The organism is Mycobacterium sp. AT1 (assembly GCF_002043095.1).
Taxonomy (GTDB): Bacteria; Actinomycetota; Actinomycetes; order Mycobacteriales; family Mycobacteriaceae; genus Mycobacterium.
Genome location: NZ_MVOC01000027.1, coordinates 229,241 through 283,029, shown reverse-complemented (window position 1 = coordinate 283,029; position 53,789 = coordinate 229,241). Strand labels below are relative to the sequence as shown.

Here is a 53,789-nt window from a genome sequence, read left to right as displayed (position 1 = left end):
CTCGCCAAATACGCCGCACCCGGCATGTGCAACCCCGCCGACCACGAACCGCGCACCTCGGGGACCCCCAGCCAGGAGCAGATCGACAACGACACCCGCACCGTCGGACAACGCAACCACGACGCGCTCATCGCCGTCGGACGGTCCGTCCTGTCCTCCGGTGAACTGGGCCAGCACAACGGATTGCCCGTCACCGTCATCGTCACCACCACCCTGCAAGACCTCGAATCAGCCCGCGGCAGTGGCGTCACCGGCGGAGGATCACTGCTCCCGATGGCCGATCTGATCCGGATGGCCTCCCACGCCCACCACTACTTGGCGGTGTTCGACAAGCACACCAACGAAGCCCTCTACCTCGGCCGGACGAAGAGGTTGGCGTCGGTGGGGCAGCGGATCGTGCTCCACGCCCGCGACCGCGGGTGCACCAAACCCGGGTGCACCGTCCCCGGGTACGGCACCCAGGTCCATCACACCAATGGGTGGGCCAAGAACAACGGGCAAACCAACATCGACGAAGTAGTCTTCGCCTGCGGCGGAGACAACCGCCTCGCCGAACAAGGCTGGACGGTCACCGTCGGCCCCGAGGGTGTGCAGTGGATACCCCCACCACCACTCGACGTCGGCCAAGCCCGGCTGAACTACCTCCACCACCCGGAACGACTCCTGGTCACACCCGACGGCTGACGTCGTCGAGGAAGTCGACGAGGTGGTCGGCCATCACGCCGCCGGCGGTGTGCCCGACGCCACGTACCAGGTGCAGCCTGGCGGCGGGCCACCGCTGCGCGAGCTGCCACGCGATGTCCGGGGGACTGCTCAGGTCGAGGCGACCGTGTATCAGCACCGCGGGCAGGTGGGCGATGCGCGCCACGTTGCGCAGCAACTCTCCGTCGGCAAGCCAGGCGGCGTGCCGCCAATAGTGAGTCACCAACCGCGCGAAGCACATTCGGTAGACGGGGTCGCCGTAGCGGGCCGGCGGCGGGCGCGTTCCGTCCACGTCGACGTGGCTGGCCTCCCACTCGCACCAATCGCGGGCAGCCTTCTCGCGCACCAGCGGGTCCGGGTCGGCGAGTAGCCGGGCGTAGCCGTCGACGAGGCTGCCGCCGCGGTCCTCCTCGGGCAGCTGGTCGCGAAAGTGTGACCACTCTTCCGGGAAGAGTCGTCCGACGTCGCGGGTAATCCACTCGACTTCGGCGGGCCCGGTGGTGGTTACGGCCGTCAGCGCCAGCGCGGTGACGCGGTCGGGATATTGCTCGGCGTAGGCCAACGACAGCGTCGTGCCCCAGGACCAGCCCGCGAGCAACCAGCGCTCCACCCCGAGATGCTCCCTCAGCAGTTCCATGTCGGCGATCAGGTGATGAGTGGTGTTGTCGGCCAAGTCAACCGCGGCATCGCCGGCATGGGGTGTGCTGCGGCCGCAGCCGCGTTGATCGAAGGCGATGATGCGGTACAGCTCTGGGTTGAACGGCCGTCGCATCCCCGGCACGCAACCCGACCCTGGACCGCCGTGCACCAGAAGCGCCGGTACGCCGTCGGGATTGCCCGATGTCTCCCAATGGATCTGGTTGCCGTCGCCCACGTCAAGCAGGCCGGAGGCATACGGTTCGATCTCCGGATACATCGGCATCAGTTCTTCTTGCGGCTCGCGAAGTCAGATGTCGCCTCGGTCAGTTCGCCGGTCGTCGTCGACAGGACCTGGCTGCGGTTCTCCAAGTGCAACGCCGCCTGCAGGCTGGGTGCCTCCAGGTTCGCCCACAACACCTGCTTGGTGGACTCGAGGCCGAACTTGCCGTATTCACAGAGGGTTTCGGCGATGGCCAGTGCCTCGTCCAGCACGGGACCCGTCGCGACGCGGGACACCAGGCCAATGCGCAGTGCCTCGTCGGCCTCGACCATGCGTGCGGTGAGAATCAGGTCGAAGGCCTGGCCGGCACCGACGAGTCGGGGCAGCGTGTAGCTGACCCCGATGTCGCACCCGCCAAGTCCGAGCTTGATGAACTGGGTGCAGAACCGAGCCGACGGTGCGGCGATGCGGATGTCGGATGCCATGGCCAGAGCGAACCCGCCTCCGTAGGCCGGACCGTTGACGGCCGAGATCACCGGCTGACGCAGGGTGCTCAACTTGACGGTGAGCTCCGCGATGCGCTCCTGCCAGCGCATGCTCGACCGCGGGAAGGAAAGCCCGCGGCGCGCGTCGTCGGGAAACGGGTCGGTCAGGTCCAGACCGGAGCAGAATCCGCGACCCGCCCCGGTGAGCACGACGACGCGGCACAGATCGTCGTCGTTGACTTCGTCGAGTGTCTGATGGAGTTCCTCGACGAGGCCAAAGTTGAGCGCGTTGAGCTTGTCTGGGCGATTGAGCGTGATGACGGCGACGTCGGGGCGCGGACGACTCAGCTCGAGATGGGACATAGCGACCCAGCCTATGGGCGGTACTCAGTCGCTACTGTGCCATCCGCTGATTCCGACGATGATGAGCCGCAACTGCTTGACGGCGGTGTGGCGGATGTCGTCGAGGGCGGCCTGGTCGGGTGCGTCTTCGATGGCTTCGGCGATCACGATCATGGAGTTCACGAACAAGCTGGACAGGATGTTGAGGTCCTCGGCGCTCCACGAGTTCAGACCGGGGAAGCGAGTCAGATCGATGGCCAATTCCGAGGTGATCAGTCGAATCTCGGTACGGATGGCGTAGCGCAGCACCGTCACGCCGCTGTTGCGTTCGCGGGCGATGAAGCGCCAGTGTTCACGGCGTTCGGCTACGCCGGCGACGAGGATGTCGACCGTCGACTCGATGACCCGACTTGGATCGAGCTTGCCTGCTCTCGCGCCGCGCAGCATGTCGCGTAGGGCGCGGAAGGACTCGTCGATGAGGACGAGGCCGAGTGCTTCCATGGAGTCGAAGTGCCGATAGAACGCGGCCGGGACGATGCCTGCCTCACGGGTCACCTCGCGCAGGCTCAACGCGCTGAAGCTGCGTTCCTCGAGGAGTCGCAGGGCAGCGGCCACGATGGCACGACGAGTCGCCTCCTTGCGTTCCTCTCGGGACAACGTGTCGCGAGAGCGGGAGGATCCCGAGCGTCCCGACCGGGACGATCGTGAACTGGGCGTACGATCGTTCACTGTTGTGAAACCTACCACAACCTGCTCGGATCCATTGACGGTCGCGTCCTGTGAGCGCACGGTATACACATGTTCACTCAAACGAAGACGCTGAGCCTGCGGGACAGAGTGCTGCGGTCGCCTCTGGTTGACCTGCTCACCGGACCGCACGGCGTCGATCGCTACACGGAGCTCGTCGAGCCCACGTGGACGCTGGGGGACTGCCGCGCCAAGGTGGTCGCGGTCCGCCGTCAGACGCCCCGCAGCGTCACCCTCACTCTTGAACCCAACGCGGCCTTCGCGGCCGGCCCGGCCCTGCGCGCCGGCCAACACGTCAACGTGACCGTCGAGGTCGACGGCCGCCAGCAGACGCGCTGCTACTCGCCGGCCAACGCCGAGGGGGACCGGCTCGTCGAGCTGACCGTCGGCGTGCACGACAAGGGCGTGGTGTCGCGGCATCTCTTCCGCAACGCCCGGCCAGGGATGGTCGTCGGACTCGACGTGGTCGGCGGCGACTTCACCCTCCCCACGCAGCGTCCCCGCAACATTCTCTTCGTCTCCGGCGGCAGCGGCATCACACCGGTGCTGTCGATGGTGCGAACGCTGGTCCGCGAGGGGGCGGACGGTGACGTCACCTTCATCCACTACGCCCGCACCGCCGAGGAGGCGTGCTATCGCCTCGAGCTCGACGCCTTGTCCGGGGTTCGGGTGCTTCACGGGTACTCGCGTGAAGCCGACGCCGGCGATCTGACGGGCTACTTCGGACCCGAACACCTCGTCGACGCGCCGGCTCCCGACGCGGTCTTCGTGTGCGGCCCACCCGCGCTGGTCGACGCCGTCCGCACGCACTACCCGGACGCCAGCTTCGAGAGCTTCGTCCCGCCGGTGTTCGAGGTTCCGACGGAGGCGTCCGGCGGAACGGTCGCCTTCGCCGACAGCGGCGTCGAGGTGACCGACGACGGTCGCTCCCTGCTCGAGCAGGCCGAGGCCGCGGGCCTGACCCCGCAGAGCGGATGCCGAATGGGCATCTGCCACACCTGCACCCGTCGCAAGACCAGCGGCGCGGTCAAGAACCGGATCACCGGTGCCGTCTCGGCGGCCGACGAGGAGGACGTGCAGATCTGCGTGTCCGTTCCCGTCGGCGACGTCGAGCTGGCCCTCTAAGCCCAATCCCACCGAGAAGGAGATCGCCATGACCGCCATCCTGAATGCTCCTCACGTCCGCACCATGCTCGACAAGACCATCGAAGAGGACGTCGCAGACGTTCTGCCCGCCCCGATCCAAGAAGCGATCACCAAGGTCGTCGGCGGCAAGCCCGTCACGATGACACCGGAGATGGCCGACGCGTTCGGTGCCGAACTGGACGCACTGCGCGAGCGGGTCGTCGCCGACCTCGGTGAGCGCGACACCACCTACATTCGCCGAGTCATCAAGGCGCAGCGCGCACTCGAGGTCGGTGGCCGGGCCATGCTGTTCGCCGGCATCCTCCCGCCGGCGTGGATCGCGGGCACTGCGATGCTGGCCGCGTCGAAGATCCTCGACAACATGGAAATTGGCCACAACATCATGCACGGCCAGTACGACTGGACCGGCGATCCCGCGCTCGCCGGTCGCAACTTCGAGTGGGACTCGGCCTGCCCGAGTGATCAGTGGCGCCACTCGCACAACTACATGCATCACACCTACACCAACATCGTGGACATGGATCGCGACATCGGTTACGGCATCCTGCGGATGAGCGAAGACCAGCGGTGGACGCCGTACTACTACGGCAACCCGGTCTACGCGTTCTTGCTGATGGTGCTGTTCCAGTACGGCGTCGCGCTGCACGAGCTGGAAACCGAGCGCATCCGCTCCGGTGAGATCAGCATCGCCGACAAGCGCGAGACGCTGAAGGGCATCTGGGGCAAGGTGAAGCGCCAGACGTTGAAGGACTACGTGGCCTTCCCGCTGCTCGCCGGTCCGTTCGCGCCGTGGGTGTTCACGGGCAACCTGACGGCCAACCTGATTCGCAACGTCTGGTCCTACGCGATCATCTTCTGCGGCCACTTCCCCGACGGCACACAGGAGTTCACCAAGGAGGAGACCGCCAACGAGACCCGCGGCATGTGGTATTTCCGCCAGATCCTCGGCTCGGCGAACCTCACCGGATTGTCCCCCCGTCGCTCCGCTCGCCCCGAATCGGCAAAGCTCTTCCACGTGATGAGCGGCAATCTGTCGTTCCAGATCGAACACCACCTGTTCCCCGACATCCCCGCCTTCCGGCATGCGGAGATCTCGCAAGAGGTGCAGGAGATCTGCGAGCGTTACGGCATTCCCTACAACAAGGGTCCGCTGCCGCAGCAGTTCGGCACCGTCGTCCGCAAGATCTGCAAGCTGGCGCTGCCCTGGAACTAGCCCAGACCTGCCGCGACCAGACGCAAAGGGCCCTCAATCCGTGCGATTGAGGGCCCTTTGCGTCTGCTCGCGGGGCGAGGGGGGCTACGTCTGGCAGACCGGGCACCAGAACGAGATCCGCTCGGTGCCGGTGACCTGAGCGCGATCGGACTCGATGGTCGTCCCGCAGCGGCGGCACGGTCGTCCGACCCGGCCGTACACCCAGAGGTCGCTGCCCGCCCTGGTGTTGCCGGTGGTGGTCCGGTTGACGCGAGACCGGTTCAGCCACAGCATGTCCCGGGCGCGCTGCACGATCCGCAACGGATCCTTGACCGCGCTCACCGGCGAACTGGGCAGGCGTCCCGACACGAAGCACAACTCGTTGGCGTAGACGTTGCCGACACCCGCCATCACCCGTTGGTCCAGCAGCGTCTCGGCCAGCGGGCGATCCAGGTCCGCCGTCAGGTTGGCCGCGGCGACCCGTGGCTCCCAGTCGTCGCCAAGCAGGTCGGGGCCCAAGTGCGCGACGGCGTCCATGTCGAGATCGCGCCGCAAGATCTCCAGCACCCCGAGGTCGACGCCGGCGGCGCGAGAGTCGGCTGTTTCCAGGATGATCCGCACCTTGTGCTGGGGGACGCGGCGGATCTGACCGTCGACCAGCCACGCCCCGTCCATCTTCAGGTGCGAGTGGATGCTTGCGTCCCCCACGCGGATGAACAGGTGCTTGCCGCGGCTGAGCACCTCGTCGACCACCTGGCCGGTGAGATCCACGGTGGCGAACTTCGGTACCCGCACGTCACATCGCGTCAGCGTCTTGCCAGCCAGGGCGGTCCGCAGCTTGTCCGCGGCGCGGAAGACGGTGTCACCTTCTGGCATGGGGTGAACCTACCCGCACCACCGTTTGTTACACCCTCGTGTCGGGTGTGAGCTCCGGATAACCGAAACGTATTCCTGCGATGACCATTCGGAAACGTGCGGCTTCTCTAATTGGGTCAAGCCGAAATCATCTGGCCTGCCGGCAGCGTCGCCGAGTTCGAAGAACCCTCACCCGAGAATCCTGGAGTCAGCCATGTCGTTTGACGATTCGATCGCCGAGAAGATCAAGACCTCGCTCGCCGAGATCCCGCATCCGTCCCTGCCGAAGGGGTCCAACATCTACGGCGGCACCAAGATCTTCCCCGACTACCAGGCCGAGGAGGGCGAGAGCTACTTCACGCTGGTGCACGGCATCGCCCACGAGTCGTCGGTCAGCTTCGTCGCGGTGCTGCAGGCCACCAGGGCGCTGCGCAAGGGCTTCGACTCCGCCCTCTACTTCTACGGACCGGGCTCGATCAACTGCCTGGCCACCCGCGGCTTCCCGAAGACCGGCGACTCGGGCTTCCCCGGCGAGCAGAACATCAACGACTCCCTGGCGACCTTCATCGCCGAGGGTGGCACGGTGTTCTGCTGCCGGTTCGGTCTCGCGCTGCACGGCGGACGCGAAGAAGACCTGATCGAGGGCGTCATCCCCGCCCACCCGCTCGACGTGCAGGACGCGCTGATCTACTACGCGCGCAAGGGCGCGATCGTCAACTCCACCTACATGGTCTAGGCGGCTCGAGATGACCAAACTCGCGGCGGTCGCGGCGAACTTCACCCGCGACCTCGAACAGAACTACGCGTTGATCGACTCGTTGGCTCGGGAGGCCAGGGACGCGGGCGTCGACTTCATGGTGTTGCCAGAGGCTGCCATCGGCGGATACCTCTCGTCGTTGGGCAACCACGGCGACACGGTGAAGACGACCACCCGGTCACTGCCGCCGGCCATTCGCATCGACGGGCCCGAGATTGCCAGGGTGCAGCAGATCGTCGGCGACCTGGTGGTTGCCATCGGCTTCTGCGAACTGGACGCCGACGGCGAAACCCGTTACAACGCAGCGGCGGTACTCGACGGCAGCCGGGTGTACGGCACCTACCGCAAGGTTCACCAGCCCCTCGGTGAGGGCATGTCCTACTCGGCGGGCTCCGACTACGACGTGTTCGACACGCCCGTCGGCCGGGTGGGTCTGCAGATCTGCTACGACAAGGCCTTTCCCGAAGCCGCCCGCATCATGGCGCTCAAGGGCGCCCAGATCATCGCCAGCCTGTCGGCGTGGCCTGCGGCCCGGACGGCGACCGCGGAGAACTTGCAGGACGACCGGTGGACGTACCGCTTCAACTTGTTCGACGCCGCCCGGGCCTTGGACAACCAGGTGTTCTGGATCGCCTCCAATCAAAGCGGTACGTTCGGCTCGCTGCGCTACGTCGGCAACGCCAAGGTCGTCGACCCCGGCGGAAACGTGCTCGCCACAACGCTTCTCGGTAGCGGAATGGCGATCGCGGACGTCGACGTCGACGGCACCTTCCGCGCCATGCGCGCGGGCATGTTCCATCTGCGCGACCGCAGGCCGGACGTCTACGGACCGGTGGTCGCGGGGGGTGCCGCCCAGTGGCAGGAACTCGCCCATGCCTGAGATGACCTTCGACGTGCGGTGGCCCGACGGCCGGGTGCAGCGCTGCTACTCGCCAAGCCTGGTGATGCACGACTACCTGACCTCCGGCTCGGACTACACCGTTGCGGACTTCGTCGACCGGTCCGCCACGGCGTTGCAGGAGGCCAGCGACCGCGTGCGCGCCAAGTTCGGCTTCGCATGCACATCGGCTGCCGCAACTACCGAGCAAATCAGCTTTGCGGCAACGCAATACCCCGGTGACGCGACGATCCGCGTCGTCGCCATGCACCCCGGACTGGAGAAGACCTCATGACCGCCGAACACGTGTCCGTCGCCGTCATCGGCGGCGGTCAGGCCGGCCTGTCGGTGAGTTGGTACCTGCTTCAGGAGGGCGTCGACCACGTCGTGCTGGAGGCCAAGACCCCGGTACACGCCTGGGCGGACACCCGCTGGGACAACTTCACCCTGGTGACGCCCAACTGGCATTGCAAGCTGCCGGGCTACGCCTACGACGGGGCCGATCCCGACGGCTTCATGACCCGCGACGAGGTCGTGCAGTGGCTGGACGGGTGGCTTCGGACCTTCGAGCCGCCGCTGCGCACGCACACCCGCGTCACGACGTTGCGTCGCCGTGCCGCAGGCGGTTTCGAGCTGACGCTGGCCACCGAGGCAGGCCAGGAGACGTTGACGTGTGACCACGCGGTGGTGGCAACCGGCGGCTATCCCATTCCCGTCCTGCCCGCCTTCGCGCCGTCGCTGGACAGCTCGATCACCCAGATTCACTCGGAGCAGTACCGCAACGCCGGTCAGCTGCCCGAGGGCGCGGTGCTGGTCGTCGGCACCGGCCAGTCCGGCGCCCAGATCGCCGAGGACCTGCATCTGGAGGGCCGTCAGGTGCACCTCGCGGTCGGCAGCGCACCGCGGGTGGCCCGGTTCTACCGCGGTCGGGATTGCATGACCTGGCTCGCCGACATGGGGCTCTACGACAAGCCCGCGCCCGAGTACCCCGGCGGCAAGGCGGCCATCGAGAAGACCAACCACTACGTCACGGGTCGCGACGGCGGCCGTGACATCGACCTGCGTCGTTTCGCCGCCGAGGGGATGCGGCTCTACGGCACCCTCGGTGACGGCAAGGACTCCCGGCTGACCTTCGAGCCGTCGCTGCGGCACGCGCTCGACAGGGCCGACGCGACGTACAACTCGATCTGCGCCGACATCGACGCGTTCATCGAACGGGAGGGGATCACGGCGCCGCAGGCCACCCGGTACACCCCGGTCTGGGAACCCGAGGCCGAGGTTACCGAGCTCGACCTGGCCGCCGCGGGCGTCACCAGCATCGTCTGGGCGATCGGCTACCGGCCCGACTACCGGTGGATCGAGGCCAGCGCCTTCGACGGCGGTGGGCGGCCGATGCAGAACCGAGGCGTCACGGAGGTCGAGGGCCTGTCCTTCGTCGGACTGCCGTGGATGCACACGTGGGGTTCCGGTCGATTCCTCGGCGTCGACCGCGACGCCAAACACATTGCGACGACGGTCATCGACGATCTCCGACGCCAGTCCGCGACAAGCGCTCATCGCCGCCTCGCCGTGGCCCGCTGAGAACGAGGAAAGCCATGTCCGTCTCCACCCGCGTCGACCTCACCCTGCTCGGCATCCGGGGCCGCCCGCCCGTCAGCCGCACCGCCGGTGCCGGCCCCAGTGCCGACGGCCACCTGATGATCGACGGACGCGCCGCCGCGATACCGCTGAATCCCAACAGCCCCTTCGTGTTCGACGGCAGCCGCGTTCTGCTCGACGGGGAGGACTCGGGCCTGGAGGTCGACGTGATCGACCGTCCCGCGTTCTACGATCTCCGGACCGCCGAGGGCGTGTCGTATGACAAGATCGCCCGGCTACACGGCCGAAACGTGCTGGCCACCACAGTCGTCCAGACATGCATCCGGTACGGCGTCGACGATCGGTGCCGGTTCTGCTCGATCGAGGAGTCGCTGCGCTCGGGCGCCACGACCGCGGTGAAGCGTCCACACGAGCTGGCCGAGGTCGCCGAGGCCGCGGTGCGGTTGGACGGCGTCCGCCAGATGGTGATGACGACGGGCACGTCGGCGGGCACCGATCGCGGTGCCCGGCATCTGGCCCGGTGCGTGCGGGCGGTGAAGGCTGTGGTGCCGGATCTGCCCATCCAGGTTCAGTGTGAGCCGCCGGCGGATCTGGCGGTGCTGACCGACTTGCGCGAGGCCGGCGCGGATGCGATCGGCATCCACGTCGAGTCCTTGGACGACGAGGTACGCCGCCGGTGGATGCCAGGCAAGGCGACGGTTCCCCTTGCGCAGTACCGCGAGGCGTGGCGGGAGGCGGTCCGCGTCTTCGGCCGCAACCAGGTGTCGACGTATCTCATCGTCGGGCTTGGTGAGAACCCAGACGAATTGATCGCCGGCGCAGCAGAACTCGTCGAGATGGGGGTCTACCCCTTCGTGGTGCCGTTCCGTCCGCACCCCGGCACGCTGGCGGTCGACGTCGACGGCGTAGGCGCGCCCGACGCGGCAACCGTCGAGAAGGTGTCACGGGAGGTCGCCAACGTGCTGCGACTGGCGGGGATGGCCGGTGCCGACCAGAAGGCAGGCTGCGCCGCGTGTGGGGCGTGCGGCGTCCTGCAGAGCGTCGGCGGGTGAGAGGCATGGAGACGCTGTCGATTCTCGCCGGAACCCGCACCCACGCCGGTCCTGCGGCGAGCTTCCTCATCCGCCGGGCGGACGACGCCGCCGACCTGGCCGCCTACCGCGGGCTGCGTCACGACGCCTTCGTCGTCGACCAGCACCTCTTCGCCGGGAGCGACGCCGACGACGTCGACGACGACCCGCGCACGGTGGTCCTGGTGGCGGTCGCCCAGGACGGAACGGTGGTGGGCGGCGTGCGGCTGACCCCGCGGTGCGAGCCCGACCTCGGTTGGTGGACCGGCAGCAGGCTCGTCACCAGTTCGGCCGCGCGGTCGTCGGGAGTCGGTCCGGCACTGGTCCGCGCGGCGTGCGCCCACGCGGAGTCGGCGGGCGTGCTGCGTTTCGACGCCACCGTGCAGCGGCGGTACGCGGCGATGTTCGGCACGCTCGGCTGGGAGGACCACGGTGATTGTCTGGTGGCCGGCCAGCCGCACGCGCTGATGCGGTGGCCGCTGCACCGGATGCAGCGCCTCGCCGACGCCACCAAGTCGTTTCTCGGGGACGCCCTGGCGCCGTTGCGCGCGGTGCCCGGCGGTCTCGGTCCCGACGGTTTCGTCGGCGACGACGGCGTGCCGCTGCCCGGCAGCGACCTGGTGGCCGCGTGTGATGCAATCATCCCGTCCATGGTGGAACGCGATCCGGAGTGGGCGGGGTGGTGCTCGGTGCTGGTCAACGTCAACGACCTGACCGCGATGGGCGCTGCGCCGACCGGGTTGCTCGACGCCGTCGGGGCACCTACCCGATCGCTGCTGACCCGCATCGTGCGCGGCATCGCGAAGGCCTCGCAGGCGTGGCGGGTGCCGGTGCTCGGCGGCCACACCCAACTCGGGGTGCCCGCCTCGTTGGCGGTGACGGCCTTTGGGCGCACGTCGAGTCCGATCCGCGCCGGCGGCGGTTCCGCCGGTGACACCGTGCGTCTGACGGCCGATCTCGAGGGCGGGTGGCGGCCGGGTCACCATGGCAGGCAATGGGATTCGAGTAGCACCCGGAGCGGCGACGACCTCGCCGAGTTGTCCACGCTGGTCGCGCGGATGGCGCCGCGGGCGGCGAAGGACGTCAGCATGGCCGGTGTAGTCGGCACGATGGGAATGCTGGCCGAGGCCAGCGGGACGGGCGCCGAACTCGACGTGGCTCGCATTCCCCGGCCCGACGCCGCCGACATGGGTGCGTGGCTGACGTGCTTTCCGGGATACGCCATGCTCACCGCGGACCGGGCGGGAGCGTCGTCGCCACGCGTGCCGTCCGGTGTGGTCACGGGAGCGTGCGGGGAGCTGACCGCTCGCCGTGGGGTCCGACTGAGGTGGCCCGACGGCGTCACCACGACCGCGGTGGCGGCGGACGTCACCGGGCTGGGAAGGGCCTGACTTGGGACTCGTGACGATCGGTGCGGTCGCGGCGCACTTCGGCCGCGACGTGGACCGTGGCGTCAGCAAGGTGGTCGGCATCGTCGAGGCGGCCTCGCGTGACGGCGTGGAGTTGTTGGTGTTCCCCGACGCGTGTCTCGGCGGGTACATCGGCGATCTTCGCGCGCCCGATCTGAACGACCAGCCACCCGCCTTGGATCCCGACGGGCCGGAGATCGCGGCGGTGATCGCGGCGGCGGGTCCGATGACGGTCTGCGTCGGGTATGCCGAGCAGGCGCTTGGCGGACGCTACAACGCGGCGATCTGTGTCTCGGGTGACGGGGTGCTGGGCCACCACCGCAAGGTGCATCAGCCGGCGGGGGAGTCGTTGGCGTATTTGGCGGGTGACTCGTTCGCGGCGTTCGACACCCCGGTCGGTCGGCTGGGGATGCTGATCGACTACGACAAGACGTTTCCCGAGTCCGCGCGTGCGCTCGCGCTCGACGGCGCTCACGTCATCGCCGCGTTGTCGGCGTGGCCGGCCAGCGTCACCGACCGGGCGTCCCGGTTGCCCGCGGACCGGCAGGCGCGGTTGTTCGACCTCTACGACTGTGCCCGCGCCGCGGAGAACCAGGTCGTCGTCGTCTCGTCGAATCAGACGGGCGTGATGGGCGCGCTGCGCTTCCTTGGCCAGGCGAAGGTCGTCGGCCCTGGCGGCGACGTGTTGGCCAACACGGGCTCAAAGGGGGGATTGGCCAAGGTCACCGTCGACGTCGAGGCCGAGATCACCCGCGCCCGAAAGGTGTTGAACCACATCGCCGAACGTCGGGTCGACGCCTACGGTATCGGCGCTGGGAGCTGACCGTGCGCGTCGCGCTGCTCACCTATTCCACGAAGCCTCGCGGCGGCGTCGTGCACACGCTCAACCTTGCCGAAGCGCTCGCGGAGGCGGGCGTCGACGTCACGGTGTGGTCGCTGGCCCGACAGGGCGACCGCGGGTTCTTCCGCGCCGTCGATCCGCGCGTGCGGGTACGACTGGTGGACTTCCCCAACGAGGGCGAGGAATCGGTCACGGCGCGCATCGTGCGGTCGATTGCGTTGCTGCGCGAGGCGTTCACGCCGGAGGCCTACGACGTCGTGCACGCGCAGGATTGCATCAGCGCCAACGCGGTGGGGCGCTGCATCCGGACCATCCACCACCTCGACCAGTTCACCACGCCCGTCTTGGCCGAGTGCCACGAGAAAGCCGTCGTCGAACCGTACGCCCGCATCTGTGTCTCAGGGGCGGTGGCCGCGGAGGTGCGGGCCGGGTGGGGCTTGTCGCCGGCGGTGATTCCGAACGGCGTTGCGGCGCAACGGTTCGCCGCCGCGGCGTCCGACGACCCGGTCGCCGAGGCGCGGCGCGCGGAGTGGCGGCGCCGGCTGGGGCGTTATGTCCTCGCGGTCGGCGGCATCGAGCCGCGCAAGGGCACCCTCGACCTGGTGGAGGCGTATCACCTTCTTCGGCAACGAGATCCCGACGTCGGACTGGTGATCGCCGGTGGGGAGACGCTGTTCGACTACCGCGACTACCGGGCCGAGTTCGAGCGCCGATGCGCCGAGCTGGACGTCCAGCCGCTGATCCTCGGCGCGGTCGAGGACGGCGACCTGCCGAGCCTGGTTGCCGCGTCGTCGGTGTTCGCCTTCCCGTCGACCAAGGAGGGGTTCGGGTTGGCCGCGATGGAAGCGCTCGCCGCGGGTCGTCCCGTCGTCACCCGGGATCTGCCGGTGCTGCGCGAGGTCTTCGGGGACACCGTCCGCTACGGCGCGACGCCGACCGCATTCGCGCACCTGATGGCCGAGGCCATGGAGTCCGGCGCGGATCCGGGGCCGGGACGCGCGCTGGCTGCGTCGCTGACGTGGGCGGCGGCCGCGACCCGCCACGTCGAGTTCTACGCGGCTCACCCAATGCCGGCTTAAGCGAGGCCTGTCAGCGTCAGCGAAAGTTCCCACAGCCGTTCGGCATTCGCGGGGTCCAAGGCGTACGGCGCGACACCGCCGCGGCCGGGGCCGGGGCGTCGGTCGACCACCGAGGCTTCGTTGCAGTCCTCGAAGTACCGACCGCCGACGCCGTCGAGCAGCGGGGACGCCGCCAACAACGTCGACGTCGCGGCGCCCTGCTCGACCGTCTTGAAGTCGGTGCCCGCGGCCCGGAACGCCGTCAGCGCCTGCTTGGCGTAGTCGGCGGGGAGGTGCCGTTGCAGCGGCGTGGCGATGCCGCCCGGCATCAACGCGTTGGCGAGGATTCCGTCGGCCTTCCAGCGACGGGTGGCCTCGACCGCGAAGAGCACGTTGGCGGTCTTCGACTGGCCGTACGCGCCGAAGGGGTCGTAGTCACGGAACGCGAAGTCGACGTCGTCGAACACCACCGGTGAGCGCAGGTGACCCGACGAACTCACCGAGACGATACGGGCCCCACCGGCCGAGGCGAGCGCGTCGTGCAAGCCGACGGCGAGCGCGAAGTGTCCAAGGTGGTTGGTGGCGAACTGCATCTCGTGGCCGCTCGGAGACAGGGTCAGCTCCTGAATCGCCATCACCCCGGCGTTGTTGACCAGGATGTGCAGCGGGCCGCTCCACGCCGCGGCGAAGGCGTTGACGCTGTCCAGCTCGCTCAAATCCAAGGCCGCCACATCGACGGTGCCGCTGATGTCCGCTGCGACGCGGTGACCCGCGGCGACGTCGCGGACGGCCAATGTCACCTCGGCGCCGGCGTTCGCGAGGGCGCGCGCGGTTTCGACCCCGATGCCAGACGCGCCGCCGGTGACGATCGCCCGCAGGCCCGTGAGGTCGACGCCTGCGATCACCTCCGCCGCGGTCGAGTCGAATCCGAACGGGGTGCGCAGTCGTGTGTCGGTCACGACCGTGCTCAACCTGGTTCGGTGTGGTGATGTTCCCGCCGGGCGCGTCAGGCGGGAATCGACGCGGTGGGCGCCGAGGTCTTCTGGTGGCGGTGTTGACGTTCCACGACCGCGAAGTAGAAGGCGTACGCGAACGCGCAACTGGTGAAGAGGCTGGCGACGAAGAACAGCCACGGCCGACGGATTCCACGTCGGTGCCCGTCGACGATCGTGAACAGCGGCAGCAGCACGACGTTGATGATCGTGTAGTCCTGGCTCGCCGATGCCGCCGCGGGGTTGACGTAGCCGAGGGCGATGAACTGTTGCCAGCTGCCCGGGCCCCAGAAGGGGTTGCCGCCGGGGACGGCGTACTGGGCGACGAACTGGTGGTTGAAGTAATAGCCGAGCGCGATCGACGCGACGCCGATGACGTAGAACGCGATTTCTAGCGCCGAGAACGCGGGTCCGTCCGTGGGGCGGGCGAAGACGTGCGGGTTGGCGCGGACGATCCAAGCGATGACGAGGACGCCGAGGATGCCGTGAACGATCAGCGAGACCATTTTCCGAGTATGGAACGCCACCGCCGATGTTTTGTCACTTTTGCCATTTCGGCGGTCAGCGGTGGTCGAGCCCGTCGACCATCAACCCGAGCGTGAAGTCGAACCTGTCGTGTCCCTCGCCGGCGGTCAGCTCGGCGGCGTACCGGGTGGTGTTGGGGAACGTCGCGGCGGGCAGGGCTGCGAAGCGGCGCAGCAGCTCGCCGCGGTCGAGCACCCATTCGGTGTCGTCGTCGGCTGCCCGCTGCCGCGCGATGGACGACTCCAGGCAATAGGAGGCCACGTACAGGAAGAGGGCGTCGACTGCCCACGCGGCGGCCTGGGGTGCGATGCCGCCGGCGAGCAGAATCGCCAGCATTCCCTCGTTGACGCGCACGATCTCGAGGTCGGTGGGCGCCATGGCCAGCGCCGCGCGGGAGATGCCCGGGTACTTGAGGTACTGGTCGCGCATCTGCGTGCACACGCTGCGAATCTGCTCCCGCCAAGCGTCGGGATCGGGCTCGGGCAGGTCGAGCTTGGCGCACAACCGGCCCATGAGCAGCTCGTCGAGATCGGCCTTGTTGACCACGTGGGCGTAGAGCGACGCGGGTCCGGTGTCGAGTGCATCCGCCAGTCGGCGCATCGTGAGCGCCTCGTATCCCTCTGCCGCAACGACTTTCAATGCGGTGTCGACGACGTGCTCCGGGGTGAGCGGCGTCTTGCGGCGCCGCGGTCGCGTGACGGCGGATGTCCCGGGGCCTGGCGGCTGATGGCGCGCCGCGCGCCGCTCCTTCGGGTTCACGCGTCCAGCTTAACTTGACACGAACTGTGTTCGTTATTAGAACGGTGTTCGTGAACATGGCGCAGAAGTGCGGATTCGACGTGACCGTCGTCGGAGCCGGTCCCGTCGGCCTGATGCTCGCCGCGGAACTGGCGCTCGCCGGAGCCGACGTCCAGGTGTTGGAGCGGCTGACCGAGCCGGATCGGGCGATGAAGGCGCAGTCGATCAACGTTCCGACGGCAGAAGCGCTCGACCGCCGCGGTCTGCTGCCTGCCGGGACATCGGGCCCGCGGTTCACCGGACACTTCGCCGGGATGGTCCTCGACCCCGACCTCGTCGACTGGTCCGATCCCGACTTCGCCGCGCACACCGCCGCCGATCGCTGCCGCATGATCGCGCAACCCACCCTTGAGGCACTGCTCGCCGAGCACGTCGAACGACTCGGCGTACCGGTGCATCGCGGCGTCGAGGTCACCGCGTTGGAAGACACCGGTGACGGCGTCCGCGTGGACACCTCCACCGGCGCGGTGCATACCGGATGGCTGGTGGGCTGCGACGGCGGGCGCAGTGCGGTACGCCGACTTGCGGGCATCGAATTCCCTGGCACCGCAGCCGAACTCGTCGGATACCAAGCGCTCGTCGAGATCGTCGATGACGAGAGACTCGCGGACGGTTGGGTGTGGTCGGCGCACGGGGTGTACCGCCACGGTCCACAGCCAGGTCGGGTGGTCACCCTCGAGTTCAGTTCTGCCGGTGCGCAGTTCGCGCGTGCCGACCGTGCGGCGGCGGTCACTCTCGACGAGGTGCAGGCCAGCCTGCGCCGGACTTCGGGCACCGACGTCACGGTGACGGCACTGCGCACGACGCCGACCCGCTGGACCGACAACACCCGCCAGGCCGCGGACTACCGATCGGGGCGGGTGCTGCTGGCCGGCGACGCCGCCCACGTGCACCCTCCGTTCGGTGGCCAGGGTCTCAATCTGGGGATCGGCGACGCGATGAACCTCGGTTGGAAGCTGGGCGCCGTGGTGGCGGGCCGGGCGTCGGGGGCGCTTCTCGACACCTACGACGCCGAGCGCCGGCCCGTCGGCGCCTGGGTGCTGGATTGGACGCGGGCGCAGACCGGCCTGATGCGGGGCGACGCCAAGTCGGCCGCTCTTCGCGGGGTCGTCGGCGACCTGCTGGGAACCTCGGCGGGCACGACCTACGCGGTCAAGAAGATCTCGGGGGTGACGCAGCGCGTCGGCCCTTCCGGCGACCACCCGTTGGTCGGGGCGCTGGTCCCCGATCTCTGGCTGCGCGACGGCTCCCGTCTGGTCGACCACGGCCACGGCGGAGGTTTCCTTTTGCTCGACCGCTCGCGAGACGGTGTGTTCACGCGCCTCGCCGCGCCGTGGGCCACCGACGTCACGACCGTCCCGGACGACGACGGGACGCCCGCCGGCGTCCTGGTGCGCCCCGACGGCGTGGTCGCCTGGGTGAGTGACACCTCCGACGGTGCGGGGCTGGACGACGCCCTGCGGCGATGGGCGGGCATTCGATGACCGCCACGACCGCACTGCCTCTGCGGCGCGCGGTGCCGTGGCCGTTTCAGCGCAGGCGTAGCCCGCGCGGGGTCCGGGAGAAGCCGCTGCCGGTCAGGGCGTCCTGGACCGCGACGTGCTCCGGGCCCGCGCCGGTCTCCAGGACCGGGACGCCGTTGATGCGCTCGACGAGGAGCGACTGAAGCCGGCCGGCGCCTACCAGCTCGACCAGTGCCGTCGCGGCGGCGGCATGCGCCTCGGCGTCGGGTGAGAAAGCCAGCAGCGACCGGCCGCCCCGCTCCAGGAACCAGGTCAACTCCCCGTCGACCAGGACGACCAGCGCGCCGGCCTTGCGCCCCGGTCGGTGTCCGGTGTCCGCCTCGGTGGGCCACGGCAGCGCGGCGCCGTAGGGATTCGCGGGGTCGGCGGCGGCCAGCACCACCGCGTGATAGTCGCGACGCTGGCGGTCCAGGTCGTCGAGGTAGGTGCGCAGCCGGTCGACCGTGGACGCCACCGCGAACTGGGCGCCGCCAAGGGATTCGACGAAGTAGCCGCGCTGGCACCGGCCGACGTCCTCGAGGGCGGTGAGCACCTTGTACAGCATGGCGAATCCGCCGGGCGTCCCCTCCGACGCGCCCTTGGTCAGCACGCCGTACCGGTTGAGCAGGAGCTCCGCGGTGAAATGCGCCCGGATGGTCGAGTCGGGCTCGGGGTGCGGCAACGCCGACCAGCGGCCGGCGACCGTCGCGTCGGTGGTGCGGGTTTGGGCGTGGGCGACGCTGTAGCGGCTCAACCGCGGCGGACGTTGGCGCTGCCGGTGGGCGCCGCCCCGCTTCCCCGATCCCGCGAGCAGGGCGCGCACGGGAGCGAACGTGTCACCGGTGACCCGCCCCGCCCAGATCAGTTCCCAGAGAGCGGCTTTCGTGTCGGCCTCCGAAGCGCCGGCGGTGAGTTGGCGGAAGAAGTAGGCCCCGCCGTTGCCGAGGGTGTCGAGGACCTCGCGGTGCACGTCGGTGAGCTCGAAGTCGGCTGGCGCGCCAAGCGTCAGCGGTGCGGTGTCGGCGCTGTGAAACGCGATCCAGCCGTCACCGCTGCTGATCGAACCGGCGCCGGACCACGTCACCTCGCCCGCGGCCAGCAGCTCGTCGAGCATCGCGGGCTGGTAGTTGCGCACCCGCTGCCCGAACACCAACGGCTCGATCGCCGACGCGGGAATCGGCACCCCGGAGAGCTGCTCGATCACCGACGCCAAACCGTCGATCCCCGTGCTCTTCTCGACGCCGACCTGTTGCCAGGCGGGCAGGAACCTGGCGTACGCCGCGGTGCTGACCGGTTCGACCTGGGCCCGCAGGGCGGCCAGCGACCGTCGTCGCAGGATCTTGAGAACGTCGGCGTCGCACCACTGCTCGGTGTCGACCGGAACGGAGGTGGTGAACTCGCCGCGCACCAGCCGCCGGTCCGACGACATCCGGCCGAGTACGTCGGCCGTCACCCGCAGACCCAGTCCGAAGCGTTCGGCGGCGTCGGCGGTGGTGAACGGGCCGCGCGTGCGGGCGTATCGACCGAGGAGCTCACCGAGCGGATCGGCGACCGACTCGGTGAAACTGGCCGGGATGCCGACGGGTACGGCGATGCCGACGCCGTCGCGGAGAAGGCCGATGTCTTCGACCGCCACCCACCACGTCTGGCCAGCGAACGACACCGTCAACGCACGGCGGGCCGACCGCAGGCCCTCCACCCAGCCACCGACCTCGTCGACGGTGGACCGCTGCGCCACCTCGGCTTCGGTGAGTGGCCCGAGCAGTCGCAGCAGATCGGCTACCCCCTCCGCGTCGCGCACCTTTCTGTCCTCGGCGAGGTGCTGCAACTGGGCGACGGTCGACTCGATGACCTTTTGGTCGAGGAGTTCGCGGAGCTCGACGCGACCGAGCAGTTCGGCGAGCAGCGTGCTGTCCAGCGACAGGGCCGCCGCCCGCCGCTCGGCCAGCGGACTGTCGCCTTCGTACATGAAGGCCCCGACGTAGCCGAACAGCAGTGACGCCGCGAACGGAGACGGCGTGACGGTCTCGACCTCGAGGATGCGAATGCGCCGTTGCGCAACGTGATTCATCAAATCGCGCAACGTCGGAACGTCGTACACGTCTTGCAGACACTCCCGGACCGTCTCCAGGACGATCGGAAAGTCGGGGTATTTGCGGGCGATGTCGAGCAGCTGCGCGGCGCGCTGACGCTGATGCCACAGCGGCGACCGCTTGCCGGGGTGGCGCCGCGGCAACAGTAGCGCGCGGGCGGCGCATTCCCGGAACCGCGACGCGAACAGCGCAGAGCCGCCCACCTCGTCGGTGACGATGGGGTCGATCTCGTCGGCGTCGAAGACGAACAGCTCGGCACCCGGCGGCGTGTCCTCGGTGTCGGGCAGGCGCACGATGATGCCGTCGTCGGACGCCGTCGGCTTCTCGTCGATGCCGTAGCGTTCCCGCAACCGTCTCGCCACCGCGAGCGCGAGCGGCCCGTGCACCCGCAAGCCGTAGGGGGAGTGCAGGATAACCCGCCAGTCGCCGAGTTCGTCGCGGAAGCGTTCGACGACGAACGTGGTGTCGGTGGGGACGGTGCCGGTGGCTTCCTTCTGGTCGAAGATCAGCTGCCACAGGTTGTTCGTCGCGAAGTCGTTGAAACCCATTGTGGCACAACGCTCGTCGAACTTCTCACGGTTCATGGCAGCCAGTTCGCCGGTGAAAGCGCCGATCGCGGCACCCAACTCGGCGGGTCGGCCCACCCCGTCGCCGCGCCAGAACGGGAGCCGGGCGGGTTGCCCTGGCGCGGGCAGCACCAGCACGCGGTCGTGGGTGATCTCGGTGATCCGCCAGCTGGTGGCGCCCAGAGAGATGACGTCGCCGGGCCGCGACTCGTAGACCATCTCCTCGTCGAGTTCGCCTACCCGAGAGGGCTTGTCGGTGTCGGCCGAGGACGCCAGGTACACGGTGAACATCCCACGGTCGGGGATGGCGCCGCCGGAGGTCACCGCCAGCCGCTGGGCCCCCGGTCGTGCGGTCAGGGTGCCTGCGTCGCGGTCGTAGACCAACCGGGGGCGCAGCTCGGCGAACTCCGTGGAGGGGTACTTGCCGCTCAGCAGGTCCAGCGTCGCCTCGAACGCGCTGCGGGGCAACGTGGCGAACGGGGCGCTGCGCCGCACGGCGTCGAACCAGCGGTCGGCGTCCAGCGGCTCGAGTGCGGCCGCCGCGACGGTGTGCTGGGCGAGGATGTCGAGGGGATTCGTCGGCACCCGCATGGTCTCGATCTCACCCGCGAGCATGCGCTGGACCGTCACCGCGCAGTCGATGAGATCGGTGCGGTGCTTCGGGAACAGCACGCCCTGGGAGATCTCGCCGACCTGGTGACCTGCACGGCCGATGCGCTGCAGCCCGCTGGCCACCGACGGTGGGGACTCCACCTGGATGACGAGGTCGACGGCCCCCATGTCGATGCCGAGTTCGAGGCTGGAGGTGGCCACCACGGCCTTGAGTCGACCGGTCTTCAGATCGTCCTCGACGATCGCCCGCTGCTCCTTGCTGATGGATCCGTGGTGAGCCTTGGCCAGGAGCGGCTCGGCGCCCTTTGCCACGCCGCTGCCCATCATCTGGGCGGGAAAGCCGCCGCCGACCTTCGGGTTGGGCGTCTCGACGAGCTCGGTTCCCTGGCGCTCGGCGTGTATCTCGTTGAGCCGGGCCGTGAGTCGCTCGGCGAGCCGCCGGGAATTGGCGAACACGATCGAGGACCGATGAGATTCGATGAGGTCGACGATGCGTTCCTCGACGTCGGGCCAGATGCTGTTGTTCTCGAGGTTGGCCATGTCGGGGACGGGCACCTGAACCGACAGGTCGAAGGTCTTGGCAGCCATGGGCGCCACGATGGTGGTGGGGGACTGGCCGGACAGGAACCGGGCCACCTCCTCGGGCGGTCGGACGGTCGCCGACAACCCGATGCGCTGGGCGGGCTTGTCCATCAGCTGGTCGAGCCGCTCCAGCGACAGCGCAAGGTGGGCGCCGCGCTTGGTCGCGGCGACGGCGTGCACCTCGTCGACGATCACGGTGTCGACCTCGGTGAGGGTCTCCCGTGCGGCCGAGGTCAACATCAGGAAGAGCGACTCGGGTGTGGTGATGAGGATGTCGGGTGGCCGGGCGATCATCTCGCGGCGTCGATTGGGCGGGGTGTCGCCGGAGCGGACCCCGACGCTGATGCTCGGGGCGACCTCTCCTCGGCGTTCCGCGACGCGGCCGATGCCCGTCAGCGGGGTGCTGAGGTTGCGCTCGACGTCGACGGCGAGTGCCTTGAGCGGCGAGATGTACAGCACCCGGGTGCCTGCCTTGGCGGCCCGTGGCTCACCGGAGGCCAACCGGTCGACGGCCCAGAGAAACGCCGCGAGCGTCTTGCCCGACCCGGTAGGCGCGATGACCAGGGTGTTGTCCCCGTTGGCGATGGCGTCCCACGCCTCGGTCTGGGCAGCCGTCGGTGCCGCGAAGGTGCCGGTGAACCACTCCCGCGTCAGGTCGCTGAAGCGGGCCAGCGGTGCTGCCGGTGCAGCGGACTTGCGGGCCATCTAGCCATAGTGCCCGCACCCACCGACAAGACACCGCCTCCGTCGCGATTTCGGCGCGCTACCGGTCGCTCAGCGAACGGGAACGCGCCGAAGTGCCCGGTAGCGGTCGGCTGCAGCGGCGACGTCACGGCGCAGGGCTGACGCGTCCGTGCGTTCGGGAGAAGCCAAATGAGTGGCCATCTGACTAGAGCGGTTGTCTAGAACTTCACGGCGAGGTCCTGGCTCGCCAGTCTGCGGACACCCCAGAAGAAGGTGACGAGCGGCATGGTGCACCACAGCACGTTTATCACCACGAACTTGACCCACATCTGCACCGGACTCGACATGCTTTCGAGATTGTTGGCGATCTCGACTCCGAAGTACACCGCCGGCAGAGTGACCTCCACGATCATTCCGCCCATGATGAATCCGAGTTGAGTGTTGGTGAACCTCTTGCCATTTCGGAAGAACTGCACCATCGCGTATGCCTCGAACAGTCCGACGAACAGGGCAACCCATTCCAAGACGACGATGAGAGGGTCACCGTTGAGGTAGCGCGCATCGCCACCGAGCAGGATGGGTGACCACATGTAGCTCCAAGCTGCGCCGCTCTCGACGCCTGCCCTGATCTGGTCGAAGAACAGCAGCCATGGCAGCTCCCAGATGAACCGGGGGATGAGGGCGATGAAGACCCAGGTGACGATCATCGCGGCCAGCCGGTCGGACTTCGTGTGGTCACGTCGGCCAGGAAGCGGCAGCCACGGCAGCGCGAGCGCTGTCACGAACACGCCCACCACGCAGATGACCAGTGTCGTCGAGGCCACTTCGTGGGAGACCCCGACCCGGTACTCCAGGAACCAGAAGAATGCGTTCACGACGAAGAAGAGCGCAAGGACGCCGAAGAGCGACTTTTGGAGCGAGGTGAATCCGGCATTGGCCGGAAGTTCCGCGTTGCCGGGGCTGATCGTCTCGGTCATGGGTGTGTCCTGCCGAAATGCATGTGCACGGCTCATAGCATTGCACATGCCATGTTTTTGTCGCAAGGTGTTGAACCTTCGGTTGTCCCAGGTAAGCGCGCCCACGGCTAGCTGTGTCATAAGCTGGCGGGGATGACGAAACACGCTGGGCCGGACGGACTGCGACGGTGACGCCGGGCAGGCGCACTTCGCCCCGCCGACCGGCCACCGGTCGGCAGGAGCGCGGAGACCGAACCCGTGAAATGCTCATCGACGAAACCGTGCGCTGCATTCGCGAAGAGGGTTTTTCGGCCGCCAGCGCCCGGCACATCATCGAGCGGGCCGGTGTCAGCTGGGGTGTCATCCAGCACCACTTCGGAGACCGTGACGGCCTGTTGACAGCGGTGATCGAAGACGCCGTCGACCGCTTGATCGCGTCGCTCGAGGTGCTGTCCGACCCTGCCGTAGTCTCCAGCACCGAAGACCTCGTGCGGGCGACGTGGGACGCCTTCGCAAATCCAAAGGCGATGGCGGGCCTGGAGATATTGATCGCGACCAAGGACTTGCGCAAGGGGTTCGGCAGCAAGCACGTCGAGCGCCTGGGTGCCGCCCTTGCGGGGTTGACGCAGCGTTTCGACACTGACACCGATGGTGGCCATGGCGCTGCGCTTGGGATGCTGTTGTGGACGACACCGGTTGCCATGATGATCGCCGAAATGTTCGCCACACTGCCGTTGGACACCAAGGATGCACAGGCCGCGATTGCCGGCCTGCTAGACGCACATCACTGAGCCGATGGCCATCGCCGGTGTCAGAACGGTTCTCGATGTGTTCGTTGTGGGCTACGACGGGCGCGGGTCCAGCATGAGTTCCACCCAGCTCTCGGCGGGATGAATTGCCGATGCGCCCGCGGCGTAGACGCTGATCCCGCCGGTCGGGTCGAGGAAGGCGCCGGACTTCTCGTCGTAGCTCGCCGGTGCTGCGGTGGCAGGTGGCTGTTGGGTTTCGGCAGGCAACAGGGGTGGCGACGCATCGGCGGGGGCCGGTGGTGGCTGCTGTCCGTATGGTGGCACCGTCTGATCGGGTGGAGCACGGAACGGCAGGGGCGGGGGTTGTGGCCCAGGCGTGTTCGGAGGTACTTGCACCGGGTAGGGCGGTGTGAGAGCGGGACCGGGTCCTGGCGGAACGCCTGGCGGCAGATTGACCACCGGCGGCCCCGGATCGTAGTCGGCATCCGGCGGAATGAACGGATATTTGTTCTGTGGCAGGGTCATTCGGGGGTCGGTTACGGGGGTGCCGTAGGGCACCGTCGGCCCCCGCCAGGGATTGGTGCCCAGCGGCACGTACCCCTGAGGGTCACGGCACAACTGCACCGTGGGTGCGCGCTTGCCAGGGAATTCCATGCACGGGTAATTGCGTGCGCCGCGAACGACGGTGGCGTCGTTCTGGGCGACCTTGCAGTACATCCCTTGCGGCACTTCACGAAGAGTCTCGTCGGCAGGACTTCGGATCTGTGCCGGCGGGATGTATCCGACCGAACATGGCGGCGGATCACCGAGATTGAGCTTGAAGTCCGTCTTGGCGCCTTCGTCGAGGGGCTCCTGGTTGGCGATGGTCGTCAGTGCGGCGGTCAGGGCGGGGAAGATGACGAGAGCTTGTTCGATGGACTTGTGATAGATGACGCCGATGCGTCCGAAATTGGCCAGGTTGGCCGCCAACATGGGGAAGGAGACCTGGATCCCGGAGAAGGCGGCGCTCGCGGTGTCGGCCGCGCCGGGGGCGGTTTGCAGCAGCGTGCGTACTTGGGGGTCGGCGTTGCGCACGTTGCCGGTGAACCGTGCCAAACCGTCGGCGAAGCTCTTGATGTCGTCGCCGCTGCGGGTTTGGGAGTCCAGGAACGGGCCGGCTTGGTCGATGAGGGCGATGGTCTCGGGGGTGTGGGCGTTGGCTTCGTCGACGAGCAGGCGGGAGGATTCGATCAGGCGGGCGAGATCGGGTCCCGAGCCGTCGAAGGCCTTGAACGTCTCGCGCAGCAGGTCGCGGAGTCGGCTTTCGCTGATGGAGTCGACGAGTTTCTCGGCTTCCTTCAGCATGCCTGCGACGTCTTGGCTCAGGGCGGTGTGGTCGCGGCTGATGCGTGAACCGTCGTGCAGGGGTGAGGTGTCCGCCCCGGGGATGGGGATGAGTTCGACGTACTGTTCGCCGATGGCCGAGGCGCTCTTGACCGTGGCGGTCGACGCGGCCGGTACCGGGGTGGCGCTGTCCAGGCGGAGGACGGCGTCGACGCCGCCACTGCGAGCCAGCGACACGTCGGTCACCCTGCCGATGGTGGTGCCGCGGTAGGTGACGTTGGCGTTTTGGTACAGCCCGCCGGTGGCGGCGAAATTGGCCGTCACCTTGTAACTTCCGATGCCGAGCGCGTCGGGGATCTTGAGGTAGAACAGCGCAATCAGCGTCATCGAGATGGCGGTGACGATGCTGAAGATCGTGAGTTGCCAGCGCACCAGCCGGGTCATCATTGGCCGGGTCCTCCCGTGCTGGGTGGGATGGTGAAGGGGTCGGCGGCTTGACCGGAGAGGTTGGCCATGGCGCCGGTGAGGAAGTCGGGGGGATTGACGACTTCGTTGAGGTGCTTCATGTTCGGGTCGAACGGGGATGTGGTCAGCACCGTCTCGCCGAGGCGACGCAGTGTGAGGTCGATGGTGACGAAGGCGTTGAGGAAGTCACCGCGGACCGCTTGGTTGAGGTAGGTGCCCGGCAGGGGGTAGGTCGGGAGGTAGGGCAGCGAGTCGACCAGATCGTTCGCGCTGTCGGCGAAGGCCTTGACCACGGGGTAGGCGTCCTTGAGGTCGGCGGCGACATCGGTCTTGGTTTGGGAGAGCACCCGAGAGGTCACCTCGGAGAGTCGTTTGAGAGCGGTGAACGCGGTGACTACGTTGTCGGCGTTGGCGTTGAGCACCGTCAAGGCGCCGGGCAGGGCGTCGAGGGCGCGGGCGAGTTTGTCGTTGCCGGCAGCGAGAGTGTGTGCGACGCGGTTCACGCCTTCGGCGGCGGCGATGATGTCTGCGGTCTGGCGGTCGACAGATGCGGCGAGCTCGGCGAGGCGGGGAATCAGCCCGTCGAATTGTCCGGCCCGCCCGACCACTGCGGCGTACAGCTCGTCGGTGATGTCCTGTATCGCACCGAGATTGCCCTTGCTCACCACGATGCCGAGTGAGGACAGCGTCTCTTCGGTGGTCGGGTAGCTGGCCGCTTGGCTGATCGGAACGCGCGAACCGTTGGTCAGGTGACCTTGCGGGGGAACGGTGTCGGGTGCGGTGAGCTCGATGTGCTGGGAACCTAGCAGCGACGTTTGGGCCACCCGCACAACCGGATTGGCGGGTAGGTCGACCTGCGCTGCGAGTGACAACTGCACTGCGGCGAAGAACGTGCCGTCACTGCGCTGCACGGCCTCCACACCGGAGACGCTGCCGACGGTGACGTCGTCGACCTTGACCGGAGAGTTCTGCGGCAAACTCGACACGCTGGGGAGTTCGACGGTGACGACGAACGAACCCGAGCCGTGACCCGCGGTGCCCGGCATGTCCAGGGAGTTGACGCCGCTGAACTGGCAGCCGGTGGCCAGGAGCGCCGACGCCGCGACCGCCGACGACGTACGAACCATTCGAGAGCTGATCATCAACCGCCTCCAGATGTGTTGGACGGCAGTGGTGCCGGGGCGACGGGTGTGGGGTCGGGCACGGGTCCTGGGGCCGGTGGCCCCGGTTCGCCGGGTGGTGCTGCCGGAGCTTCTTCCGGTGCGGGCGGCAACATCAGGCTGGACACGTCACCGTCGGGGGACACCGTCGGAGGAGTTACCCCGGGTAGCGGCGTCCACTGCAGTTGCGACACTGGGGTTTTGGACTTTGCCTCGGTCTCGGGGGTGTCGTAGAGGACCTGCCCCTTGTAGGCGGTGATGCTGGTGATGGGGTGCAACAGGATTGGGGGATAGTTCGCGGTGAGTCGCTGGAGCACCGGTGCCATCCGCTGACGGCAGATCTCGGCCCGCTTGAAGTAGTCCGGCGTCGCACCGGTCTCGATGGAGCCGCAGAGCAGCTGCACGGGGTTGGAGAAGGACGGGATGGTCAAGATGCCCGACACCGACCCCTGGGCGGGGTTGTAGATGTTGTAGAAGTTCTGCAGGGCGTGCGGTGCGACGTGCAGGATTTGTTCGATGTCCTCGCTGTGGTCGTCGAGCAGTGTGGTGAACCTGGTCAGTTTGTCGACCTGTGCGACGAGGGTGTCGTTGTTGTCCTTGAGGAACCCGCGGATGTCGGTCAGCGCGTGGTTGAGGGTGTCCAGCGAGGCGTCGAGATCCGTCGAGCTGTCGGCGAGGACCTGAGACACCGACGCGACATGACTGGAGAACGCCACGATCTCTTCGTTGCTGTTGGACAGGGCGTCGACCAACGTGTGGAGGTTCTTGACCGTTCCCAGCAAGTCCGTGCGTGAATCTCCGAGCCGTCCTGCGGTCTGGGACAATTCGCGCACGGCTTGCCTGAATGAGTCCCCGTTCCCGTCGAAGGTGTCGGCGGCCTGGTTGACGAACGACGTCAGCGGGCCCTGAAGCGAACCGGGCTGCGGGCCGAGTTGCGCACTGAGTTGGGTCAACTGGTCCTTTACGTCGTCCCACTCGACGGGCACCGCGGTGCGGTCGACGCCGATCACCGCTCCGCTGGCCATGACCGCGCCGTCGGAGTACACCGGGGTCAGTTCGATGAAGCGGGCCGAGACGAGGTTCGGTGCGACCAGGAGCGCCTGCGCGTCGGCGGGAACCTGCACTCCGCCGCCGACGGACATGCGCACCGTGGTGTGCCCCGGTGAGGGTTCGATCGAGTCGATCGTGCCCACGGGGACACCGGCGACCTTGACCTCGTCGCCCGGATACAACCCGACGGCGGACGGGAAGTACGCCTGAATTCGTACTGGGTTTGGCCGAGGCCACACCAAGTACGCACCCACGCCAATCATCACGACCATGGTGACGAGGGCGACGTTGCGCAGCCGCGAGCGCCACGTCGAGTTCATGACGGCGCTCATGGCGACTTCGGCCTGATGACGGCGCGGTCGGTGATGAATCCGCGGAGGAAGTCGGCGAGGCTGTCGGGCAGCTTGCCGGGTTGGAAGTAGGCGTCCAAGGCCATCCCGGTGATTTGCGGGGGAGGAACGCCGTAGACGTTGGCACTAAACCCTGGACCAGATCCGACGACCTCACCCAGTTGTGAGGCAAAGGACGGCAGCCGTCGTAGCGAGTCGTCGATCTGCGCGCGTCGGGTTTCGAGGTTGTTCAGCACCAGGTTCAGCTTCGTCAGTGCGGGTCCGAACTCCTTGCGGTTGTCGGAGACGAAACCGGAGATCTGCCGCGCCAGGTCGTCGATGCCGGAGATCAGAATGCCAAGGGACTGGCGCTTCTCCGACAGTGCGGCGAACAGTTGGTTGCCCTCGACGATCAGCTGATTCATTTGTCCGGAGCGGCGCGCCAGCACGTCTGAGACGGTCTTGGCGTGGGCCAGGAGTTGTTGGACTTGTTCGTCGCGGTCGTTGATGCTCTTCGACAGGGCGGTCACGCCGGTGAGCGCGCCGCGCAGCTGCGGAGTCGCGTCGTGCAGGGTGTCGGTCAGCACGCCCAGCGCCTCGACCAGTCGTGGCTTGTCCAGATCGCCGACGTTGCGTCCCAGGTCTTGCAGAGCGGTGCTCAGCGAATAGGGGGTTGTTGTGCGGCCCAACGGGATCGACGTCACCACCCCGGTGCCGGCCGGTGTGACCTCAAGAGCCTTTTGACCGAGAACGGTGTCGGACTTGATGGCCACGGTGGACTGATCGCCGACGCGCAGGTCGCGGTCGACGATGAAACTTACCTTGGCCGAGCGGTTCTCCAACGCCACGGCGGTGACCTTGCCGACGCTGTAGCCGTAGATCTGGACGTCGTTGCCGGTCACGATGCCGGCGGCGTTGGTGAAGTACGCCTGATATTGGCGGCCGCGGGGCCAGAACGGCAAGTCCGCGTAGCCAAAGGACACCAACATCGAACAGACGATGATGGCGATGCCGAAGATGCCGAACCGCAACGGATCTCGTTCTCCATCCGGGCCCTTAGTTCGTGAAGGCACAGCGTCCTCTCGTCGGGTCGACGGGGGAGGCGGCGGGCAGGATGATGTCGCTTCCTGCCGGGCCGTTCACCTTGAACTTGATTGCGCAGAAGAAGATGTTGAAGAAGGAGCCGTAGGCTCCCAGGGACGCCAGCCGGGCGTAATTCTCGGGCATCCGGTCGACGACCTTGTTCACGTCGGCCTTGCGGTCGTCCAGTGTGGTGGCCAGCGGACGAAGGTTCTCGATCACGCCCTGCAGCGGGCGCCGAGACGTGGTGAGCAGCTCGGTCAGGTCCGCTTGAGTCGACGCCAAGGGTTCGATTGCGCCCGCGATGGGGTCCCGACCCTTGTCGAGGGTCGTGATGAGTTGTTGGAGTTGGTCGATGCTCGTGTCGAGCTGTGAGCTCTTCGCGTCGACGGTGCCGATCACCGTGTTGAGGTTCGTGATGACGTCGCCGATGAGTTGGTCACGCGCCGAAAGGGTTTGGGTGAACGACCCCGTGCTGGAGAGGAGCTCCGACAGAGGCCCGCCGTCGCCCTGCAACAGCTCGATGACCGCGTTGCTCACCTCGTTGACCTTTGCGCCGTCGAGACCCTTGAGGACGGGCCGGAGCCCACCTAGTAACGCGTCGAGATCCAAGGCCGGCTGGGTATTGGTCTTCGGGATCGTGGCGCCGACGGGGAGCTTGCGCAATTCGCCGGGTCCGGAGGTGATTTCCAGAAATCGATTGCCGACGAGGTCCTCGTAGCGGATCGCCGCGTGAGTGGAGGTGTAGAGCTGGTAGCGGTCGTTCACGTCGAAGGTGACGTCGACGTGATCGCCCGCGATGGCGATGTCCTTGACGCTTCCCACGGTGACACCCGAGATGCGGACGTCCTGACCGGTTTTGAGCCGAGAGACCGATACGAACTGGGCGTGGAATTCCCGTCCTGAGCCGAATTGGAACTTGCCAAAGGTGACGACGAGACCGGCCATGACCAGCAGCATGACCACGGTGAAGACGGCCACCTTGAGGCCAGTGCGATTCTGCGACATCAGTAGTCATCCCTCTCGGCGTAGGCGCCGTTGAACAGGAACTGCAGCGTGGACGGCCCGTCGAATTGCAGTTCGGTGTTCGGTTGATAGGGGACGTATGCGTTGTCGGTCACCAGGAACGGGGCGTGGTACCACGAACCGCCGATTTGTTTGGTGGGCAGGATCGGCAATCCCCGACAGTTCGGACCGCCCGACGCGTTGACGATGGGCAGGCTCTCCGGGTAGGTGTACGGGGCCGATCCAGGGATGAAGCTCACCGAGACGAACAACCCGGGGACGGTGCCACCGAGGCTGGGTCCATACCGCTGGTCCAGGATCGAGATGGCCTTGAAGACGCAGCCGTACTCGGGGGAGTAGTCCGCGAGCACCTTCAGCGGGGCCCGTAGCCGCTGGAAGGCCGCGATCAGGTCGTTCTCGGCGGGAGCCACCGTCTGGTAGGCATTGTCGGCCAGGCCTGTCGCCGCGAGCAGGGTGGCGTTCAGGTCGTCACGAGAGTCCACGACCGTCCTGGCGATGGTTGGCGTGTTGTCCAGGACGGTGAGCAGGTCGGGTGCGGCGTCGGCATAGACGTTGGCCACCTCGGCGGTCTTCTGGAAGTCGCTCTGCAGGGTGGGCAGCGTCGGATTCAGTTGCGTCAGAAACGTGTTGAGGCCCGACAAGGTGGCGCCAAGGTCGTCGCCGTTGTTGCGCAATCCGGTGCTGACGGCGGTCAGCGTGGCGTTGAGCTCCACGGGGTTGATCTTGTGCAGTGTGTTGACCAGGCTTTGAAACAGGGTGTTGACTTCGACGGAGACCGAGCCTGCGTGCAACTGCGCACCGGGTGCCAGGGGGGCCGGTGACGGCGCATCCGGCGGCACGAACTCGACGGCCTTCGCGCCGAACACCGTGTTACTGGCGATCTTGACGATCGAGTTCGACGGGATGAAGTCCATCTGGTCGCTGCGGATCGCCAGCGTCAGCTTGGCGTCGGCGCCGTCGTACTCGACGGTGGCTACCTTGCCGACCTGGACACCCAGATACTTCACCTTCGCGTCGGGTTCCATGAGTAGCCCTGCGCGCGGCGAGGTCACCGTCACGTTGGCGGTCGGCGTGAACGCAGCCGTGTAGGACAGATACGTGAATACCGCTGCTGCGGTGAGCAAGGAGACGAGAACGGCGGCAGCGATCCTGACCGCAATCTGGTGATTTCGTGCCCCGCCCGTCACCGGCGTCTTCTCATTCGCAAGTCGTCGGTGCCGTCGGTTGTCACGAGTTCGCGGCCGTATGAGGGCCGGCACTCGCCGTTCTCATACCGCGGGCCAGCTGTCGGCTTCGGCACCCTGGCGCTGGACGTATGGACGACACGGGCCATAGCATGGCACACGCCATGTTTACCTGGCAAGGTCGGCTGAAAACCGGTGTGAGTCGACCATTTCCGATAGCTCAGATGGTCAAAGTTGTCGAAGCGTCAGTAGTTTCAGCTCGGTCAGCGGTATTCGTTTTGTCGTCGGTCTTCGCCACGGTTGCCAAGGTCGCGGGCGACGGGGCGCGACCGATGACGCCCCGGTCGACGATCCCGGCCGTGGCGGGTCCGGGTCAGCCAGCCGGGTTCGTCTGCGCGATCAGGTCGATCACGATGCGCAGCCGCCGGCGCATCTCGGGGTAGGTCCTTCGGCCCTGTACCAGCGCGAGCATTTCCGATGTCCACACGTCGGCGAGCACGTCGGCAGTCTGTCGGTGTAGCGCCGATGTCGCCCCGCCGCTCATGAGGTGCGCAAACATCTCGCGGGTCTCGACTCTGATCATCTCCGCCTCGGCCGAGGCGACGACGTTGGAGGCGACGTAGGCATGGGCGAGCGCCTCGGTGACGCGATCGGAGTCCTCCATTGCGTGGACGAGGCGCCGCACCACCGTCTGGAGTCTGGCGAACGGATCCGTGATCTCCGCCAGGTGCCGGCCCAGGCTGTCGTCGAAGCGCATCAGTTCCCGATCCAGGGCCCACACGAGCACGTGCACCTTCGACGGAAAGTAGTGATACAGCGTCGCGAGCGATACCTTGGCGCGGTCGGCGATGTCGCGGACGTGCACGCGGTCATAGCCACCCACGGCGGCAACCTCGACCGCGGCGTCGAGGATTCGTGCTCGTCGTTCGCGTTGACGGTCGGTCGTAAGTTGGTCTTCGGGCAGCGCGGGTGCGTGGTAAGACTTTGGAGCGACGGTTTCGGCACCAAAAGTACCGGGCCGCTTGGGCATTCGCTAGGTCTCCCGGCCGTCCGACGCCACGTCGGCACCGTCGCGGTCGGTGGCGCTCCGGCGCACCGTGGCCAGCAGCTCGTCGACGTCGACGAGCTTCACCCTGGGCCGCGACTCCGCCTCTCCCAGTTGGCGCTCAGCGGCGTCGATGGCGCGCCAGCCCGACCAGGTCACCGGTTCTGCGCCGCGGTCGGCCATGGTGCGCAGCAGGTCGTCCCGACTGCCAACCTCTCGGTCGAGTATGCCGTCGTCGAAGTTCGAGAGCAGGGACGCGACCGTCTCCTCGGCGCAGGTACGGTTGGTGCCGATGACCCCGCGCGGCCCACGCTTGATCCACCCGGTCACGTACACCCCGGGAACCGGCGTGCGCTGCTCGTCGACGACTCGACCAGCCACGTTCGGAATGACGCCGGCGGCCGAGTCCCACGCCACGCCGTCGATTTCGGAGCCGCGGTAGCCGATCGAGCGCAATACCAGCCCCGTCTCGACGAGTTCGGTGTCGGTCGCCGGATCTCCGAGCACCAGGCCGCCGCCTTCACCCGAGCTGTTTCTGACGACGTGGACACCCTCGACGCGATGCTCGCCGACGACGTCGACTGGAGACGCCAGAAAGCGGAACAGGATTCGTTTGTTACCCGGTGTCGTCGGCCGAGCAGCGTACTCGCGGGCGATGTCGAGCTTGGTCGCGGTTTCGACGTCGTCGTCTGGCCTGGCATCGAGGTCGTCGTCACCGTCGATCACGATGTCGACCCCGTCCAGATTTCCCAGTGCCAGGAACTCGCCTACGGAGAAGGCGGCGTGGCGCAACCCCCGTCGTCCCATGATGACCACTTCGTCGATTTGGCTGTGGTGCAACGACTCCAGCGCGTGACGGGCGACGTCGGTGGAGGCAAGGTGTTCGGGGGTGGCCAGCAGGATGCGGGCGACGTCGACGGCGACGTTTCCGTTGCCGACGATCACTGCGCGCCTACCGGTCAGGTCGAACTCGTGCCCGGCGTGATCGGGATGGCCGTTGTACCAGCCCACGAAGTCGGACGCCGCATGACTTCCCGTCAGGTCTTCGCCGGGAATCCCGAGATCACGGGTGCGGGTGGCGCCGACGGCGTAGATCACCGCGTGATGGTGGGCGAGCAGGTCGTCGTGGGTGACGTCGCGGCCGACCTCGACGTTGAAGTGGGTTCTGAAACGCGGTGAGGCGAAGGAGCGTTGGAAGACGTCGACGACGGATTTGGTGTGCTGGTGGTCGGGGGCGACGCCCGCACGGATGAGTCCGTACGGGGTCGGCAACCGCTCGAAGAGGTCGACCTCGACGCCGTCGACTGCGATCAATTCGCTTGCGGCGTAGCACGCTGCGGGACCGGCGCCGACGACCGCGATCCGCAGTCGTCCCGGTGTCACGGGGCGATGCTTGGGTGCGGGCGTCGACGTGTCCGGTTCGAGTGGGTGGCGCTCGAAGTACGCGGCGTTGATGTCCTTGAAGAGCGCCAACGACTCCGGGAGGTCGTCCTCGTAGTGGACCGCGCCGACGGGGCACTCGTCCATGCATGCGCCGCAATCGATGCACGCCTCCGGATCGATGTAGAGCATCTCGGTGTCGGTGAATTCTCCGGCGCCGCCGACGGGTCGGATGCAGTCCACCGGACACACCGGAACACAGCTGGCGTCCTTGCAGCAGTTCTGCGTGATCACGTACGCCACGTCGACGGGCCTTTCGGATGGGGGAGGAAGGACGTGCGGGGTCAGCGCTGCGGGACGCCCTCGAGGATGAGGCCGACGGCGGTCTGGACGCGGTCCGCGGCTCGCTGAAAGGTCATCGTTCCGGCCGCCGCCTGAATGAGGGCTCCGGAGAACACCAACTCGAGCGTGGCGATCACCTCGGGCCACGACCCTGGGCCGACCGCAGAAGCGATCAGTCGACGGATCTCCAGGCCGATCTGTTCGCGGGCTCGGTCGGCGGTCGGTCCGCTGTCGAGGAAGACCGCCGCGCAGGCCGACGCGATCGCCGGTTCCTCGGCGACGACCAACATCATGTGGCTGAGTTGCTCGGCCACCCGGGTGAGCGAGCCGTGGTTGGCGTCGGTGCTCAGCTCGACGCCCCGGATCCGGCGGAGGCAGGTTTCGACGACGAGTTCGTCGGTGGAGGAGAACAGCTGGGCTGCGGTCGTGGCCGGTACGCCAGCTCGGGCGGCCACCTCGTTGACGGAGATGGCGTCCATCGAGGACTGGCGGAGCAGGTCGACCGTCGCGTCGATCAACTTCGTCGATGCCTCGGCGCGCGACCGGCGGTGCCGACGAGCCTCTAGCTCGGTAACGTCGGACAAGTCTCCACTGGACATGTGTCCAGAATATGCATGACCTGCGCGCCTGGGCAAGCCGATGCAGAAGGCGCGGAAAATTGCGATGTTTGGCGGACGATCCAACGCACTTTGGCGAAGTGCGCTACCGAGACCTCGCCTCGCAGACTCCCAAACCAGACATATGTCCAGTCTGCGGGTGCGGGCTGACGCGGGCTGCTACCGCTTCGTCGTGATGGCCGCGACCGCCTGGTCGAATGCCGTCAGGTCGAGCACGGGACCGTCGTTGTCTACGACGAGATGATGAGCTGAGTCCCAGAGGCACTCGGTGTGCTGGGTCTTCCAGAACTCGTCCCAGTGCTCGACCTTCCAGTTGTCTCGGCCGTTGCGGCGCTCGACGACGCGGTTGAAGACCGTGTCACCGTCGGCCTTGACGTGTACGACGACGAGTTCGGCATCTGGCCAATCATATTGCCGCGCCGCTGTTTCGAGGTATCCACGATCGGCGAAGTAGCGGCCGAATGGGGCGTCTAGCACGACGGAAGTCCCGAGGCGGAGGTTGTCGCCGCAGGTTCTGAGCAGAGTCTCGTACTCAAGGGGCATGACGACGTTCTGATAGAACTCGTTGTTGTCGCGTTCGTTCTCGTCGAATCCGTTCGCGTGCAGGATGTACTCGGTGAACGTCGTCGCCAGGGTGTCCTTGTTGAGGTAGGCGGCGCCGTATCGGTGGGCGATGGCCCTGCTGACCGTGGACTTGCCCGATCCCGCGGGCCCGATGACGAAGAAGGCCGTTGGTGTCATCGACTCTCTTTCATGTCCGAAGCGTTGCACTGCATCGACTTTCAGATCGCGGTGGCGGTCGTCCGGTCCTTGACGAAGATTCCGTAGGAGGCGCCGCCCACCAGGAGCAGGATGCCGCCGACGAGGAAGACCAGCGTGTAGTTTCCACCCGTGGCGTCGAGGATGACGCCGGTGACGATGGGCGCCGTTGCCGCGCCGACGAAGCCGCCGAAGTTCTGAATCGCTCCCAGCGAGGCGACCTGGTGCCTCTCGGCAAGATCGGATGCAAGGGTCCAGATGACTCCGATCGGTACCTGCGCGAAGAAGTAGCCGGCGCAGAGCAAGATGATGACGACGACGATGTTGTGGATCTGGGTCACCGGTAGGACCGACGCCGCTGCCAGGATCGCGCCCCCCACGATGGGAATCTTGCGGGCGGTGAGGGATTTCACCCCGCGCTTGATCAGCCTGGACGACACGTATCCACCGGTCAGCACGCCGAGAACACCGCAGAGGAAGGGCAGCGACGCCACCCAGCCGATTTCCTTCAAGCTGAAGCCGCGGCTCGTCTGTAGGTAGCTGGGCAGCCAGGTGAGGTAGACCCAGACCATGTAGAACACGCCGAACGCACCGACGACCATGAACCAGGTGTTCGGTTGGCGCAACAGCGACATCCAGCTGGCCTTTTCGGTGACCTCCGCGTCGTCGTCGACCTCGGCGCCCTTGATCGCGATCTCCTCGCGCAGGGTGGGATCGCGGTAGACCTTCACCCACACCGCCGCCACCAGAAGGCCGAAGGCCCCCACGACGAGGAACATGCCCCGCCAGGTCATGGTCAGCATGAGAAACGTCAGCAGGGGTGGCGCGATCGCGTTGGCGATCTGCGACCCCGTGTTGATGATCGAAATCGGAAGGGAGCGTTCGTCTTTGGCGTACCAGCGTTCGGAAACCTTGAGGCCCGAGGTGAAGAACGGCGATTCGGCGATGCCAAGTGCCACCCGCATGGCGTAGAGCACCCCGAACGAGCTGACGGTCGCCGTGAGCATGGTGACGACCGACCACATTGCGGCAGCCCAGGCGAACATCTTCTTCGCGCCGTACTTGTCGACCAGGTACCCAGCGGGGAGGTTGGCGATCGCGTACGGCCACGAGAATGCCGAGAGCAACAAGCCCATGTGGATCGTGTTCAAGCCCAGATCCGCGGCGATCGTCGTGTTGGCGATGCTGAGGGTGTTCCGGTCGAGGTAGTTGACGACGCCGGCCACGACGATGAGCACGACGAATCCCCACCGTAATCGGGAGTGACGCCCTGCTGGCCGCTCGGTCAAGGTGTCGACGTCGACGCTGTTGTCGGAGGTGGTCATGGTCAGCTTTCGTTGGTGGGAGGCGCGCTAGTTCGTGTGGTCGTCGGAGGCGGAACGGGCGCGCGTGATGGCGCTGAGGAACGTCTTCGCCGCCTCGGTGACGCGCTGGTAGTCGGTGCCGCCGTCGGCGGCCTTGGTGACGAAGCTGCCAACGCCGACGGCGGTGGCGCCTGCGGAGAACCAGTCCGCGACGTTCTCGGGGGTGACGCCACCCGCGGGCAGGATGGGAACCTGCGGCAACGGTGCCATCACCGTCTGGACGTAGCGGGGGCCGACGAATTCGGCGGGAAAGAGTTTGACGATGTCGGCACCGCATTGGATGGTGTTGACGATCTCGGTCGGGGTGAACGCGCCGCTGACCGAGATCGCCTGGTAGCGGTTGGCCACGGCGATCATGTCCGGGTTCAGTTGAGGGCTGACGAGCAGCTGGGCACCGACTTCGATTGCCCGATAGGCGGATTGCTCGTCGAGGACGGTTCCGGCGCCGACCAGGACTCCTTGGTCGCGGTACTCCTCGGCGAGGGTTTCGATGACGTGAAGGGCGCCGGGCACCGACAGCGTTATCTCCAGCGCTCGAATGCCTCCGTCGACGGCGGCGCGAGAGACCTCCAGTGCGTCCTTGGCGTTGTCGAGCCTGACGATCAATATGGCGCCGGTCTCGTCGATGGCCTTCATGTGATGCAACTTACTTCCCATAAATTCACACGGTATCCCACCGATTAACATATGGCAACATTCCGATGGTCGCCGTTAACATTGGCTCACGCCGATTCACACAAAGAAGTCAATGCCGAGCACAGGAGCGACGAACGTGACCGCAGGCCACAGCACGCCGCTGATCCCCGAACAGCGGCAGGCGAAGCTGTTGCAACTACTCCGTGACGAGGGAATCGTCGGAACGCGGATCCTGACCGACTACCTGGGTGTGTCCCACATGACGGTGCGCCGAGACATCGCCGCGCTGGAAGCGGAGGGACGCGTGGTCTCGGTCAAGGGAGGGGTCCGATTGGCGAGTGCCGGTCCCATCGGCGCGGAACCGCCGAGGGAGCGACTGTCCCGAGCGGTCCTCGAACTTCCTCGAAAGACCGCCATTGCCCGCTTCGCGGCGGGTGTGATCGCCGACGCCATGGTGATCTACCTGGACGCCGGGACGACGTGCCAAGCGCTCGTCCCGTTGCTGGCTGACAAGAAGGATCTCACCGTCGTCACGAACGACTTCCTGATCGCCACCAGCTTGTTCGACCTGCCCAACGTCGAGATCATTCACACGGGTGGCATCGTCGACCGCTCCAGCGGTTCCAGCAGCGGGCGTCTCGCGGCCAACACGCTCGGCGCGATCAACCTCGACCTGTTCTTCATGAGCACCGGAGCCTGGAGCATCTCGCGTGGCGTGAGTTCCTTCTCGCTGGACAAGGTCGAGCTCAAGACAGCAGCCATGGCCGCCAGCTCGGAGTGCATCCTGTTGGCCGACAGCACGAAATACGGCGCCAACGCCAAGTTCCACGTTGCCCCGCTTGCCAAGCTCGACATGATCGTCACCGACGACCAGCTTCCCGAGCGAACGAGCGGCCGGATCACCGACCTAGGCGTGGAGCTGCACACCGTCACCCCGTGACGTGACTTGCGCCGGCGAAGGCGTTCCGAGACGTGGCGCGGTCCTAGGGCCGACGCTGTGGCTAAGCTGTGGGCGCCAGTCACCTCCGTGAGGAGTAGGGAACCCGGTGAGAATCCGGGACTGACGCGCAGCGGTATGGGGATACGAGGCGGACCACTCGACAGTCGAGAGCCACTGGAAGCGACGCTTCCGGGAAGGCGGCCCGCGGAGGACGACCCCCGAGTCCGAAGACCTGCTGGCGCCTGCGGTCCTCCCCGCAGGCTACTCATCGGGTCTCGCTGACTGGACCCCTGATGCAAAGGCTCGTCATGCGCACATCTCGTCGTGCTTCGATAGCGGCTTCTCTTCTGGCGGTGGCACTGGCCGGCTGTAGTCCGGCCGCCGAACGACCATCCGCCGCAACGCAGACCGGCTATCCCGTCTCCCTCGACGACTGCGGTCGCACGGTGACGGTGGAGCGGCCCCCCGAACGGATCGTGTCCCTCAACCAGGGCAGCACCGAAATGCTGCTGTCCCTGGGCGTGGCCGACCGCGTGGTCGGGACCGCGGGCTGGACCGATCCGATCCTGCCGTCCTTGGAAGCCGCCAACGCCGGGGTCAAGCGGCTGGCAGACACCGCGCCGTCGTACGAAGCGGTGTTGAACGCCGAGCCCGACCTGGTCACGGCCTCGTTCCCGGACACGCTCGGCGCGGGCGGCGTCACCACTCCCGAGAACCTCGAGAAGCTGGGGGTGCCCTCCTACGTCTCGGCCGTCGAGTGCACGAAGGAGGCGGGCAGCTCGGACGGAGCGCGCTCCAGCACGTTGGAAATCGACGCCGTCTACCAGGAGATTCGCGACCTGGCAGCACTCGTCGGCCGTCGAGACCGGGGCGACGCGATCATCACCGACATGCAGGACCGCGTTGCGCGGCTGTCGGGGACCAAGACCGCCGACGGCACGACCGCAATGTACTGGTTCGCCAACGCCGAGTCGCCCTATCTGGCCGGTTGTTGCGGAGGGCCCGGCATCATCTCGCGCACCCTCGGTCTGACGAACGCATTCTCCGACGCCAGGGAGGACTGGCCCCAAATCGGCTGGGAGACCGTGGCGCAACGCAACCCCGACGTTCTGATCCTGGGCGACCTCACCCGCAAGAGTCAGACCGCCGAGAACGCCGCCGCGAAAATCGCGTTCCTGGAGTCGAATCCGGTGACCCGCGAGATGACGGCGGTCAAGAACAAGCGCTACATCGCGCTGGCTGGCGCCGAGCTCAACCCCAGCATCCGCATCGTCGACGCCATGGAAGCCGTGGCCGACGGACTGCGCAGACACGGTTTGACGCGCTGACCAATGGTGTCATTGCGTCGACGCGCGCCGCTTGCCGTCGTGTGGCCGGCCGGGGTGGTACTCCTCCTCGTCTCGGTCGCCGTGGCGACCACCATCGGACCGTCGGACCTCGGGCCCGCAGACGCCTATGCGGCGGTGCTGGAGCGGCTCGGCGGTCCGAGGTCGCAGCTGACGATGTTGCAGCAGAGCATCATCTGGGATCTTCGGTTGCCGCGTGCGCTGCTGGCGGCGGCGTGTGGCGCAGGCCTTGCGCTGTGCGGGGTGATCCTGCAGTCGCTGCTGAGGAACCCGCTGGCCGATCCGTTCATCCTCGGGGTGGCCTCCGGCGCGTCGACGGGAGCCGTGTCGATCGTCGTGCTCGGAATCGGCGCGGGGGCCATAGGACTGGCGGCCGGAGCCTTCGTGGGGGCGGTCGTGGCCTTCGGTCTGGTGCTGGTGCTCGCGGTGGCGGCGGGTACCGGCATGGACCGGATGATCTTGGCGGGAATCGCTGCCACCCAGTTGTTCTCGGCGCTCACGTCCTTCATCGTCTTCACCTCGGCAGACGCCGAGCAGACCAGAGGCGTGCTGTTCTGGTTGCTCGGGTCGCTCAGCAGCGCGTCATGGAGTGACGTGGCGCTGTGCGGTGCGGTGGTGGCATTCGGGGTGGTGGTCTGCTGGGCGTTCGCCTCGACGCTGGATGCCTTCCTCTTCGGCGAGGACGCGGCCGCCTCGCTGGGGGTGTCGGTGGCCAGGGCCAGGATGGTCCTGCTGGTGGTGACGGCGCTGGTGACCGCCGTCATCGTGTCCACCTCGGGCGCAATCGGTTTCGTCGGACTCGTCCTGCCGCATGCGGCACGGGCCGTGGTGGGGACACGGCACCGGGTGTTGGTGCCGACGGCGACGATCCTCGGGGCGATCTTCCTGGTCTGGGTGGACACCGCGGCTCGCCTGGTCATCGCCCCGCAGGAACTGCCGGTCGGGGTGGCGACGGCGATCGTCGGGGTGCCGGCGTTCGTGGTCATCCTGCTTCGGCGCAGGAGGGGCGCGTGAGTCTGACTGCCGATCGGGTCTCCTGGCGAGTCCGCGACAAGCTCGTCGTCGACGGCGTCGACGTCTCCGTCGCCACCGGCAGCACGGTCGGCCTCCTCGGGCCGAACGGCTCTGGCAAGTCGTCGCTGCTGAGGTTGTTGGCCGGGTTGCGCGCCACCTCGTCGGGCGTGGTCCGTCTCGACGACCTCGACGTCGCGGCCATCGGTCGCCGCCGACTCGCCCGTCGGCTCGCGGTGGTGGACCAGGATGCGGCCACCGATCAGGACCCGACGGTCCGTGACGTGGTGGACCTCGGGCGTCTCCCGCATCGGCCGGCGTGGGCGCCGATGTCGGCACGGGACCGAGATGTTGTCGAATCCGCCGCTGCCACAACGGGTGTCGCCGACCTGCTGGAGCGGCGGTACTCGACGCTGTCCGGCGGCGAACGACAGCGCGTGCAGATCGCCAGGGCACTGGCGCAGGAGCCGTCGGAGCTGCTGCTTGACGAGCCGACCAATCACCTCGACATCCGCCACCAGCTCGAGCTGCTGGAACTGGTGGCCGCGGCCGACACCACCACGGTGATGGCGCTGCACGACCTCAACCTGGCGGCGACCTACTGCCAGGAACTGGTGGTGCTCCGGGGTGGCCGCGTGCACGTGGCAGGACCGCCGGCTGCCGTCCTCACACCCGAGGTGATCGCCGAGGTGTACGAGGTGGAGGCGACGGTGGTGCTGGAGGACGGGCGCCCGAACATCAAGTTCGGCAGGCCGATTGGGCAGGCGGCACCCCGGTCAGGAACGGCCCGCGGCCGCCATGATGAGGGCCGCGACGGACCTGGGCTCGGTGATCGACGACAGGTGTGAGGTGTCGAGCTCAATGGTGTCGCGAATCGGCTGGGTAGTCGAGTCCCCGAGGCGCCGATTTAACCGACGGGCGCGAGCGAAAACCCAGGTGGCGCCGACACGTTGAGCACTTCCCGCAGACGGTGGCCGAGGCGGTCGAGCCGTTCGCCGTCCATTCTGCTGCTCGGCCCGGTGATGCTCACCGCGACGGGACGTCCGGTGGGTCGCCGCAGCGCCACGCCCACACAGCAGATGCCGGACTCGTTCTCCTCGCGCTCCATGGCAAAGCCGCTGAGACGCGCCTCGCCGACCGCTCGGCGGAACCTGTCGACCACCACGGGCTCCGCGTCGGCGGTGTACGCCGACAGCTGTGCGTCAGAGGCGCCCTCGCCGGCCACCATTGCCCGCCCGAGCGCGGTGGTGAGCACGCTGACCTGGCGGCCTACCCGAGACCACACGCGCATGGCCCTGTCGGGTTCCACCTTGTCCAGGTACAGGACGTCACGGCCCTCGAGGATTCCCAGGTGCACCAGTTCTTGGACCTCTTGGCAGATGGCGAGCAGCGTGGGGCGGAACAACGTGGGCAGGTTCTCTTCACGCTGGAACCGCTCGACCAAAAGTGCTGGGCGCGAACCCAATCGGTAGCGCTGATTGTCGCCCTGTTCGGCGAAGCCCCGGTGTTGCAGCGCCTGCAGGGTTCGGTGGGCGGAGGCCTTGTTGAGTCCGCTCGCCTCGACCACGTCGCGGAGCGCCATCCCCTCGGGACCGGCGTCGGCCAACAGTTCGACCAAGGCAAGGGCCTTGTCCACGCTGCCGACCGGAGACGGCGAGTCGCCGTTCGTCATCGCGTCCCCCTTCGTTCTGCGGCCGTACTCAAAGCTTGGCACACCCACATGGTGACGCTTGACACACCGAATGACCACGTGTCAGTGTGGTTCGCATAACGATACACGCGGTTCATAATACGGAACGCGAGTGATTGTGGGACCTGAAGGGGAATGATGCCGAGACTGTCTCGTCAGACCACGCCGTCCGGCGCGCTATTGGGCGCTTCGGCAGGCGACGCCACGGGGATGGTCCACCTGGGTCTCGGCAACTTTCACCGTGCCCACGCCGCTGTCTACACCGCCCAAGCCCTGGCCGCCGAGCCCGGGGAATGGGGGATCAGCGGCTTCGCCAATCGGTCCCACGACGTGGTGACGGCGATGCGTGCCCAGGACGGTCGCTACTCCGTCCTCGAACTTTCGGAGCAGGGCCGACGCGCCGCCGTCGTGGACGTCCACCGCGGCCTCGGCGTCCTCGCCGACGAACCCGATGCGTTCGTCGCCGCGGTTGCCGCCCCGGCCAACCGCATCCTGACGCTGACCGTCAGCGAGGTCGGTTACTGCCGCTCCCCGCGCAACGGCCGCCTCGACGTCGACGACGACGACGTCCGCGCCGATCTCGCCGACCCCGCCAACCCCCGCAGCACTATCGGACTCGTCGCCCGCGGCCTCGCCGTCCGCGCCGCGAACGGCGCCCCGATGACCGTTCTGTCGTGCGACAACCTGCAGTCGAACGGACACGTCACCCGCGCCGTCGTCACCGAGTTCCTACACGCGAGCTCCGCTCCCGGGGACGTGCTGACCTTCGTGCGCGATCACGTCACGTTCCCCAACTCGATGGTCGACCGCATCGTGCCCTCGACGACGAGCGGCACCGTCACCGACGTCGCCGAGTTGCTCGGCGTCGACGACCGTTGCCCCGTGCCCGCCGAGGAATTCACCATGTGGGTGCTCGAGGACGACTTCGCCGCCGGCCGACCTGCCTGGGATCGCGCCGGAGCGATCATCAGCGACGAGGTCGAAGCCTACGAACTCGTCAAGCTCCGGCTGCTCAACGGTTCGCACTCCCTGATCGCCTACCTCGGAATCCTCGACGGGCGCGGCACCATCGCCGACGCGTGGGCGCAGCCGTTCGTTCGCGACGCCGTCCGGGCGTGCATCACGCACGAGTACCTGCCGACCATCACCCTGCCGAGGGACTTCGACGTCGACGCCTACGTCGACTCGCTGTCACACCGGTGGGCCAACTCCGCACTGGGGCACCGGACGTCACAGGTCGGCACCGACGGTTCGGTCAAACTGCTGCAGCGCGTCCCGCAACCCGCATTGATTGCCTTGCGCGACGGGCAGATTCCCCATCTGCTGGCGCTGACCGTGGCCGGCTGGATCGTGTCGGTCGCGCCGCCTGCCGGCGTCGACGCCGGCCCCTACGCCGGCGAGATCCGTGAACCCGCGCGAGAAAGGCTCGCCGAGGTGACACGTGGGGCGGCTGGCCCCCGCGAGCACGCGATGGCGGTGCTGCGTGGCGGATTCCTGCCCGACGACCTCGTCGCACACGACGCGTTCGCCGACCGGGTCGCCGACCTCGTCGCACTCATCGCCCGCAGCGGCATTCGCGTCGCGGCGCGGGATGCCGTCGACGCGGTCGACAACAGGAGAGTGTCATGAAAGCGCTTGCAATCCACGGCAAAGAGGACATCCGGTGGGAGGATCGCTCCCAGCCGGAGCCGGCCGACGGTGAGGTCCGGCTGCGCGTCGGCTACGTCGGCATCTGCGGATCGGATCTGCACTACTACTTCCACGGGGCCAACGGGGAGAACGTCGTTCGTGAACCCTTCACGCCAGGGCACGAGTTGTCGGCGGTCGTCGACTTCGACCCGTCCGGACGATACCCGGCAGGTGCACCGGTAACCGTTCACCCGGCGCGTTACGGAGCGCCGGTGGCCGGCCTTCAAGAGCGCCCGCATCTGCGGCCCGGGGGCGACTACCTCGGCAGCGCAGCCACTTTCCCGCACCGCCAGGGCGGGGCCGCCGAACTGCTGATCGTCGAAGACCACATGATCCGGCCGTTGCCCACCGGCCTGCCCCTTTTGCGGGCGGCACTGGCCGAGCCGCTCGCCGTCGCGCTGCATGCCGTCAATCTGGCCCCGGCGCTGGCCGGTCGTCGCGTTCTGGTGATCGGCGCCGGCCCGATTGGCCTGCTCGTCGTCGCCGCCGCGGCCGAAGCCGGAGCGGCCGACATCGGCGTCACCGATCTGCGCGCAGAGCCGCTCGAACGCGCAGTCGCCCTTGGCGCCAACGAAACCGCACTCGTCGGCCGCGACGTCGTCGAGAACGAGTCCTACGACGTCGTCTTCGAATGCTCTGGAGTCGGCGTCTCGGTCACCCAGGCGGTGCGGGCCGTCCGGCGCGCCGGCACCGTCGTGCAGGTCGGGATGCTGCCGAATGCCGAGATCGGCGTCAACCTGTCACCGATGCTGGCCAAGGAGGTGAGCCTGATCGGCGCCTTCCGATTCTCCACCGAGATCGACGACGCGATCGCACTGCTCGCCGCCTCCGACCGCTTCGACGCGGTGATCTCTCACGTGATCCCGGCGGCCGACGCCGTGAACGCCTTCGCCGTGGCCCGCGACGCCTCGGCGTCGGCCAAGGTCATGCTCCAACTCTGAAATCCCATCCACTGCACCGTTGCAACCACCCCGAGGAACGACGATGACCACAGCACAAACCCCCGAACCGCGCGCGGACGAACATCCGCCGGTCGCCCAACGCAGCACCGCCGACCTGGTCCGGGCAGCCGTCTCCGGATGGTTGGGCACCGCACTGGAGTTCATGGACTTCCAGCTCTACTCACTGGCCGCGGCATTGGTGTTCAGCCAGCTGTTCTTCTCCGGTGAGAGTGCCGGGATGGCCGTGGTCCTGTCGATGGCCACCTACGGAGTCGGGTACATCGCCCGGCCCCTTGGCGCCATCTTCTTCGGTCGGCTCGGTGACCGCATCGGCCGGCGAAAGGTGTTGTTCTACACCATTCTTCTGATGGGCGCGGCCACCACGTTGATCGGTGTCCTGCCGACCTATCAGCAAGTGGGTGTGCTGGCACCCATCCTGCTGGTGGCGCTGCGACTGCTGCAGGGCTTCGGAGCAGGCGCCGAGATCAGCGGTGCAGGCGTGATGCTCGCCGAGTACGCACCCGTCAAGCGGCGCGGTTTCGTCGCCTCCCTGGTGGGCCTCGGCACCAACTGCGGAACGCTGTTCGCCTCGGGCATCTGGGCGATCCTGCTTGGCGTCATGGTCGAAAGCGACGTCATCGCGTGGGGCTGGCGGATCCCGTTCATCGCCAGCGCCATCGTCATGGTGTTCGCGGTCTGGGTGCGGTTGAACCTCAAGGAAAGCCCCGTCTTCGAAGAACGCGAGGACGTCGTCGACGGGCGGGCCATGTCCCGCGGGGAGATCCTGGCCCAAGCCGGGCAGGTCGAGACCCGCACCGTGGAAGCGTTGCAGCGCAAGCCGGTCAAGGCCGTCGCCGTGGCGTTCTTCCTCCGATTCGGCCAAGCCGGCAACTCCGGGCTGATCCAGACCTACCTCATCTCGTTCATGACCCTGACGTTGGCACTGCAGAAGAGCCTCAGCGCCAACGTCGTCATCGTGTCCTCGCTCATCGGATTCCTCACCATCCCGCTGATCGGTTTCCTCGGAGACAAGTTCGGCCGCCGCAGGATGTACATCATCGTCATGTCCTCGGCCCTCGTCGTCGTCGTTCCCGCCATGATGGCGATCGACTCGAAGAACCTGCTGTGGGTGTTCGTCGGCTACGTCGTGCTCCACAACGTCGCCGTGCTCAGCCCGGCCTCGCTGGAGAACGTGTCGATCCCGGAGATCTTCGGCTCCCGCAACCGCTACACCCTCACCGCCGTGGTCCGTGAGATCGCCGCGGTGATCGCCACCGGTATCGGACCCGTCCTCGTCGCCGCCTGGGTGGCCGCCACGACGGGCAGCCCCATCCCGATCATGGTGATGCTGGTGCTGTACTCGCTCTCGGCACTGATCGTCGCGGTGTGGGCCAAGGACTGGACCGGGCGCGACCTCACCGACCCGCTACCCGCGATGTGACGGAGTCGAGTCGAATAGCCTACCGCCGCAACGAAAGAGATTCATGACCATCCAGAGCATCGACGTCAACGTCTGCAGTCCGGGCCGCAACTTCGTCACCCTCAAGATCGTCACCAGTGACGGTGTGGTCGGGTGGGGGGACGCCACGCTCAACGGGCGCGAGCTGTCCGTGGCGGCATACCTGTCCGAGCACCTGGTCTCCACGCTGATCGGTCGCGACGAAGATCGCATCGAGGACACCTGGCAGTACCTCTACCGCGGGGCGTACTGGCGTCGCGGGCCGGTCACGATGGCCGCCATCGCGGCGGTCGACATGGCGCTGTGGGACATCAAGGCCAAGAAGGCCGGGATGCCGCTCTACCAGCTGCTCGGCGGCGCCAGCCGCGACCACGTTCGGGTGTACTGCCATGCGTCGGGCGGCGACTACCCGGCGCTCAAGGATGCGATCAGCGGCTATCTCGACGCTGGCTACACCGCGGTGCGCGTGCAAACCGGCGTACCTGGCCTCGGCCAGATCTACGGGGTGTCCACCACCAAGGCGGGCGGCAGATACGACTACGAACCGGCCCATCGTGCCGCGGACGGAAGCGCGGCAACCGCACCGATCGAGGAGGTGTGGGACACCCGCGCGTACCTGTCCCACATGCCCTCGGTGTTCGGTCGGATCCGGGAGGACTTCGGCACCGGTGTCCGGATACTGCACGACGGGCACCACAGGATGACGCCCATCGAGGCCGCGAGGTTCGCCAAAGACGTTGAGCCCTATGACCTCTTCTGGCTGGAGGACTGCACACCCGGCGAGGATCAGGCGGCGCTGCGATTGGTGCGCCAGCACTCCACCACTCCGCTGGCCATCGGCGAAGTCTTCAACTCGGTGTATGACTACCAAACCCTCATCACCGAGCGGCTGATCGACTACGTGCGCTCGGCGGTCACCCATACCGGCGGCATCACAGCGATGAAGAAGCTGCTGGACTTCGCGGGCGTCTACGGCATCAAGTCGGGGATGCACGGGCCGACGGACGTGTCCCCGGTCGGGATGGCGGCGGCGCTGCACCTCGACATGGCGATCCACAACTTCGGCATCCAGGAGTACATGCCGCACAGTGAGGTCACCCTAGGCGTGTTCCGCACGTCGTACACCTTCGATCGCGGCTTTCTGCATCCCGGCGACGCACCAGGCCTTGGTGTCGAACTCGACGAAGAGGCCGCCTCGGCCTTTGAGTACACGGCGGCGTACCTGCCGGTGAATCGACTGCAGGACGGCACCGTTCATGACTGGTGACACGCCGACTCGACTCCAGATCCCCGCCCGCACCGCGGCAGCCAAGCTCATCGTGGTGGTGCGGGCGCCGGAGGCGGCCGACTACGACAGGGTGCTCGACGTGTTGGTCGAGGCCGGAATCCGCAGCGTCGAGCTCACTCTCACCACACCGGGCACCCTGGAGCGGCTACCGGAGCTGCTGGCACGGTACGGCGACGAGGCCGACGTCGGCGTCGGCACGGTGGTCGACTGCGAGCAGTTGGACGCTGCCGTCCGAGCTGGGGCGCACTACCTCGTCACCCCCGTCGCGGACCCGGAAATCGTCGCCGCGTCGGCCGTCGCCGGAATCCCGATCGTGCCCGGCGGCCTGACCCCGACCGAACTATTCGGCGCCTGGCGCGGCGGCGCCGCCGCCGTGAAGATCTTCCCGGCCAACGTGGTTGGCCCCGGCTACCTGAAGGATCTGCGTGGGCCGTTTCCCGGCATCGCAGCGGTTCCCTCCGGCGGGGTGGATCTGGCCGGCGCCGCGGCGTGGCTGACGGCCGGTGCCGCTGCGGTCAGCGTCGGCGGACCGTTGCTCGGTGACGCGCTGCGAGGCGGTGACCTGGCTGCCCTTCGCGACCGGACGGCGGAGTTCGTGGCCGTCTGCGGGCAGGCGTCGTGACGGCCCGGATCGTCACCGTCGGAGAGACCATGGCGTTGTTGCGCACTCGGGACATCGGCTCGCTGCGGCACGTGTCGGAAATGGTCCTCGGCATCGGCGGGGCCGAGAGCAACGTGGCAATTGGACTGCGCCGCTTGGGGGTCGACGTCGGGTGGCTCGGTCGAGTTGGTGACGACGCCCTCGGGGAACGCGTCACCCGCGAGATTCGCGCCGAGGGGGTGGAGGTCGTCGGGATCGTCGACGCTGACGCCCCGACCGGATTGATGCTCAAGGAGCGGCCGTCACCGAGTTCGACGGCGGTGTTCTACTACCGCGCCGGATCGGCCGGTTCGCGGTTGCGGCCGGAGGACGTCCCAGCCGACTGGATCGAGAACGCCGAACTTCTGCACGTCACCGGCATCACCGCGCTGCTGTCCGAGAGCGCGCGAGAATGCCTGCTGGACAGCGTGAATCGCGCGCGGACCGCTGGTGTTCGGGTCAGCTTCGACGTGAACTACCGGTCGACGTTGGCGCCGACCGACGTCGCGGGCCCGTTGCTGCGCACGATCGCCGAGAGCGCCGACATCGTCTTCGGTGGCGCCGACGAACTGCGGTTGCTGTTCCCGGAGGGCGACGCCACCGAGGCCGCCGGCCGGCTGGTCCGCGGCGGATGTCGTGAAGTGGTGGTGAAGCACGGGGCCGACGGAGCTGTCGTGCATTCGTCGGGCGCCGTCGTGGAAGGCCCAGGCTTCTCGGTCGACGTGGTCGACACCGTCGGCGCGGGAGACGCGTTCGTGGCGGGATACCTGAGCGCGTTGTTGGAGAAGCTCGACGTTCCCGAACGCCTGCACCGGGCGAACGCCTGCGGTGCGATGTTGTGCATGACCCCCGGGGACTGGGAGTCGACTCCGACGCTGAGTGACGTGGAGCGGTTCTGCCAACCGGGCGCCGATCCCGTGTTGCGATAGCGCGGGAACTGGGTCCCCCTCTCCGAGAGGGCTACCCGAACATCTCCTTCGGGCGATGGTCCCGCCAGGGGAATGCGGCTTGACTCGGGTGACCGAGTCGAAGGAGTGGCCGTGGCAATCGAGATGGCAGCGGACGTCAAGCACTACACAATGTTCGTCAACGGCGTACACGTTGACTCCGACGAGTTCGACGAGATCCGCGACCCCGCTACGGCGGCGCTCACCGCCACGATCGCGCGCGGCGGAGTCGAGCATGTGGACCAGGCCGTAGCCGCGGCGCGGGCGGCATTCGAGTCGGGATCGTGGTCACGGATGGAACCGGTCGATCGGGCGGCGGTGATGACCAGGATCGCCGACCGGATCGGCGAGGAGTTCGAGGAACTCGTCGAACTCGAAATCCACGCCAACGGCGCGACGGTGCGTCAGGCCACCGGATTCCACGTCGGCTACGCGGCGTCGCACTTTCTTTACTTCGCGGAGCAGGCTGCCACCTACCAGTGGCAGCGGCAGGTGTCGACTCAGGCGTATCCCACGATGTCGACCAACGTGATCCGGCGCGAGCCGCTTGGCGTCTGCGCCGCCATCGTGCCGTGGAACTTCCCGCTGCTGCTGGGCATTTGGAAGATCGGACCCGCGCTCGCGGCGGGCAACTCCGTCGTCGTCAAACCGGATGAGAAGACACCGCTGACACTGCTCCGGCTATGCGAGATCGCCCGTGAGTGTGGAGTGCCCGACGGTGTCATCAACCTGGTCACCGGCCCCGGCCCGACGGTCGGCGCGCGCCTTGCCGAGCACCCCGACGTCGACAAGGTGGCCTTCACGGGTTCGACACCGGTCGGGCGGGAAATCATGCGCCTCGCTTCGGCGACGGTCAAGAAGGTGTCGCTGGAGCTGGGCGGCAAGGGCGCCCAGATACTCCTCGACGACGCCGATCTCGACGTCGCGGTCGACGGAGCCCTATTCGGTTGCATGCTGTACTCGGGCCAAATATGTGAATCCGGGACGCGATTGCTGGTACCCGACGACATGTACGACCTCGTCGTCGACCGCCTTGTCGACCGTGCGTCGTCGCTCAAGGTCGGCGCGACCACCGACTTCGACACCGACGTCGGCCCGGTGATTTCGGCGAAGCAACGCGACCGCGTGCTGAGCTTCTTGGACGGTGCACGACGGGACGGCGCCAAGATCGTTTTGGGAGGCGGGGTTCCCGGCGGCGAGGCGTTCGCCAAGGGGTACTGGATCGAACCGACGATCGTCACAGAGGTCGGCAACGACATGGAAATCGCGCGCGAGGAGATCTTCGGGCCCGTTCTGTGCGTTCTGCGATATACCGATGTCGCCGATGCCATCAGGCAGGCCAACGACTCTCAGTATGGGCTCAGCGCCGGCGTGTGGAGTACCGACTACGAGCGCGCAGTGGAGGTCGCAGATCGCCTGCGGGCGGGCACCGTGTGGATCAACAACTGGCACCAGATCGACCCCGCATTGCCGTTTGGTGGATACAAGCAAAGTGGACTGGGCCGTGAACTCGGGGAGCACGCACTCGACGAGTACACCGAGACCAAGCACGTCCACATCGACTTGACCCACAAGGTCGAGCGCCACATCTTCGATGCTCTGCTCTCCACGCCTCGCCACTAGGTGCTCAGCCGCCCGCCGCGTCGCGGAGATCGTCGTGGCAACTTCTCGTCGACGTCAGGCGAGTGCCGCCCTGCCGCCGAATCCTCTTGTACACCATAGGCATGAACGTCAATTTGATTGCCCCGGATGGGATAGCCGGATATCCCCTTCGGGGGTTGCCGCCCGTGCGGTAGCCGATGGTTGAATGTGTCAGCGGTCACGAAATGACCTCACCTGTCAGCTAAGTCATAGCTGGCAAGGCATGACGAGTGACAGTGAATGACCGACTCGAACACGGGAGAACACGTGACGCTTGCCCTTAGCCGATCGACCACCGACGCGGCGAGATCGTCATGTTGCTGACCGCCGCCCCGGTGATGAAGCCGGTCCGCGCGTTGGGCGGGTTCTTCGGAATGGTCCTGGACGTCGTCGTGGGCATCTTCACCACGCCGTTGGCGTGGCGGGAGTACCTGGACCAGTCGTGGTTCGTTGCCAGAGTGTCGGTGCTGCCCGCCGTCCTGATGATCATTCCGTACGCGGTCATCAACACCTTCATCTTCAACATTCTGCTGAGCGAGTTCGGCGCCGCCGACTTCTCGGGCGCGGGAGCCGCGTTCTTCAACGTCAACCAGATCGGCCCTCTGGTAACGGTGTTGGTGACCGCGGGGGCCAGCGCCACCGCGATGTGCGCCGACCTCGGAGCGCGTACGATCCGTGAAGAGCTCGACGCGCAACGGGTCATGGGCATCGATCCGATCCAGGCGCTGGTGATTCCCCGCGTACTGGCGGCGACGACGGTCTCCGTCGCACTCATGGGTCTCGTGGTCTTGGTCGGCATGCTCGCGTCATTCTTCTTCTGTGTCTTCGCTCTTCACGTGTCGGCAGGCGCCTTCATCGACGGCATGACCGTGGTGACCGGTGTCGGCGACGTGATCGTCTCGGTCATCAAGGCGTTCTTGTTCGGGCTCGGATCGGGATTAATCGCCTGCTACAAGGGGATCTCGGTGGGCGGTGGCCCGGCCGGCGTCGGCAACGCGGTCAACGAGACCGTCGTCTTCTCCTTCATGGTGCTGTTCACCGTGAACATCATCGTCACCGCCGTCGGTGTCCAATTCACGCTGCAATGAGACGAGACGCGAAATGACACACCTTGCCGCCAGCCCCTCCGGGCGTTCGCCGCGCTTGGCACGCACACTCAAGAAGCTCCTCGCCGAATGGGACCGCGTTGGTGAGCAAACCCGCTTCTACTTCATGACGCTCGCCCGCATTCCGGACGTGCTGGTGAACTACCGCCCCGAACTGCTGCGGCTGATCGCCCAAATGGGCTTGGGCTCAGGCGCTCTGGCCGCGGTCGGCGGCACCGTCGTCATCGTGGGGTTCATGACGATGACCACCGGAGCGGTGGTGGCCGCCCAGGGCTACACGCAGTTTCAATCCGTCGGCGTCGACGCGTTCACCGGTTTTGCGTCGGCGTTCTTCATCCCAAGGCTGATCGTTCCCGGGACCGCGCAGGTCACGCTGACCGCCACCGTAGGGGCTGGCGCCACCGCGCAGATGGGCGCGATGAAGATCAACGAAGAGGTCGACGCGCTCGAAGTGATGGGGATCCGAAGCGTGACGTATCTGGCGGCGACACGCGTGCTCGCCGGGACGATCGTGGTGATCCCGCTGTACGCGGTGGCGTTGATGACCGGGTTCCTCGCCGCGCGTTACGGCACCACGTTCATCTACGGGCAGGCGACGGGTGTCTACGACCACTACTTCAACACCTTCCTGAACACGAGCGATCTGGTGTGGTCCTTCGCTCAGACCATCGTGATGATCGTTGTGGTCATGCTGATTTGCACGTACTACGGCTACACGGCCAGCGGCGGTCCCGCCGGCGTCGGAGAGGCTGTCGGGCGCGCCGTACGCGCCTCCATGGTGGTGGGCGCCATCGTGCTGATGGCCGTGACCCTGGCCGTGTACGGGCAGTCCGGCAACTTTCACCTGGCTGGGTGACTCGTGAATACCGTTATCGGACAACGACGCATCTCGACGAGATGGTGGCCACTGATCCTGCTACTCGCCGTCGCGGCCCTGGTGTTCGGCACTGCGGGTGCTTTCCAAGGCACCTTCCGTTCGGTCGTTCCGGTCACGTTGAATGCCGAGCGTTCCGGATTGGTGCTCGAGACCGGTGCCAAGGTAAAGCTGCGCGGGGTCGAGGTGGGTCGCGTCGGGAAGATCGGCGCAGGCGATCAGGGCGGCGCGCAGATGAAGCTGGACATCGACTCCGATCAGATCCGCTACATACCGGCCAACGTTCAAGCCAAGATCGCCATCACCACCGTCTTCGGTGCGAAGTTCGTCGATCTCTCCTACCCGAAGGAGCCAACCGCCAAGCGGCTTTCCGCGGGAGCCGTGCTGAACGCGACCAACGTCACGACCGAAGTCAACACCGTCTTCGAGAACCTCACTGATCTGCTCAAGATGGTCGAT

Annotated in this window: 49 protein-coding genes and 1 riboswitch (1 of these 50 cut by a window edge); of the genes, 27 read left to right on the top strand and 22 right to left on the bottom strand. The window is 67.2% G+C overall.

Annotated features, from left to right (window positions below):
- Nucleotides 1-684: HNH endonuclease signature motif containing protein (locus B1790_RS13705; RefSeq protein ID WP_142271293.1), on the top strand; the 684-nt coding region annotated here is incomplete at its 5' end.
- Here B1790_RS13705 and pip read toward each other — a convergent pair.
- From pip to B1790_RS13690, 3 genes are read right to left on the bottom strand one after another with little or no spacing between them, the layout of a single operon-like run.
- Nucleotides 668-1,624: a prolyl aminopeptidase gene (gene pip, locus B1790_RS13700; protein ID WP_233165098.1), complete on the bottom strand. Its 957-nt coding sequence runs from the start codon at nt 1,622-1,624 to the stop codon at nt 668-670. The two genes, B1790_RS13705 and pip, sit on opposite strands and share 17 nt — an antisense overlap.
- Nucleotides 1,624-2,409, bottom strand: coding sequence for an enoyl-CoA hydratase/isomerase family protein (locus B1790_RS13695; RefSeq protein ID WP_079923717.1), 786 nt, complete (start codon nt 2,407-2,409; stop codon nt 1,624-1,626). The genes pip and B1790_RS13695 overlap by 1 nt, the downstream gene beginning before the upstream one ends.
- A 24-nt stretch (nt 2,410-2,433) precedes the next feature.
- A complete protein-coding gene (locus tag B1790_RS13690; protein ID WP_079923716.1) occupies nt 2,434-3,117 on the bottom strand; it encodes a TetR family transcriptional regulator in 684 nt (227 codons plus the stop codon).
- A 69-nt stretch (nt 3,118-3,186) separates the two neighbouring features.
- Between B1790_RS13690 and B1790_RS13685 the strand changes: the two genes are divergently transcribed.
- Nucleotides 3,187-4,260, top strand: a complete 1,074-nt coding sequence (locus tag B1790_RS13685; RefSeq protein WP_079923715.1) for a ferredoxin reductase — start codon at nt 3,187-3,189, stop codon at nt 4,258-4,260.
- A 160-nt stretch (nt 4,261-4,420) separates the two neighbouring features.
- Nucleotides 4,421-5,494 carry an acyl-CoA desaturase gene (locus B1790_RS13680; protein WP_233165108.1) on the top strand — a complete coding sequence of 358 codons (1,074 nt, stop codon included), beginning with the start codon at nt 4,421-4,423 and terminating at the stop codon, nt 5,492-5,494.
- 84 nt (nt 5,495-5,578) lie between these two features.
- Here B1790_RS13680 and nei2 read toward each other — a convergent pair whose 3' ends face one another.
- Nucleotides 5,579-6,349 carry an endonuclease VIII Nei2 gene (gene nei2, locus B1790_RS13675; protein WP_079923714.1) on the bottom strand — a complete coding sequence of 257 codons (771 nt, stop codon included), beginning with the start codon at nt 6,347-6,349 and terminating at the stop codon, nt 5,579-5,581.
- 193 nt (nt 6,350-6,542) lie between these two features.
- Between nei2 and B1790_RS13670 the strand changes: the two genes are divergently transcribed.
- Genes B1790_RS13670 through B1790_RS13635 form a run of 8 tightly spaced genes read left to right on the top strand, consistent with a single transcriptional unit; the run spans nt 6,543 to nt 13,960 of the window.
- Nucleotides 6,543-7,064: an MSMEG_0572/Sll0783 family nitrogen starvation response protein gene (locus B1790_RS13670; RefSeq protein WP_056556557.1), complete on the top strand. Its 522-nt coding sequence runs from the start codon at nt 6,543-6,545 to the stop codon at nt 7,062-7,064.
- A 10-nt stretch (nt 7,065-7,074) separates the two neighbouring features.
- Nucleotides 7,075-7,965, top strand: coding sequence for a carbon-nitrogen hydrolase family protein (locus B1790_RS13665; protein WP_079923713.1), 891 nt, complete (start codon nt 7,075-7,077; stop codon nt 7,963-7,965).
- Nucleotides 7,958-8,257, top strand: coding sequence for an MSMEG_0570 family nitrogen starvation response protein (locus tag B1790_RS13660; RefSeq protein ID WP_079923712.1), 300 nt, complete (start codon nt 7,958-7,960; stop codon nt 8,255-8,257). The genes B1790_RS13665 and B1790_RS13660 overlap by 8 nt, the downstream gene beginning before the upstream one ends.
- Entirely contained in the window at nt 8,254-9,543 is a 1,290-nt protein-coding gene (locus tag B1790_RS13655; RefSeq protein ID WP_079923711.1) for an MSMEG_0569 family flavin-dependent oxidoreductase, read from the top strand. The genes B1790_RS13660 and B1790_RS13655 overlap by 4 nt, the downstream gene beginning before the upstream one ends.
- Nucleotides 9,544-9,557: 14 nt before the next feature.
- Nucleotides 9,558-10,613: an MSMEG_0568 family radical SAM protein gene (locus B1790_RS13650; RefSeq protein WP_079923710.1), complete on the top strand. Its 1,056-nt coding sequence runs from the start codon at nt 9,558-9,560 to the stop codon at nt 10,611-10,613.
- Between the two features lie 5 nt (nt 10,614-10,618).
- A complete protein-coding gene (locus B1790_RS13645; protein ID WP_079923709.1) occupies nt 10,619-12,022 on the top strand; it encodes an MSMEG_0567/sll0787 family protein in 1,404 nt (467 codons plus the stop codon).
- A 1-nt stretch (nt 12,023) separates the two neighbouring features.
- On the top strand, nt 12,024-12,863 hold the full coding sequence (locus B1790_RS13640) for a carbon-nitrogen hydrolase family protein (RefSeq protein WP_142271292.1): 840 nt from the start codon (nt 12,024-12,026) through the stop codon (nt 12,861-12,863).
- A 2-nt stretch (nt 12,864-12,865) separates the two neighbouring features.
- Complete coding sequence (locus B1790_RS13635) at nt 12,866-13,960, top strand: MSMEG_0565 family glycosyltransferase (RefSeq protein WP_079923708.1); 1,095 nt, start codon at nt 12,866-12,868, stop codon at nt 13,958-13,960.
- Here B1790_RS13635 and B1790_RS13630 read toward each other — a convergent pair.
- From B1790_RS13630 to B1790_RS13620, 3 genes are read right to left on the bottom strand one after another with little or no spacing between them, the layout of a single operon-like run.
- A complete protein-coding gene (locus tag B1790_RS13630) occupies nt 13,957-14,898 on the bottom strand; it encodes an SDR family NAD(P)-dependent oxidoreductase (protein WP_079923707.1) in 942 nt (313 codons plus the stop codon). The two genes, B1790_RS13635 and B1790_RS13630, sit on opposite strands and share 4 nt — an antisense overlap.
- A 47-nt stretch (nt 14,899-14,945) precedes the next feature.
- Nucleotides 14,946-15,437: a DUF2834 domain-containing protein gene (locus B1790_RS13625; RefSeq protein WP_079923706.1), complete on the bottom strand. Its 492-nt coding sequence runs from the start codon at nt 15,435-15,437 to the stop codon at nt 14,946-14,948.
- Between the two features lie 55 nt (nt 15,438-15,492).
- Nucleotides 15,493-16,215 carry a TetR/AcrR family transcriptional regulator gene (locus tag B1790_RS13620; protein WP_079923705.1) on the bottom strand — a complete coding sequence of 241 codons (723 nt, stop codon included), beginning with the start codon at nt 16,213-16,215 and terminating at the stop codon, nt 15,493-15,495.
- A 56-nt stretch (nt 16,216-16,271) separates the two neighbouring features.
- Between B1790_RS13620 and B1790_RS13615 the strand changes: the two genes are divergently transcribed.
- Nucleotides 16,272-17,738, top strand: coding sequence for an FAD-dependent monooxygenase (locus B1790_RS13615; protein WP_079923769.1), 1,467 nt, complete (start codon nt 16,272-16,274; stop codon nt 17,736-17,738).
- Between the two features lie 46 nt (nt 17,739-17,784).
- On the opposite strand, the gene B1790_RS13610 is transcribed toward B1790_RS13615, so the two are convergent.
- Together B1790_RS13610 and B1790_RS13605 are read right to left on the bottom strand one after the other, a co-directional pair.
- Nucleotides 17,785-22,314: an ATP-dependent helicase gene (locus tag B1790_RS13610; protein WP_079923704.1), complete on the bottom strand. Its 4,530-nt coding sequence runs from the start codon at nt 22,312-22,314 to the stop codon at nt 17,785-17,787.
- 197 nt (nt 22,315-22,511) lie between these two features.
- Complete coding sequence (locus B1790_RS13605; RefSeq protein ID WP_079923703.1) at nt 22,512-23,270, bottom strand: hypothetical protein; 759 nt, start codon at nt 23,268-23,270, stop codon at nt 22,512-22,514.
- 242 nt (nt 23,271-23,512) lie between these two features.
- Between B1790_RS13605 and B1790_RS13600 the strand changes: the two genes are divergently transcribed.
- Nucleotides 23,513-24,040 carry a TetR/AcrR family transcriptional regulator gene (locus B1790_RS13600; RefSeq protein WP_079923702.1) on the top strand — a complete coding sequence of 176 codons (528 nt, stop codon included), beginning with the start codon at nt 23,513-23,515 and terminating at the stop codon, nt 24,038-24,040.
- Nucleotides 24,041-24,091: 51 nt separating this feature from the next.
- Here the strand turns inward: B1790_RS13600 and B1790_RS13595 are convergent, their stop codons facing one another.
- From B1790_RS13595 to B1790_RS13540, 12 genes are all read right to left on the bottom strand, one after another.
- On the bottom strand, nt 24,092-25,768 hold the full coding sequence (locus B1790_RS13595) for an MCE family protein (RefSeq protein WP_079923701.1): 1,677 nt from the start codon (nt 25,766-25,768) through the stop codon (nt 24,092-24,094).
- Nucleotides 25,765-26,928 carry an MCE family protein gene (locus B1790_RS13590; RefSeq protein WP_233165097.1) on the bottom strand — a complete coding sequence of 388 codons (1,164 nt, stop codon included), beginning with the start codon at nt 26,926-26,928 and terminating at the stop codon, nt 25,765-25,767. Before B1790_RS13590 ends, B1790_RS13595 begins: the two co-directional genes overlap by 4 nt.
- On the bottom strand, nt 26,928-28,328 hold the full coding sequence (locus B1790_RS13585) for an MCE family protein (RefSeq protein ID WP_079923699.1): 1,401 nt from the start codon (nt 28,326-28,328) through the stop codon (nt 26,928-26,930). Before B1790_RS13585 ends, B1790_RS13590 begins: the two co-directional genes overlap by 1 nt.
- Nucleotides 28,325-29,314, bottom strand: a complete 990-nt coding sequence (locus tag B1790_RS13580; RefSeq protein ID WP_079923768.1) for an MCE family protein — start codon at nt 29,312-29,314, stop codon at nt 28,325-28,327. Before B1790_RS13580 ends, B1790_RS13585 begins: the two co-directional genes overlap by 4 nt.
- A 67-nt stretch (nt 29,315-29,381) precedes the next feature.
- The gene (locus B1790_RS13575; protein WP_079923698.1) at nt 29,382-30,413 is read right to left on the bottom strand and encodes an MCE family protein; all 1,032 of its coding nucleotides are present in this window, start codon (nt 30,411-30,413) and stop codon (nt 29,382-29,384) included.
- Nucleotides 30,413-31,618 carry an MCE family protein gene (locus tag B1790_RS13570; RefSeq protein ID WP_079923697.1) on the bottom strand — a complete coding sequence of 402 codons (1,206 nt, stop codon included), beginning with the start codon at nt 31,616-31,618 and terminating at the stop codon, nt 30,413-30,415. Before B1790_RS13570 ends, B1790_RS13575 begins: the two co-directional genes overlap by 1 nt.
- A 370-nt stretch (nt 31,619-31,988) precedes the next feature.
- Nucleotides 31,989-32,645: a TetR/AcrR family transcriptional regulator gene (locus B1790_RS13565; RefSeq protein WP_079923696.1), complete on the bottom strand. Its 657-nt coding sequence runs from the start codon at nt 32,643-32,645 to the stop codon at nt 31,989-31,991.
- A 3-nt stretch (nt 32,646-32,648) separates the two neighbouring features.
- Nucleotides 32,649-34,343, bottom strand: a complete 1,695-nt coding sequence (locus B1790_RS13560) for an FAD-dependent oxidoreductase (protein ID WP_079923695.1) — start codon at nt 34,341-34,343, stop codon at nt 32,649-32,651.
- 41 nt (nt 34,344-34,384) lie between these two features.
- Entirely contained in the window at nt 34,385-34,981 is a 597-nt protein-coding gene (locus tag B1790_RS13555) for a TetR/AcrR family transcriptional regulator (RefSeq protein ID WP_079923694.1), read from the bottom strand.
- A 177-nt stretch (nt 34,982-35,158) separates the two neighbouring features.
- The gene (locus B1790_RS13550; RefSeq protein ID WP_079923693.1) at nt 35,159-35,740 is read right to left on the bottom strand and encodes an AAA family ATPase; all 582 of its coding nucleotides are present in this window, start codon (nt 35,738-35,740) and stop codon (nt 35,159-35,161) included.
- A 41-nt stretch (nt 35,741-35,781) separates the two neighbouring features.
- Nucleotides 35,782-37,083: an MFS transporter gene (locus B1790_RS13545; protein ID WP_079923692.1), complete on the bottom strand. Its 1,302-nt coding sequence runs from the start codon at nt 37,081-37,083 to the stop codon at nt 35,782-35,784.
- A gap of 27 nt (nt 37,084-37,110) precedes the next feature.
- Complete coding sequence (locus tag B1790_RS13540) at nt 37,111-37,779, bottom strand: bifunctional 4-hydroxy-2-oxoglutarate aldolase/2-dehydro-3-deoxy-phosphogluconate aldolase (protein ID WP_079923691.1); 669 nt, start codon at nt 37,777-37,779, stop codon at nt 37,111-37,113.
- Nucleotides 37,780-37,894: 115 nt separating this feature from the next.
- Here B1790_RS13540 and B1790_RS13535 point away from each other — a divergent pair, with 115 nt between their 5' ends.
- The 4 genes from B1790_RS13535 to B1790_RS13520 all read left to right on the top strand — a co-directional run bounded on the left by B1790_RS13535 (nt 37,895) and on the right by B1790_RS13520 (nt 41,903).
- Complete coding sequence (locus B1790_RS13535; RefSeq protein WP_198951993.1) at nt 37,895-38,698, top strand: DeoR/GlpR family DNA-binding transcription regulator; 804 nt, start codon at nt 37,895-37,897, stop codon at nt 38,696-38,698.
- Nucleotides 38,699-38,757: 59 nt separating this feature from the next.
- Nucleotides 38,758-38,953: riboswitch (cobalamin riboswitch) on the top strand.
- 98 nt (nt 38,954-39,051) lie between these two features.
- Entirely contained in the window at nt 39,052-40,026 is a 975-nt protein-coding gene (locus B1790_RS13530; protein ID WP_369832344.1) for an ABC transporter substrate-binding protein, read from the top strand.
- Between the two features lie 3 nt (nt 40,027-40,029).
- The gene (locus B1790_RS13525) at nt 40,030-41,058 is read left to right on the top strand and encodes an iron ABC transporter permease (RefSeq protein ID WP_079923688.1); all 1,029 of its coding nucleotides are present in this window, start codon (nt 40,030-40,032) and stop codon (nt 41,056-41,058) included.
- Entirely contained in the window at nt 41,055-41,903 is an 849-nt protein-coding gene (locus B1790_RS13520) for an ABC transporter ATP-binding protein (RefSeq protein WP_079923687.1), read from the top strand. Before B1790_RS13525 ends, B1790_RS13520 begins: the two co-directional genes overlap by 4 nt.
- 59 nt (nt 41,904-41,962) lie before the next feature.
- On the opposite strand, the gene B1790_RS13515 is transcribed toward B1790_RS13520, so the two are convergent.
- Nucleotides 41,963-42,727: an IclR family transcriptional regulator gene (locus B1790_RS13515; RefSeq protein ID WP_079923686.1), complete on the bottom strand. Its 765-nt coding sequence runs from the start codon at nt 42,725-42,727 to the stop codon at nt 41,963-41,965.
- Between the two features lie 156 nt (nt 42,728-42,883).
- Between B1790_RS13515 and B1790_RS13510 the strand changes: the two genes are divergently transcribed.
- The 10 genes from B1790_RS13510 to B1790_RS13465 form a co-directional block, all read left to right on the top strand.
- Nucleotides 42,884-44,374: a mannitol dehydrogenase family protein gene (locus B1790_RS13510; RefSeq protein ID WP_233165096.1), complete on the top strand. Its 1,491-nt coding sequence runs from the start codon at nt 42,884-42,886 to the stop codon at nt 44,372-44,374.
- Nucleotides 44,371-45,375, top strand: a complete 1,005-nt coding sequence (locus tag B1790_RS13505; RefSeq protein WP_079923684.1) for a zinc-binding dehydrogenase — start codon at nt 44,371-44,373, stop codon at nt 45,373-45,375. Before B1790_RS13510 ends, B1790_RS13505 begins: the two co-directional genes overlap by 4 nt.
- Before the next feature lie 43 nt (nt 45,376-45,418).
- Nucleotides 45,419-46,816, top strand: coding sequence for an MFS transporter (locus tag B1790_RS13500; protein ID WP_079923683.1), 1,398 nt, complete (start codon nt 45,419-45,421; stop codon nt 46,814-46,816).
- Nucleotides 46,817-46,859: 43 nt separating this feature from the next.
- Nucleotides 46,860-48,101 (top strand): D-mannonate dehydratase ManD, encoded by a 1,242-nt coding sequence (gene manD / locus B1790_RS13495; RefSeq protein ID WP_079923682.1) that lies wholly within the window; start codon nt 46,860-46,862, stop codon nt 48,099-48,101.
- Entirely contained in the window at nt 48,091-48,744 is a 654-nt protein-coding gene (locus tag B1790_RS13490; RefSeq protein WP_079923681.1) for a bifunctional 4-hydroxy-2-oxoglutarate aldolase/2-dehydro-3-deoxy-phosphogluconate aldolase, read from the top strand. Before manD ends, B1790_RS13490 begins: the two co-directional genes overlap by 11 nt.
- Entirely contained in the window at nt 48,741-49,691 is a 951-nt protein-coding gene (locus B1790_RS13485) for a sugar kinase (protein ID WP_233165095.1), read from the top strand. Before B1790_RS13490 ends, B1790_RS13485 begins: the two co-directional genes overlap by 4 nt.
- 123 nt (nt 49,692-49,814) lie before the next feature.
- Complete coding sequence (locus B1790_RS13480) at nt 49,815-51,332, top strand: aldehyde dehydrogenase (RefSeq protein ID WP_079923766.1); 1,518 nt, start codon at nt 49,815-49,817, stop codon at nt 51,330-51,332.
- Between the two features lie 332 nt (nt 51,333-51,664).
- Nucleotides 51,665-52,438 carry an ABC transporter permease gene (locus B1790_RS13475; RefSeq protein ID WP_079923680.1) on the top strand — a complete coding sequence of 258 codons (774 nt, stop codon included), beginning with the start codon at nt 51,665-51,667 and terminating at the stop codon, nt 52,436-52,438.
- A 13-nt stretch (nt 52,439-52,451) separates the two neighbouring features.
- Nucleotides 52,452-53,312: an ABC transporter permease gene (locus B1790_RS13470; protein WP_079923679.1), complete on the top strand. Its 861-nt coding sequence runs from the start codon at nt 52,452-52,454 to the stop codon at nt 53,310-53,312.
- Between the two features lie 3 nt (nt 53,313-53,315).
- Nucleotides 53,316-53,789, top strand: partial view of an MCE family protein gene (locus B1790_RS13465; RefSeq protein ID WP_079923678.1) — the 5' portion only. The gene runs 921 nt beyond the window's last position; only the first 474 of its 1,395 coding nucleotides appear in the window; the start codon lies at nt 53,316-53,318; its stop codon lies beyond the right edge, outside the window.

Excerpts from the sequence above, each read along its gene's own strand:
- pip (WP_233165098.1), bottom strand. The coding sequence starts at position 1,624 with ATGCCGATGTATCCGGAGATCGAACCGTATGCCTCCGGCCTGCTTGAC.
- B1790_RS13695 (WP_079923717.1), bottom strand. The coding sequence starts at position 2,409 with ATGTCCCATCTCGAGCTGAGTCGTCCGCGCCCCGACGTCGCCGTCATC.
- B1790_RS13685 (WP_079923715.1), top strand. The coding sequence starts at position 3,187 with ATGTTCACTCAAACGAAGACGCTGAGCCTGCGGGACAGAGTGCTGCGG.
- B1790_RS13680 (WP_233165108.1), top strand. The coding sequence starts at position 4,421 with ATGACACCGGAGATGGCCGACGCGTTCGGTGCCGAACTGGACGCACTG.
- nei2 (WP_079923714.1), bottom strand. The coding sequence starts at position 6,349 with ATGCCAGAAGGTGACACCGTCTTCCGCGCCGCGGACAAGCTGCGGACC.
- B1790_RS13670 (WP_056556557.1), top strand. The coding sequence starts at position 6,543 with ATGTCGTTTGACGATTCGATCGCCGAGAAGATCAAGACCTCGCTCGCC.
- B1790_RS13665 (WP_079923713.1), top strand. The coding sequence starts at position 7,075 with ATGACCAAACTCGCGGCGGTCGCGGCGAACTTCACCCGCGACCTCGAA.
- B1790_RS13660 (WP_079923712.1), top strand. The coding sequence starts at position 7,958 with ATGCCTGAGATGACCTTCGACGTGCGGTGGCCCGACGGCCGGGTGCAG.
- B1790_RS13655 (WP_079923711.1), top strand. The coding sequence starts at position 8,254 with ATGACCGCCGAACACGTGTCCGTCGCCGTCATCGGCGGCGGTCAGGCC.
- B1790_RS13650 (WP_079923710.1), top strand. The coding sequence starts at position 9,558 with ATGTCCGTCTCCACCCGCGTCGACCTCACCCTGCTCGGCATCCGGGGC.
- B1790_RS13645 (WP_079923709.1), top strand. The coding sequence starts at position 10,619 with ATGGAGACGCTGTCGATTCTCGCCGGAACCCGCACCCACGCCGGTCCT.
- B1790_RS13625 (WP_079923706.1), bottom strand. The coding sequence starts at position 15,437 with ATGGTCTCGCTGATCGTTCACGGCATCCTCGGCGTCCTCGTCATCGCT.
- B1790_RS13615 (WP_079923769.1), top strand. The coding sequence starts at position 16,272 with ATGGCGCAGAAGTGCGGATTCGACGTGACCGTCGTCGGAGCCGGTCCC.
- B1790_RS13610 (WP_079923704.1), bottom strand. The coding sequence starts at position 22,314 with ATGGCCCGCAAGTCCGCTGCACCGGCAGCACCGCTGGCCCGCTTCAGC.
- B1790_RS13605 (WP_079923703.1), bottom strand. The coding sequence starts at position 23,270 with ATGACCGAGACGATCAGCCCCGGCAACGCGGAACTTCCGGCCAATGCC.
- B1790_RS13600 (WP_079923702.1), top strand. The coding sequence starts at position 23,513 with ATGCTCATCGACGAAACCGTGCGCTGCATTCGCGAAGAGGGTTTTTCG.
- B1790_RS13595 (WP_079923701.1), bottom strand. The coding sequence starts at position 25,768 with ATGATGACCCGGCTGGTGCGCTGGCAACTCACGATCTTCAGCATCGTC.
- B1790_RS13590 (WP_233165097.1), bottom strand. The coding sequence starts at position 26,928 with ATGATCAGCTCTCGAATGGTTCGTACGTCGTCGGCGGTCGCGGCGTCG.
- B1790_RS13585 (WP_079923699.1), bottom strand. The coding sequence starts at position 28,328 with ATGAGCGCCGTCATGAACTCGACGTGGCGCTCGCGGCTGCGCAACGTC.
- B1790_RS13580 (WP_079923768.1), bottom strand. The coding sequence starts at position 29,314 with ATGTTGGTGTCCTTTGGCTACGCGGACTTGCCGTTCTGGCCCCGCGGC.
- B1790_RS13575 (WP_079923698.1), bottom strand. The coding sequence starts at position 30,413 with ATGTCGCAGAATCGCACTGGCCTCAAGGTGGCCGTCTTCACCGTGGTC.
- B1790_RS13565 (WP_079923696.1), bottom strand. The coding sequence starts at position 32,645 with ATGCCCAAGCGGCCCGGTACTTTTGGTGCCGAAACCGTCGCTCCAAAG.
- B1790_RS13555 (WP_079923694.1), bottom strand. The coding sequence starts at position 34,981 with ATGTCCAGTGGAGACTTGTCCGACGTTACCGAGCTAGAGGCTCGTCGG.
- B1790_RS13550 (WP_079923693.1), bottom strand. The coding sequence starts at position 35,740 with ATGACACCAACGGCCTTCTTCGTCATCGGGCCCGCGGGATCGGGCAAG.
- B1790_RS13545 (WP_079923692.1), bottom strand. The coding sequence starts at position 37,083 with ATGACCACCTCCGACAACAGCGTCGACGTCGACACCTTGACCGAGCGG.
- B1790_RS13540 (WP_079923691.1), bottom strand. The coding sequence starts at position 37,779 with ATGGGAAGTAAGTTGCATCACATGAAGGCCATCGACGAGACCGGCGCC.
- B1790_RS13525 (WP_079923688.1), top strand. The coding sequence starts at position 40,030 with ATGGTGTCATTGCGTCGACGCGCGCCGCTTGCCGTCGTGTGGCCGGCC.
- B1790_RS13515 (WP_079923686.1), bottom strand. The coding sequence starts at position 42,727 with ATGACGAACGGCGACTCGCCGTCTCCGGTCGGCAGCGTGGACAAGGCC.
- B1790_RS13510 (WP_233165096.1), top strand. The coding sequence starts at position 42,884 with ATGCCGAGACTGTCTCGTCAGACCACGCCGTCCGGCGCGCTATTGGGC.
- B1790_RS13505 (WP_079923684.1), top strand. The coding sequence starts at position 44,371 with ATGAAAGCGCTTGCAATCCACGGCAAAGAGGACATCCGGTGGGAGGAT.
- B1790_RS13500 (WP_079923683.1), top strand. The coding sequence starts at position 45,419 with ATGACCACAGCACAAACCCCCGAACCGCGCGCGGACGAACATCCGCCG.
- manD (WP_079923682.1), top strand. The coding sequence starts at position 46,860 with ATGACCATCCAGAGCATCGACGTCAACGTCTGCAGTCCGGGCCGCAAC.
- B1790_RS13490 (WP_079923681.1), top strand. The coding sequence starts at position 48,091 with ATGACTGGTGACACGCCGACTCGACTCCAGATCCCCGCCCGCACCGCG.
- B1790_RS13480 (WP_079923766.1), top strand. The coding sequence starts at position 49,815 with ATGGCAGCGGACGTCAAGCACTACACAATGTTCGTCAACGGCGTACAC.
- B1790_RS13475 (WP_079923680.1), top strand. The coding sequence starts at position 51,665 with ATGTTGCTGACCGCCGCCCCGGTGATGAAGCCGGTCCGCGCGTTGGGC.
- B1790_RS13470 (WP_079923679.1), top strand. The coding sequence starts at position 52,452 with ATGACACACCTTGCCGCCAGCCCCTCCGGGCGTTCGCCGCGCTTGGCA.